We start from the raw sequence: 56,109 nt of genomic DNA on the forward strand, positions 1-56,109 counted from the left end.
TCGTACCGGGTGTACTCGGACGATCCCGACAACGCAGCGAGCGTGCGTGCCAGGCGTCGCGGGGCAGGCGGGACTTTCGCAACACGCCCTAGCCCTGCCCGGCGGGGCCCGGGCCCCGCGGGGCCCGGGCGTTCGCCTCAGCCGACGGGGACGCCGGCCTCCAGGTTGAGTACCGTGCCTCTCTCCCGGGCGCGGAGGGCCCAGCGGAGGCGGCGGTAGCGGACGGGCGGCAGCAGTTCGGCGGCCTCGTCCTCCGTCACGAACCGCCAGCCGCGCAGTTCGGCACCGGGCAGCAGGAGCCGGTCCGCTTCGGCCGTGGGCAGCAGACCGCCGTCGAAGAGGAGACGCAGGCCGCCGTAGCCGGGCGGCTGCGGGCGTTCCCAGTCGACGAGCAAGAGCCGTGGTACGACGTCGAGTTCTATCCCTATCTCCTCCGCGACCTCGCGCATCCCCGCGCGGGCGGGCGGCTCGCCGGGTTCGACGACGCCGCCCGGGAACTCCCAGCCGGGCTTGTAGGTGGGGTCGACGAGCAGGAACCGGTCGTGTTCGTCGAAGAGGAGGACGCCCGCGGCCAGCGTCTCGCCGGTGGGTTCGGGGGTCTGCACGATGCCGCAGGGAGCGGCGAGGCCGGCGCGCATGGCCTCGACGACGGCGGCCGCGGTCCGGGCGGGCGTCAGCGTCGTGTTGTCGACGGTGAAGGCGTCGGCGGAGAGCCAGTCGAGGGCGGTACGGAAGGGTTCGACGTGGTCGTGGCACCACTGGCGGGCGCGCTCGGCCCCCTCCGTGTCCTCGTCGCGGGCAGCGCGATCGTCGATCCGGGTCCGCAGGATCGTTTCATCTTGGACGAGCACCACATGGCGCACCTCGATACGCCGCGCCGCGAGACCGCCGAAGATCTCGTCGCGGTACTCCTGCCGCGTCAGCGTCATCGGGACGACGAGGACGCCGCCGACCTCGGCGAGCAGGGCGGCGGCCGTGTCGACCACCAGGCGGCGCCAGATCGGCAGGTCCTGGAAGTCGTCGACCTCGTCGAGCCGCTTCCGCGGCAGCAGGCGGTTGAGCCCCCCGCCGGTGAGCTCGGGGTCGTACAGCGTGCTGTTCGGGATCAGCTCGACCAGCTCGCGCGCGGTGCTGGACTTGCCCGCGCCGAACGCACCGTTGATCCAGACGATCACGATTCCCCCTCTTCGGTAGCCCACAGTGGCTTGCCCGCAACACCCTGCCATGGAAACCCCCGCGCGAACGGGCGTGCGGACGTCTGCGTAACACTTCGGCACGGACTCTCGTTGGACCGGCGAGGCAAGGGGGTGCGGAGATGAGCCGTACGGTATTGCGGAGGTTTCCCGCGGGAGGACCGCGGGGCAGCTGGCCCGCCGAGGAGTTCGCGAGCGCGCGCCGCGACGAGGGGCTCCCGGCGGAGGTCGTGATGGACCTCGACTCGGACGCGTTCCTGGTCATCGTGGAGCAGAGGACCGCGGAGAGGGTGAGGGCGGCGCACTCTGAGGAGGCCGTGGTCAGGGCGGGGACGCCGACCAGGGCCGTACCGCGGCCGGCGCCGCCCGCGGCTGCGGCGGCCGCCGGGAGTGCGGCGAGAACGGCGGCGGCGGCGAACATCTGACGGTGCGTGGAGGGACGCGGCCACCGGCCGCACGCCGGACACGGACGCGCCGTCTGCCAGGCGAGAACCCACCCTTGGGCACGTGAAACGCCGCCGCCCCGCGGAACCCGGCGCGGCCCGCCGGACCGCGGGCGGTCGGCCCGGTGCGCCGCGAACCCACCCTGCGGCTCACGACTCTGCCGCGACCCGCAGCCCCGGCGCAGCAGGCGCGGCCCGCGAACCCGCCCGCCTCGAGGCCGCCCGCCGTCGGGGCCGGTTGTCAGGCCACCTTGCGTGCCGCCGCGGCCGCGCCGAGCAGGCCTGCGTCCGTTCCCGTGAGCGCGGGGACGACGGCGAGGTCGCGGACGAAGGACAGCGTCGCGTACTCCCGCAGGCTGCGCCTCAGCGGGGTGAAGAGCACATCGCCCGCGCCGGCCACACCGCCGCCCACGACGGCGATGTCGATCTCGACCAGGGTCGCCGTGGCGGCGATCCCCGCGGCCAGCGCCCGCGCGGCGCGCTCGAACGACGCGACGGCGACCGGCTCCCCCGCCTGCGCCGCCGCCGCCACCGCCGCGGCCGAGGTGTCGCCGTCCGGGCCCGGCCGCCAGCCGTTCTCCAGGGCGCGGCGGGCGATCTGCGGCCCGCTGGCGATGCGTTCGACGCAGCCGCGGCCGCCGCAGGCGCACGGGTCGCCGTCCAGGTCGACGCTGATGTGCCCGATGTGACCCGCGTTGCCGGTGGGTCCGGGGTGCACCCGGCCGTCGAGCACCAGACCACCGCCGACGCCCGTCGAGACGACCAGGCAGAGCGCGTTGTCGTGGCCGCGGGCGGCGCCCTGCCAGTGCTCGGCGGCCGTCATCGCGACGCCGTCGCCGACGAGTGTCACGGGCCGCCCACCCGTCGCCCGGTGAACGCGCTCGACCAGCGGAAAGCCGCGCCAGCCGGGGACGTTGACCGGGCTGACCGTGCCCGCCGAGGCGTCCACGGGGCCCGCGCTGCCGATGCCGACCGTGTGCGCCGCGTGCCACAGGGGCGAGGCCGCCAGGTCCGCGAGCACCGCCTCGACCGCCCGCATCACCGTCTCGCCGTCCTCCCGCGCGGGCGTGGGCCGCTGCGCCCGTACGAGAATGCCGCCGGCGCCGTCCACCAGCGCACCGGCGATCTTGGTACCGCCGAAGTCAAGGGCGGCAACGAGGTCAGTCTGCATGTGCGCGGTGTCTCCAGAGGGGCGAGAGCGTGTAGATCGCTGTGACGTACAGTCTCTCCCGCCCTGACAACGTTGTCCAGGGCCTATGCTCGGACGAGACAGAGACGAGACCCGAGGAGATTCGCGCACAGTGGCCGACACCGCCCGCCGCCCCGAGCACCGTTACGGCAATCGGCCCACGATGAAGGACGTCGCCGCGCTGGCCGGCGTCGGGCTCAAGACGGTCTCCCGCGTCGTCAACGGCGAACCGGGAGTCACTCCCGACACCGAGCACCGGGTGCAGGAGGCCATCGACTCGCTCGGCTTCCGCCGCAACGACAGTGCGCGCGTGCTGCGCAAGGGGCGTACGGCATCCGTGGGTCTGGTCCTCGAAGACCTCGCCGACCCCTTCTACGGTCCGCTCAGCCGCGCCGTCGAGGAGGTCGCCCGCGCCCACGGGGCCCTGCTCATCAACGGTTCCAGCGCGGAGGATCCGGAGCGCGAGCAGGAGCTGGCCCTCGCGCTGTGCGCGCGGCGCGTGGACGGACTGATCGTCATCCCCGCCGGAACGGACCACCGTTACCTCGAACCCGAGATCAAGGCGGGCGTCGCCACGGTCTTCGTGGACCGCCCCGCGGGCAGCATCGACGCCGACGTCGTCCTGTCGGACAGCTTCGGCGGCTCGCGCGACGGTGTGGCGCATCTGATCGCGCACGGGCACCGCCGGATCGGTTTCATCGGCGACCAGCCCCGCATCCACACGGCGACGGAGCGCCTGCGCGGATACCGGGCGGCGATGGAGGACGCGGGGCTGGACGTCGACTCCTCGTGGGTCTCGCTGGGGCCGACGGCCCCCGACCGGGTCCGGGAGGCGGTGACCGCCATGGTCTCCGGCCCGGAGCCGGTGACGGCGCTCTTCGCGGGCAACAACCGGGTCACGGTCACGGCGGTCCGCACCCTGGCCGGCCACGACCGTCCGGTGGCTCTCGTGGGCTTCGACGACATCGAGCTGGCCGATCTCCTCGGCATCACCGTGATCGCGCAGGACGCGGCGGCCATGGGCCGCACGGCGGCCGAGCGGCTCTTCCGCCGTCTGGACGGCTTCGACGACGAACCGGCCCGGGTCGTCCTGGACACCCGTCTGATCCCGCGCGGCTCGGGCGAGATCCCGCCGCCGCCCGCGTAGCGGGAGCCCGCGGCCGGGGGCGGGGCGCCATGGAATGTCCCCGCCCTCCGTACGCGTACGGAGGGCGGGGCGGTGTGTCATGCGTCGGCGGGTGGGTGCGCGTCGGGGCCGTGCAGCCGGGGTGGGTGCGCGTAGGGGCCCAGGGGCCCGCCCGCTACTGCGCCGTCGCCGGCTGGGTGCGCGAACGGGCCGGGGGCCGTTACTGCGCCGTCGCCGTGAGGTCGCCGCGGCGCGGGGCCGCGAAGCGGTCCAGGTCGGCGCGGGAGAGGCCGGTGAGGGCGTCGACCTCGGCGGTGTCCAGGGCGCCGCAGTCGATGCCGCGCAGGAGGTAGGAGCTGAGCGCCTTGGCCGTGGCGGGCTCGTCCATGACGTCGCCGCCCGCGTGGTTGGCGTAGGCCGAGAGGCGCTTGGCGGCGGCCTCGAAGCCCTCGCGGTAGAAGGCGAAGACGGCGGCGTACCGCGTCGGGATGTGGCCCGGGTGCATGTCCCAGCCCTGGTAGTAGGCGCGGGCGAGCGCCCGGCGGGTGAGGCCGTAGTGCAGGCGCCAGGCCTCGTGCACGTGCTCGGTGGAGCCGACCGGGAGGACGTTGGTGGAGCCGTCGGAGACCCGTACGCCCGTACCGGCGGCGGCGACCTGCATGATCGCCTTGGCGTGGTCGGCCGCCGGGTGGTCGCTGGCCTGGTAGGCGGCGGAGACGCCGAGGCAGGCGCTGTAGTCGAAGGTGCCGTAGTGCAGGCCGGTCGCGCGGCCCTCGGCGGCGCCGATCATGCGGGCGACGGCGGCGGTGCCGTCGGCGGCGAGGATGGACTGGCTGGTCTCGATCTGGATCTCGAAGCCGAGGCGGCCCTCGTCCAGGCCGTGAGCCTTCTCGAAGGCCTCCAGGAGGCGGACGAAGGCGGAGACCTGCTCGGGGTAGGTCACCTTGGGAAGCGTGAGGACGAGGCCGTCGGGCAGGCCGCCGTTCTCGAGGAGACCGGTGAGGAAGACGTCGGTGGTGCGGATGCCGCGGTCGCGTACGGCGGCCTCCATGCACTTCATCCGGATGCCCATGTACGGGGCGGCGGTCCCCTTCGCGTACGCCTCGGAGATCAGACGGGCTGCGCGGGCGGCGTCGGCGTCCTCGTCCTGGCCCGCGTATCCGTCCTCGAAGTCGACCCTGAGGTCCTCGATCGGCTCGCGCTCCAGCTTGGCGCGCACGCGGCCGTAGACGTCCTCGGCGAGCTCGTGGGAGAGGCCGAGGACCTCGGCGAAGGAGTGGGCGTCCCGGGCGTGCTCGTCGAGGGCGGCGAGTGCCTGGTCGCCCCAGGAGCGGATGGTTCCGGCGTCGAAGACGTTGCCGGGGACGTAGACGGTGTGGACGGGCTGGCGGGTGCCCGGGTCGCCCGGGTAGCGCCGGTCGAGCTCGGCGTCCACCGCTGCGAGGGAGGCGCTGATGCCCTCGCTGACCGCTCCGGCGAGGCTCGTCGACACCTTCTCCTGCTGACCCATCTCCCACATCCTCCTATTTTCCGCTTCACGGAATCAACAATCCGTATAGCGAAGTTAGTAGTCGGTCGGGACCTGCGTCAATGGGTGTCCGAAACGGCCGGGGGCCGCGCGGTGATCATCACCACGCGGCCCCCGGACCGAACAGAACCGCAGGTCAGCCCTTACGGGTCTGAATCTCCTCGGTCAGCTGCGGGACGACGTCGAAGAGGTCACCGACCACGCCGTAGTCGACGAGCTCGAAGATCGGGGCCTCGGCGTCCTTGTTGATGGCCACGATGGTCTTCGAGGTCTGCATACCCGCGCGGTGCTGGATCGCACCGGAGATGCCGGAGGCGATGTACAGCTGCGGCGAGACCGACTTGCCGGTCTGGCCCACCTGGTTGGAGTGCGGGTACCAGCCGGCGTCGACGGCGGCACGCGAGGCGCCGACGGCGGCACCGAGCGAGTCGGCGAGCTTCTCGATGACCGCGAAGTTCTCGGCGCCGTTGACGCCACGGCCGCCGGAGACCACGATCGCGGCCTCGGTCAGCTCCGGACGGCCGGTCGACTCGCGCGGGGTGCGCGCGGTGACCTTGGTGCCGGTGGCCAGCTCGCCGAAGGAGACCGCGAGGGCCTCGACGGCACCGGCGGCCGGGGCGGCCTCGACGGGAGCCGAGTTCGGCTTGACCGTGATGACCGGGGTGCCCTTGGAGACACGGGACTTGGTGGTGAAGGAGGCGGCGAACGCGGACTGCGTCGCGACCGGGCCCTCGTCACCGGCCTCCAGGTCGACGGCGTCGGTGATGATGCCGGAGCCGATGCGGACCGCGAGGCGGGCCGCGATCTCCTTGCCCTCGGCGGAGGACGGGACGAGCACGGCGGCCGGGGACACCGCGTCGTACGCGGCCTGCAGCGCGTCGACCTTCGGGACGACGAGGTACTCGGCGAACTCCGGGGCGTCGGCGGTCAGGACCTTCACGGCACCGTGCTCGGCGAGCACGGCGGCGGTGTCGGCCGCACCGGCGCCGAGGGCGACGGCGACGGGCTCGCCCAGACGGCGGGCGAGCGTCAGCAGCTCCAGGGTGGGCTTGCGGACGGCTCCGTCGACGTGGTCGACGTAGACGAGAATCTCAGCCATGGGGATTCAATCTCCTGCGAACGAAAAGGGGGCGGGTCAGGTGGCTCGCGCGAGCCCTAGATGAACTTCTGGCTCGCGAGGTACTCGGCCAGCTGCTTGCCGCCCTCGCCCTCGTCCTTGACGATCGTGCCGGCCGTGCGGGCCGGACGCTCGGAGGCGGAGTCGACCGCGGTCCACGCGCCCTCCAGGCCGACCTCGTCGGCCTCGAGCTCGAGGTCCTCCAGGTCCAGGGACTCCACCGGCTTCTTCTTGGCGGCCATGATGCCCTTGAAGGACGGGTAGCGGGCCTCGCCCGACTGGTCGGTCACCGACACGACGGCCGGGAGCGACGCCTCGAGCTGCTCCGACGCGGTGTCGCCGTCACGGCGGCCGGTCACCTTGCCGTCCTCGATCTTCACCTCGGAGAGCAGCGTGACCTGCGGAACGCCCAGGCGCTCGGCCAGGATCGCCGGGAGAACGCCCATGGTGCCGTCGGTGGAGGCCATACCGGCGATGACGACGTCGTAGCCGGTCTTCTCGATCGCCTTCGCCAGGACCAGCGAGGTGCCCATGACGTCGGAGCCGTGCAGGTCGTCGTCCTCGACGTGGACGGCCTTGTCGGCGCCCATCGACAGCGCCTTGCGCAGCGCGTCCTTCGCGTCCTCGGGGCCGACGGTGAGGACGGTGACCTCGGCGTCGTCGGCCTCCTCGGCGATCTGGAGCGCCTGCTCGACCGCGTACTCGTCGAGCTCCGACAGCAGGCCGTCGACGTCGTCGCGGTCGACGGTCAGGTCATCGGCGAAGTGCCGGTCGCCGGTGGCGTCGGGCACGTACTTCACACAGACAACGATCCTCAAGCTCACGCCGGCTCTCCTACTGCATCGTCATAACTGGGCTGCCTTGTTGCTCGCAGCATAGGCGCCTGAAGGGCGGGTTTCCGGTCGGGGCGTCCGACCGCTCCCACCGGAATATTACTCGCCAGTACACCCAGTCCGTTACCAGTAAGCAAGCGCTCAGCCGTGTGACCTTGCCAACGCCGAGGGAAGGGAACACTCAGTCACGCAGAGCGTTGAAGCGGCCCTGGTGGTAGAGCAGCGGCCGGCCCGCTCCGGCCGGGTCTCCGGCGACGGCCTGGGCGATCACGATCCGATGGTCCCCGGCCGGGACACGGGCCACGACGCGGCACACCAGCCAGGCGAGGACGCCGTCCAGGACGGGGACCCCCTCGGGGCCCTCGCTCCAGCGCGTCGGGTGACCGAACCGGTCGGCCCCGCTGCGGGCGAAGGTGTCCGCCAGCTCACGCTGGTGCTCGCCGAGTATGTGGACGCCGACGTGCTCCGCCTCGGCGAGCACCGGCCAGCTGGACGAGGAGGTGCCGACACCGAAGGAGAGGAGCGGGGGGTCGGCGGCGACGGAGCTGAGGGAGGTGGCGGTGAACCCGGCCGGGCGGTCGCCCCGGGCGGTGATGACCGCGACACCCGCCGCGTGCTGCCGGAAGACGGAGCGGAGGAGGTCGGGAGAGGCCGGGTGAGGGGCGCCGACGGTGCGGAGTTCAGGCGTAACCGTCATCGGGTCGTCCTTCTGCGAGGGGAGCGTACGAGGGGTCCGGGGGTTCTCAGACACCCGGACAGCGCGCGCTCGCGTGACGGGCCAGGTCGATGTGGGCCCGCCCGTGGAGAAGGAGTTCTGAAGGCACACCGTCAGATTGGCGATCGATGGCAGGTGCAGTCAAGCGGGTACCGGGATGTGGGAGATGTGTCACCGCGTCAGACCGCCGCCCGGAGCGTCCCGTCAGACCGCCCGCCCCAGCGCGGCGATCACGTCCGCGCGGCGGGGCTGTCCGGAGGCGCGGACGACGACCCGTCCGGCACGGTCGAGGACGAGCACGGTGGGGGTGCGGACGATGTCGTACTTCCGTACGAGATCGAGCCGTTCCTCGGCGTCTATCTCGACGTGGCCCACGCCCTCGACCATCCGGGCGACCTCGGCGAGGGTGCGGCGCGTGGCGCGGCAGGGCTGGCAGAAGGCGGTGGAGAACTGGACGAGCGTGGCGCGCTCGCCCAGCTCGACGCCGTCCTCGCCGCCCCACCTCTCGGACTGTGCCGCCATGTCTCCGTCTTCCTCTCGCCCGCCACTCCCCGGTGCAGCGCCTCACGCCGCCGATCGATTCCCGTCACGGCCACCGGGCGTGACGATTATCTCTCCGTACGAAGCCGTCAGGACTGGTCACGGGGGCCCACATGGGGCACGATCTGCCCAAAGCCGAAAACCTACGGCTGCGTAACTTCCGCCGGGAGAACCCTCCCCAGGCACAGAAGAAGGGGTTCCTCTCAGATGGCAGAACTCGTGTATCGGCCGGTCATCGGTGCCGCACTGACCATGTTCAAGGCACTGGACCTCAAGATCGACACGCAGGGTTCGGAGCACATCCCGCGCACGGGTGGCGCGGTGCTCGTCAGCAACCACATCAGCTATCTGGACTTCATCTTCACGGGCCTGGCCGCGCTGCCGCAGAAGCGTCTCGTGCGCTTCATGGCCAAGGACTCGGTCTTCCGGCACAAGGTCTCGGGCCCGCTGATGCGCGGCATGAAGCACATCCCGGTGGACCGCTCCCAGGGCGAGCACGCCTACAAGCACGCACTGGAGTCGCTGAAGGCCGGGGAGATCATCGGCGTCTTCCCCGAGGCGACCATCTCGCAGTCCTTCACGCTGAAGAGCTTCAAGTCGGGTGCGGCGCGGCTGGCGCAGGAGGCCGGGGTGCCGCTGATCCCGATGGCCCTCTGGGGCACGCAGCGGATCTGGACCAAGGGCCGGCCGCGGAACTTCAAGCGCAGCCACATCCCGGTGACGATCCGGGTGGGCGAGCCGGTGGAGGCTCCCACCGACCAGTACGCGGGCGCCATCACCCGCCGTCTGCGCGAGCGCTGCCAGGAGCTCCTGGAGGCCGCGCAGCGCGCGTATCCCGTACGCCCCAAGGACGCGAGCGACACCTGGTGGGTCCCCGCGCACCTCGGGGGCACGGCGCCGACCCCGGCCGAGGTGAAGGACGCCGGCTGACGCCGGTGGACCGGCCGCGACGCGGCGCCCTCGCGCGCGGTCCGCGGTACGCCCCCGGTACGTCCTCCGCGGTACGCCGACCCGAACCGTGACGGGGTCTACTCCGGGTCGCGGACGGTGATCCGCGCCCCGGGGCTCAGCTTCTCCAGCGACTCGGCGAGCTCCGAGCCGGCGGCGAGGAGCTCGTCGCGCGTCATGGGCGTCAGCGACTCCAGCAGGAAGACCGCGTCGACGGTGTCGTCGTCGATCCGCGTGCGCGGCCCCTGGCGCCAGTTCCAGCGGCGGCAGGTGACGCCCGCCTCGTCACGCCAGACGATCTCGCCCGGCTCCGGGTGCTCCACCGTCTCCTCGCCGCCCGCCATGGTCACGAAGGGCTCGTCGCCGGTGGCCCGCACGAGGCTCATGCCGCCCTGGATGCGGTCGAGGTCCTCGCCGCCGGCCGGGACGAGGTACGCGACGCTGATCGCGTTGTAGGCGTCGACCAGCCGGTTGATCCGGGGGAGCCCGCCGTCGGCGAGGGCCCGCCTGGCCAGCGCCTCCGCGGAGTTGCGCGTACGGGAGGGCTTGGCGCCGAACGCGGAGTACGCCGCGCGCCAGGCCGCGATGTGCGGGTCCTGGTCCGGGGTCCGGCCCGCGAGCCGCTCGGCGAGGCGGCGGGCCGCGTCGTCGAGCAGGGCCGAACTGGCTTCGTCGCTGGGGCCGTTGACGAGTCCGTGGGCCTCGACGGCGAGGTGGGTGAAGCCGGGCACGAGGGCACGCACCTCGTCGGAGACCGTCAGGGTGAGGGGCATCGTCGTCCTTGCGTCAGAGGTCGGTGCGGCAGCGGCCGGTGTGTCGGAGGCCGGTGCGTCGGCTGCGGCGTCAGAGGTCGGCCGGGAGGGTCCGCAGGAGTTCCAGACTGTCCGGCGCGGACCGCATGGCGCTCAGCACTCCCGCATGCGGTACAGAATACAGCACCGGATAGTCCACCTCATTGAACTCCGGGTCGGGCAGGAAGGCCAGCCGCTCTCTCTCCAGCGAGAACTCCGCCTCCTGACCCGGCAGACCCCCGCGCGGATCCTGCCGGTGCCACGTCTCCGTACCGGGCAGCCTGATCGCGACCAGCCCGTGCAGCACGTCGAACTTCTGGTAGCACAGCGCCGCCGGAATCGACTCGGCACGCAGCAGCGCGACGAGCGCGTGCGCCTTGGCGTGGCAGATTCCGGTGCGCTGCGCGAGGACGTCGGAGGCGCGCCAGGTGACGCGCGGGTCGCCGGTGTCGCTCGAGTGCGGGATCTCGTCCCGCACGTGCGCGAAGGCGGCTCGGGCGTATGCGTGTACGTCAGGGTTCCGGGCCCGCAGCGCGGCGGCCGTCTCGCGCACGACGGGGTGCTCATGGTCGACGACCTCGTCCGCGACGAGGTACGAGGAGAGTTCGGGGTGCTCCTGGATCAGCTCCATAGCCGGGGACCCTAGGAAGAGGACCGGCCGGAAGTCAATGACTTTCCGGCCGGTCGCATACCTATGCTATTCGAGAGAGAGCACTACCGCGCCATCTCCTCCTTCAGCGCCTGGAGAAAGGCGTCGACGTCGTCCTCCGTGGTGTCGAAGGAGCACATCCAGCGCACGTCACCCGCGGCCTCGTCCCAGAAGTAGAAGCGGAACCGCTTCTGCAGACGGGTGCTCACCTCGTGCGGGAGCCGCGCGAAGACCGCGTTGGCCTGCACGGGGTAGAGGATCTCGACCCCGTCCACCTCGCGCACGCCGGCCGCGAGGCGCTGCGCCATCGCGTTGGCGTGCGAGGCGTTCCGCAGCCACAGGTCCTTGGCGAGCAGCGCCTCCAGTTGCACCGACACGAAACGCATCTTGGACGCGAGCTGCATGGACAGCTTGCGCAGATGCTTCATGTGGCTGACCGCGTCCGGGTTCAGGACGACGACCGCCTCGCCGAACAGCATGCCGTTCTTGGTCCCGCCGTACGAGATCACGTCCACGCCCGCCGCGTTGGTGAACGCCCGCATCGGGACGTCCAGGGAGGCGGCGGCGTTGGCTATCCGGGCGCCGTCGAGGTGCACCTTCATGCCCTTGGCGTGGGCGTGCTCCACGATGGCCCGGATCTCGTCCACGGTGTAGACGGTGCCCAGCTCGGTGTTCTGGGTGATCGAGACGACCTGCGGCATGGCGCGGTGCTCGTCCTCCCAGCCCCAGGCCTGCCGGTCGATCAGCTCGGGGGTGAGCTTGCCGTCCGGGGTGGGCACGGTGAGCAGCTTGAGGCCGCCCATCCGCTCGGGGGCGCCGCCCTCGTCCACGTTGATGTGCGCGGACTCGGCGCAGATCACGGCGCCCCAGCGGTCGGTCAGCGCCTGGAGGGCGGTGACGTTCGCGCCGGTGCCGTTGAACACCGGGAAGGCCTCGGCGCTCGGGCCGAAGTGGCTGTGCATGATGCGCTGGAGGTGCTCGGTGTAGTCGTCCTCGCCGTAGGCGATCTGATGACCGTCGTTGGCGAGCGCGATGGCCGCGAGCACCTCCGGGTGGGCGCCGGCGTAGTTGTCGCTGGCGAAGCCCCGGACCGACGGGTCGTGGTGACGACGGGCGTCGGTCCTGGGGGGCAGGGCCGGGGTCACGGCTTGGGGGTCAGCCACAGACGCTGTCCATTCACTTCCTGTGCGGGCCGGTCCCAGACGGCGACGATCTCGGCGGCCAGATCGTCGACGTCGGTGAAGCCCGCGAACTTCGCATTCGGGCGCTCGGCGCGCATGGCGTCGTGCACCAGTGCCTTGATCACCAGGATGGCAGCCGCGGCCTGGGGGCCCTCGTCGCCCCCCGCCTTGCGGAAGTCGTCGGCCATGGCGAGCGTCCACGCCTCGGCCGCCGCCTTGGCCGCGGCGTAGGCCGCGTTCCCGGCGGTGGGCTTCGAGGCGCCCGCGGCGCTGATCAGCAGGTAGCGGCCGCGGTCGCTGCGGCCGAGCGCGTCACGGAAGGCGAGGGAGGTGGACTGGACCGTGCGGATGAGGAGCTTCTCGAGGAAGTTCCAGTCGGCGAGGTCGGTCTCACCGAAGGTGGCGCTGCCGCGCCAGCCGCCGACGAGGTGGACGAGCCCGTCGATCCGGCCGAACTCCTTCTCGGTCTTGTCGGCCCACTCCCGGGCCGCGCCGAGGTCGAAGAGGTCGACCGTGTCGCCGATGACCGTGGCGCCTCCGTGGGCGTACCGTGCGGCGTCGACCGCCTCGGCCAGGCGGGCCGGGTCGGCGTCGGCTCCGACGACGATGGCGCCGGCGTCGGCGAGGCGCATCAGCGTCGCCCGCCCGGCAGGTCCGGCCGCTCCCGCGACCGCGATGACGGCACCCTCCAGCGGCCCGCCGTTCCCGTTGCCGTTCATGGTCGTCCCCTCCTCCTCCGTGACTGGGTTCACGCGGCAGCCTGCTCGGTCCGCGAAGCGTTCGCGGCGGTGATGCCCTTGGTGGAGGCGATCACGTCCTTCAGCTTCTTGGACAGGGCCTCATAGAACATGCTGAGCGGAAACTCGTCCGGAAGCACGTCGTCGACGAGCTTGCGGGGCGGGAGGGTCAGGTCCAGGGCGTCGGGGCCCTTGGCCCACTTCGATCCGGGGTGCGGGGCGAGGTAGGTGGAGACCAGGTCGTACGCCTTGAACCAGTGGACCAGCTTCGGGCGGTCGATGCCGTCGCGGTACAGCTTCTCGATCTCGGCGCAGAGCTGGTTGGTGACCTCGGGGGCCCGGTTCCAGTCGATCTTGAGCTTGTTGTCGGTCCAGCGCACGACCTCGTGCTTGTGGAGGTACGCGAAGAGGAGCTGACCGCCCAGGCCGTCGTAGTTCCGGTTGCGGTCACCGGTGACCGGGAAACGGAACATCCGGTCGAAGAGGACGGCGTACTGCACGTCACGACCGTGGGCGTTGCCCTCGGCCTCCAGCTTCACGGCCTCCTTGAAGGCGGTGAGGTCGCAGCGCAGCTCCTCCAGGCCGTACATCCAGAACGGCTGGCGCTGCTTGATCATGAACGGGTCGAACGGCAGGTCGCCGTGGCTGTGGGTGCGGTCGTGGACCATGTCCCAGAGCACGAACGCGGCCTCGCAGCGCTGCTGGTCCTCGACCATGGCCGCGATGTCCTCGGGCAGCTCGATGCCCAGGATGTCGACGGAGGCCTCGGTGACCTTGCGGAAGCGGGCGGCCTCGCGGTCGCAGAAGATGCCGCCCCAGCTGAAGCGCTCGGGGGCCTCGCGCACGGCGATGGTCTCGGGGAAGAGGACGGCCGAGTTGGTGTCGTAGCCCGGCGTGAAGTCCTCGAAGGTGATGCCGCAGAAGAGCGGGTTGTCGTAGCGGGTGCGCTCCAGCTCGGAGAGCCACTCCGGCCACACCATGCGGAGCACGACCGCTTCGAGGTTGCGGTCCGGGTTGCCGTTCTGGGTGTACATCGGGAAGAGCGCCAGGTGCTGGAGCCCGTCCTGACGGTCCGCAGCGGGCTGGAACGCCAGCAGGGAGTCGAGGAAGTCAGGGACCTCGAAGCCGCCGTCGGCCCACGTGCGCAGGTCGGCGACGAGCGCGCGGTGGTAGGCGGCGTCGTGCGGGAGCAGCGGAGAGAGCCGCTCGACCGCGTCCACGATCCGCTCGACCACACTCTCGGCCTGGGCGCGGGACGGTGCGCCCTCGGCCTCGAAGTCGATGGAGCCGTCCTTGCTCTGCCAGGGGCGGATCTCCTCCACGGCATTCTTGAGCTCGGGCCAGGCAGGGTGCTCGATCACCGGGGCAGCGGTGAGTATCCCCCCACCGGTCACGTCCTGCACAAGAATTTCCGTCATGTCACTTCCTCCACAGGAGAACCTCGCGTCAAGCCACCGTATCCGGCGGCGCTTCCTCCGGACAAGAGGGGGAAGAGAAATTATCCTGTGCGACCCCCATGGTCACCGCTGATTTTCCTGCCGGACGAGGTTTGAGCGCTCGCATCCCCCGCCATGACGGTCGAGCGCAGGGCCCCGACGCACCGGACGCCCGCATGGTCGCGCAAGGGCGGCGATCGGGGAACCGATCCGCCGGAGGAGGGCCTTCCGACGGCACGCGCGCATGCGCTTCCTTCTTGCGGTGAAGTCATTAGGCTGCGCCCCGAGCCGCACCGGGAGCCCGGAGGGACCCGGGCCCGGACATCGACGGAAGCGAGAAGATCTTGAGTTTCCTCACCATCGGTCACCGCGGTGTCATGGGCGTCGAGCCCGAGAACACCCTGCGTTCCTTCGTCCGCGCCGAACGGTCCGGTATGGACGTCATCGAGCTGGACCTCCACCTCAGCAAGGACGGCGCCCTCGTCGTCATGCACGACGCCGACGTCGGCCGTACCACCGACGGCAGCGGCCCGATCGCCGAGAAGACCCTGGCGGAGCTGCGCGAGCTCGACGCGGGGCACGGGGAACGCGTCCCCGTCTTCGAAGAGGTCCTGGACGCGGTGCGGTCCCCGCTCCAGGCGGAGATCAAGGACGTGGCGGCGGCCAGGACGCTCGCCGAGGTGATGAACCGGCGCGACCTGGTCGGCCGTGTGGAGGTCCTCTCCTTCCACGACGAGGCCCTCGCCGAGATCGCCCGGCTGGTCCCCGGAGCCCGTACCGCGCTGGTCGCCGAGGAGTGGGACGCGGACATCGTGGACCGGGCGAAGGCCGTCGGGGCCGGCGCGCTCGTCCTGAGCATCCAGCACCTGACCCTGGAGACGGTCGAGCACGCCCACCGTGAGGGGCTGCGGGTGATCGGCTGGGTAGTGAACACGCAGGACCATCTGCGGCTGGTCCGCGCCCTGGAGCTGGACGGAGCGACGACCGACTATCCGGAGATCCGCCGCACCGGCCGCTTCACGGCCTGAGCCGCGGGCCGAGGCCCGCGAGCCGGAGGCCCGCAGGCGGAGGCCCGAGAGCCGGGCCCCGGCCTCAGGCCAGCGGCTTCACCAGGAGCTCGAACTGCAGGTCGTCCCGCTGCGGGACGCCGAAGCGCTCGTCGCCGTACGGGAACGGCGTCATCCGTCCCGTACGGCGGTAGCCGCGCCGCTCGTACCAGGCGATGAGCTCCTCGCGCACCGAGATCACGGTCATGTGCATCTCGCTCACGCCCCAGATCTCCCGCACCCGGCGCTCGGCCTCTTCGATGATGCGCCGGCCGAGGCCCGCGCCCTGGAGCTCGGGGCGGACGGCGAACATGCCGAAGTAGGCTGCCTCGCCCCGGTGTTCGAGCTGGCAGCAGGCGACGATCCCGCCGTCCCGCTCCACCACCATCAGCCGGCTGCCCGGGGTGGTGATGACGGCCCGTACGCCCTCGGCGTCGGTCCGCTGCCCCTGCAGGATGTCCGCCTCGGTGGTCCAGCCGGCCCGGCTGGAGTCGCCGCGGTACGCCGATTCGACGAGCGGCACGAGGGCCTCGACGTCGTCCTCCACCGCGTCGCGGTAGGTGATCCGGCCGGTGTCCTGCGGCGTGGCGGTGTCCATGCTGTTCGGGGCTCCCCTCGGAGGCGCTGGCGATCCCCCCGAGCGTAGCGCCCCGGTGTGTGCTCCCCACGTACGCCTGTGCGCTCGCGTGCGCCCGGCCGGGCGTGGGCATCGACGGGGAGGGAGACCTGGGGAGGTGTGCCGTGCACGGACCGGCCTTGTCGGCCTGGCTGATGCTGACGCTGTGCGGGGCGAGCGGGGCGTACTGCCTGCTGCGCGCGCGCCGCTGCGCGGGTGAGGAGCGCAGGACGGCGGCGGGCGAGGCGGTGATGGGATTCGGGATGGCCGCGATGGCACTGCCCGCCGCGGTCGTGACGCCGCCTGTGTGGTGGTGGTCGGTGTACGCGTCGGTGTTCGGGGCGGCGGCGGTGCACGCGCTGATGTCGGTCCGGCGCGGGGGTCACCACCTGCACCATCTGGTGGGGTCGCTGGCGATGGTCTACATGGCGTGGCCCGTCCAGGGGGCCGCGCACGGGGCACACGGCAGCGGCGGAGGTGGCGGGAGCGCCCCTGCGGTGACGGCGGTGCTGCTCCTCTACTACGTCGCGTACGTGCTCCGCACGGGCGCCCGACTGGTACCGGTGGCGGCCTCGACGGGGACGCCGGCGGTGGCCTCGGCGACGGCCTCGACGGCTCTGTCCACGGGCGGACCCGCGCCGGCGTGGGTCGTGCGGCCCGAGTTCACGCTCGTGTGCCGGCTGTCCATGGCCCTCGCGATGCTGGCGATGCTCGTCGCGCTGTGAGCCGGCGTGCCGGGCCGGGCCGTGGCGTACGTCACTTGGCGCGCCCGGCCGTACCCGGGGGTAGCACGGCCTCATAGTCTTGCGTCATGTTGGTCTCCCTCGCGTTGCTCGCGCTCGGCGTCCTGACGGCCGCCGTGGCCCCGCGACTGCTGTCGCCGTCCGACTGGGCGGAACGCGAGCCCGTGGTGGCGTTGTGGATGTGGCAGTGCGTGGTGGCGGCGGTGCTGCTGTGTTTCGCGCTGTCGATGACGTTCAGCGCGGCGGCGGCCTGGCAGGGGGTTCGGGGCCACGTCTTCGTCGGCGCGCCGAGCCGTGTGGTCGAGGCGTACGAACTGGGCACCCACCAGCCGTGGTCGGGGGCGCTCGCCGTGATCCTCGCCTGTGGCGGACTGTGGACCGGCGCGATGCTGACCCGGGAGATCCGCGGGGCCCGGGCCCGCCGCCGGCAGCGGCGTTGCGAACTACTCGTCCGCTCCCCGCTGTTGCCCGGCGAGGAGCCGGGAAGCGGGCGGCTGGTCGTCCTGGAGGGCGAGCGCCCGGACGCCTGGTGGCTGCCGGGCACCACGCCGCAGTTGGTCATCACGACGGCGGCGCTGCGCCGGCTGAAGGGGCGCCAGCTCGACGCCGTCCTCGCCCACGAGCAGGGACACGCCCGGGCGCGCCACGACTGGCTGCTGCACTGCTCGGGCGCGCTCGCGGGCGGTTTCCCGGGGATTCCCGTCTTCGCGGCCTTCCGTGACCAGATGCACCGGCTCGTGGAGCTGGCGGCCGACGATGTCGCCTCACGTCGGTTCGGACGGCTCACGATCGCGCTGGCACTGGTCGAACTCAACGAGGAGCGTGGGGTGTTCGGACCCGGCTCGACCTCCGGCGCGGACCTCCCAGGACGGGTGAACCGTCTCCTGACGGCCGCGCCCCGGCTCACCGCCGGGCGGCGGCTGCGGCTGACGGCCGCCGCGGCACTGGTGCCGGTGGTGCCGGTCCTGGTGGCGTTCGTCCCCGCCCTGAAGGCGCTCGGGTAGCGCGGACGGCGCGGACGCGGGTGTGCCGGCGCGAACGTCGGGGAAGATCGGCCCATGCGCTCCTCCGCCCTGGTCTCCGGTGCCCTCGCCGTGCTGCTGCTCGTCCTTGTGGTGGTGGGCTGGCCCCCGCTTCTCTCCCTGGACCGGTCGGTCGCCGACGCGCTGCACCGCAGCGCGCTGGCCGAGCCCGGGTTCACGCATGCCAACCGGATCATGACGGACTGGGTGTGGGACCCGTGGACGATGCGCGCGCTGATCACCGTCACCGTCCTCGCGCTGTGGTGGCGCCGCGAGCGGTGGCTGGCCCTGTGGGTGGCGGCCGCGACACTCCTCGCGTCGGGGGTGCAGCAGGGACTGAAGGCGGCGGTCGGCAGGCCGCGGCCCGGCTGGCCCGACCCGGTGGACTCGGCGCAGTACGCGGCCTTTCCATCCGGGCACGCGATGACCGAGACGGTGGGCTGGGGCCTGCTGCTCTGGGTCTTCGCCCTGCACTGGCGGGAGACCTGGCGTGGCTGGAGCCTGCTCGCCGTGGCCGCGCCGGTGTCGGTGCTCGGGGTGGGGTGGACCCGGATCTACCTAGGCGTGCACTGGCTGTCGGACGTCGTGGCCGGCTGGCTCCTGGGCTGGTGCTTCGTCGCCGGGGCGATCGTCACGTACCGCCGCCACGGCGCCGTGTGGCAGGAGAGGGCCGCGAGGAGCGCCGACCGGGCGGATCCTCCGGGAACGGACGGGGGCAGAATGGGAGAAACAACGTGAAGCCGCCTGTTCTGGACGATCCCCCGCGTCGCCCAGAACAGACGGCAAACCCACTGACCAGCCATGAAGGCGCGGCAGCGGACTGCGCTGAGTATATTGGCTGCGAGCCAGTCAACGCAGGAGTCCAGCATGTCCCCGCGTAGCCCAGAGGTCAATGAAGAGCTTCGGCGACGCTCACGTGAGCGACTTCTCCAGGCCACGGTCGAGCTTGTGTCGGAGCGCGGGTACGAGGCGACGACCCTGGGCGACATCGCCGAGCGGGCCGGTTCGGCGCGCGGTCTGATCTCGTACTACTTCCCCGGCAAGCGCCATCTGCTGCAGTCGGCGGTGCACCGGCTGATGGCCCTGACCCTGGAGGAGGCGCTGGAGCGCGAGCCGCGCACGGAGGACGGGCGTGAGCGGATGGCGCGCGCCATCGACGCCGTACTCGGCCTGGCCGTGGATCATCCGGTGCTGATGCGGACGCACATGGCGGGCATCCTTCAGGCCGAGGGTTTCGTGCAGTGCCCGGAACAGCAGCGGCTGGCGTTCCTGCTGCGGGACACGATGACGCGGTACGGCTCCGCGAACGTGGACGCGGACTATCCGCTGCTGCGGGCGCTGCTGATGGGCGCGGTCGTGGCGGTGCTGCTGCCGGGGGCGCCGATGCCGGTGACGCGGCTGCGCGGGGAGCTGTTCCAGCGGTACGGACTGGACTGGGAGCAGGGCATGCCGCCGGACGGGGGTCCGCCCGACGGCATGCCGTTCACGGCATCGGTGTTACCGGTCCGTGTGCCGCGTCAGTCCTCGAAGTCGTCGAAGTAGTCCGGCTGGGTCTGGACGTTGAGGGCGTCCATCCGGACCCGCTTCGCCGGGTCCGTACGACGGTCGTCGAGCTTCAGGACGTCGAAGCCCTTGGCGATGTCGTTCGAGTAGATGTAGCCGTTGTAGTAGTACGCGGACCACGAACCGCCCGTGCTGATGGTGGTGGCGGAGAGCGGACCGCGCTCGAAGTAGGCGATCTCCTTCGGCTTGCTGGAGTCGGTGAAGTCCCAGACGGAGACGCCGCCCTGGTACCACGCCTGGACCATGAGGTCCTTGCCCTTGACCGGGATGAGCGAGCCGTTGTGGGCGACGCAGTTCTCGGTGTCGGCCTGGTGGCGCGGGATCTTGAAGTAGCTGCGGAAGACGAGTTCGCGGTGCTTGCCCTTGCCGACGATGTCGTAGATGCCGTCCGCGCCGCGGTTCGGGCCCACGGCCTCGTTGCAGGTCGCGCCGGAGCCGCCGCCGAGCTCGTCGGTGAAGACGACCTTGTTCGCCTTCTGGTTGAACGTCGCCGAGTGCCAGAACGCGAAGTTGACGTTGTCCTGGACGCGGTCGATGACCTTCGGACGCTCAGGGTCCTCGATGTCGAAGAGGATGCCGTCGCCCATGCAGGCGCCGGCCGCGAGGTCCTTGCCCGGCAGCACGGTGATGTCGTGGCAGCCGGTGGTCTTGGAGACGCCCGGGTTGGTCGGGCCACCGGGGTTGCCGCCGCCGTCCGGGCCCTCACCGGGGAAGAGGACGGGGAAGGAGACGATCGCGGCCTTCTCCGGGGCCTTGCGCGGCACCTTGATGACCGAGATGCCGTCGTGCGGCGGCTGGCAGTCCGGGAACGCCGCGTTGGGCGAGTACGACGAGACGTAGACGTACACGTCCCGCTTCTCGGGCACCAGCGTGTGGGTGTGCGAACCGCAGGCGGTCTCGACGGCGGCGACGTACCTCGGGTTACTGATGTCGCTGATGTCGAAGATCTTCATGCCCTCCCATGAGGACTTCTCCGTGGCCGGCTGGCTGACGCTGGCACAGGAGTTGTCGCTGCGGGAGGAGTCGGTGGAGAGGAAGACGAGGTTGCCGGAGACGGAGATGTCGTTCTGCGAACCGGGGCACAGCACCTGGGCGACCGTCTTCGGCGCGCCCGGGTTGCTGATGTCGAAGATCCGGAAGCCGTCGTAGTTGCCCGCGAACGCGTACTTGCCCTGGAAGGCCAGGTCGGAGTTGGTGCCCGCGAGAGCGTCCTTGGGGATGTTCACGAGGTGCTGGATGTTGTCGCTGTGCACGATCTCGTCCACGCCGGGTATCTCGCCGCTCCGGATGGCGGACCGGGCTTCGGCCGCCTGTTCCGCGGAGACGGTGCCCTGCGACGCGGTGGCGTCACCCGGGTCGGGCGTGGCGGCCGCGGGACCTGCGGCGAGCAGGCTGACCAGCAGTCCGGCCGCGGCGGTCGCCACACCCAGGCCTCTGATCCGAGCACGCGGGGTGCGCGTGATGCGGGTGGTTCGCAACGAAGTCACTCCGTCCTCCCTTGTATCCGTTCGTAGTTGAACGGTTGATGGACCCCGGCAGTATCGTCCTTAGCGTGCACATCTCAACAGATGGCAACACACATGTCATGAAGGTTTTTGATCGACTTCTCGTGGAAGCGTGCTAGGAACAGTCCCCCCGGCCATGTTTCGGCCCCTGCCCCCGGAACCATCCCTGGAGGTCGCCTTGTTGAACCGCCGTAACCGCGGAGCCGTCGCCGTGGCGCTCACCGCCGTCGCCGTGCTGGCGCTCGCCGCCTGCGACTCGGGCTCCGGCTCGGGCTCGGGAGGCGAGCCGCAGAGCCAGGGCTCCACCGGGCCCGCGGTCGTGGCACCGGGGAAGCCGGGCGAGCCGGCGCGGAGGATATCCCCCGCCGAGGCGTCCAAGCTGCTGCCCGACGGCAAGCCCAACGCGGCAGACTTCACCTACGCCCAGATGATGGTCGTCCATCACCGGCAGGCGCTCACGATGACCGCTCTCGTACCGGACCGGGCCGGGTCCGAGCCGATCAAGAAGCTGGCGGAGCGGATCACGGCGGCGCAGAAGCCGGAGATCGGCGCGATGGAGGGTTGGCTGAAAACCAACGGCGGTCCGCGCGAGCAGACCGGGCACGACCACCACACGATGCCGGGGATGGCGACCGAGGCTCAGCTCGCGGCCCTCAGGAACGCCAGGGGCAGGGCCTTCGACGAGCTGTTCCTGAAGCTGATGATCACGCACCACGACGGCGCGGTGACGATGGCGGCGGAGGTGCTGGGGAACGGGAACAACGTGCTCGTGGAGGAGATGGCGAACGACGTGATCGCGCAGCAGACGGCGGAGATCAACCGGATGCGGTCGATGTAGGCCCGGGCCTCGGGTGGCGGCCGGGGTGGCGGCCCGGGCCTCGGGTGACGACCCGGGCCCGGGTCGTGTCGCGCATCTCCCCTCCGGGGGCTTCCGGTGGGATGCTGGAAGCCTCTCGGCGGGCTTCCCCGCGGCGGGAAGGAGTACGGACGTGCTTCGTGTCGCTGTCGTCGGTTCCGGGCCCAGCGGGGTCTACACGGCCCAGTCGCTGGTCCAGCAGTCGGCGGTGCCCGGGATCCGGGTCGACGTCCTGGACCGGCTGCCGTGCCCCTACGGCCTGGTCCGCTACGGCGTCGCGCCCGACCACGAGAAGATCAAGTCACTGCAGCAGAACCTTCGCGCGGTCCTGGAGGACGAGCGGATCGCCTTCGTCGGCGACGTCGAGATCGGCACGCGAGGGCTGACCCCGGCCCGCCTCCTGGAGCTGTACCACGCGGTCGTGTACTGCGTGGGCGCGGCACGGGACCGGCGCCTCGGAGTGCCGGGCGAGGACCTGGCGGGCAGCTGCTCGGCCACGGACTTCGTCTCCTGGTACAGCGCCCACCCCGACGCCTCGGCCAACGGTTTCACCGGCTCCGGGACCGGCCTGGACGGCCGTTCCGCGGTCGTCATCGGCGTGGGCAACGTGGCGGTGGACGTCACCAGGATCCTGGCGCGGGGCGTCGACGAGCTGCGGCCGACGGACGTGCCCGAGGGCGCGCTCAGGGCGCTGGAGGCCAGCCGGGTGCGTGAGGTGCACATGGTGGGGCGGCGCGGGCCCGGGCAGGCGAAGTTCACGACGAAGGAGCTGCGGGAGCTGGGCGGACTGCCGGGTGTGCGGGTGGGGGTGGAGGCGGGCGACCTGGCCCTGGATCCGTCGTTCGCCGATCCTTCGGGCCTGCCCGCGGTGAACCGGCGGAACCTGGAGGTCGTCCGGGGCTGGGCGGCCGGCGACGCCGACGGGGACGACGCGGCGCGCGGGATCCGGTTGCGGTTCTTCCTGCGCCCCGTGGAGCTGCTCGGCGAGAACGGCCGTGTGACCGCGGTCCGTTTCGAGCGGACCGAGCCGGACGGCGCCGGGGGTGTGCGGGGCACCGGCCGCTTCGAGGAGATCGAGGCCCAACTGGTCCTGCGGGCCGTCGGGTACAAGGGGGTTCCGCTGCCCGGGCTGCCCTTCGACGATGCCCGGGGCACGGTTCCGAACGAGGCGGGACGGGTGCTGCGGGACGGCTCCCCGTCGCTCGGAGAGTACGTGGCCGGCTGGATCAAGCGCGGCCCGACGGGCGTCATCGGCACGAACCGCCCGTGCGCGAAGGAGACGGTGGCGTCGCTGCTGGCCGACGCGGCGGAGCTGGCGGGCCGCGAGGTGGCGGGAGACCCGCTCGGCGCGCTGCGCGACCTGGGTCACGAGCCGGTGGCCTGGCGGGGCTGGCTGTCGATCGAGGAGGCGGAGTCGGCACTCGGGCACGCGCTGGGCCGTGGGCGGGTGAAGATCCCCGACTGGGCGGGGCTGCGGGCCGCCGCCCGCGACGACGCGGCCGGGCACGACTGAGACCCGGCACGCACCGCCTCCGCCCTCCGCGCTCGCCCTCCCTTCCGTGCCCCACGCCGGGCTCCGCCCTCCGCGCTCGCCCTCCATCCCGTGCTCCCACGCCGGTCTCCGCCCCTCCGCGCTCGCCTCTCCTCACAGCCGGAACACGCCGTTGACCTGGGGGGACGCCTGTTCCGGGAGCCACTGTCAGTGGTCGGGTGCAGACTGGCCCGTATCCGCGACAACGGCGTCCTGGAGGTGTCGGCCATGCCCGACGTAGTACTGACCGTAGGTACCCGCAAGGGTCTGTTCGTCGGCCGACGGCGCGACGGCCGGTGGGAGTTCGACGAACCCCACTTCAACGCGCAGGCGATCTACTCGGTCGCCATCGACACGCGCCGCGCGACCCCGCGGCTGCTCGTCGGCGGGGACAGTTCGCACTGGGGTCCGTCCGTCTTCCGCTCCGACGACTTCGGCGCCACGTGGACGGAGCCCACGAAGCCGGCCGTCAAGTTCCCCCAGGACACGGGCGCTTCGCTGGAGCGCGTCTGGCAGCTGCACCCGGCGCCCGCGCACTCCCCCGACGTCGTGTACGCCGGGACGGAGCCGGCCGCCCTGTTCAGATCCGAGGACGGCGGGGAGTCGTTCGAGCTGGTCCGTCCGCTCTGGGAGCACCCCACCCGCTCCCAGTGGGTGCCGGGTGGGGGCGGTGAGGCCGTGCACACGATCGTCACCGACCGGCGCGACCCCGACGCCGTGACGGTGGCCGTCTCGACGGCCGGAGTCTTCCGCTCCCGGGACGGCGGGGCGAGCTGGGCCCCCTCCAATCAGGGTGTGTCGGCGGTCTTCCTGCCCGACCCCGACCCCGAGTTCGGCCAGTGCGTGCACAAGATCGCGCAGGACGCCGGCGATCTGGACCGGCTCTACCTGCAGAACCACTGGGGGGTGTACCGCAGCGACGACGCGGGCGGGAAGTGGACCGACATCGGCGCGGGTCTGCCCTCCGACTTCGGCTTCACGGTGGCCGCGCATCCCCATCGGGCCGATGTGGCCTACGTGTTCCCCATCAACGCCGACGCCGACCGGGTGCCCGCCGGCCACCGCTGCCGGGTCTACCGTACGAGTGACGCCGGGGAGCACTGGGAGCCGCTGAGCGCCGGGCTCCCCGAGGGCGACCACTACGGCACGGTGCTGCGGGACGCGATGTGCACGGACGACGGGGACCCCGCCGGCGTCTACTTCGGCAACCGCAACGGCGAGGTGTACGCGAGTGCCGACGACGGGGACAGCTGGCGGCTCCTCGCCGAGCATCTGCCCGACGTCCTCTGTGTACGGGCGGCGGTGATCGGGTGAGAGGACCCGGCACTGCGCCAGTAGAGTGACGGCCGTGGCAGCACGACCGTTGAATGAGATCGTCGAGCCGGGCTGGGCGCACGCGCTCGCGCCGGTGGCCGACAACATCGCCGCGATGGGCGACTTCCTGCGCCGGGAGATCGCCTCCGGGCGTACCTACCTGCCCGCCGGAGCGAACGTCCTGCGCGCCTTCCAGCAGCCCTTCGACGAGGTGCGGGTCCTGATCGTCGGACAGGACCCCTACCCGACGCCGGGACACGCGGTGGGACTGAGCTTCTCCGTGGCGCCGGAGGTGAGTCCGCTGCCACCGAGCCTGGAGAACATCTTCCGGGAGATGCACACCGATCTGGGGCTTCCTCGGCCCTCGAACGGTGATCTGACCCCGTGGACCCGCCAGGGGGTGCTGCTGCTCAACAGGGCGCTCACCACGGCGCCGAGGAAGCCCGGGGCGCACCGCGACAAGGGCTGGGAGGCGGTGACCGAGCAGGCCATTCGCGCGCTGGCCTCGCGGGGCAAGCCGCTGGTGTCGGTGCTGTGGGGGCGTGACGCGCGCAATCTGCGTCCGCTGCTCGGCGACCTGCCGGCGATCGAGTCCTCGCACCCCTCCCCCATGTCCGCGGACCGCGGCTTCTTCGGGTCGCGGCCCTTCAGCCGCACCAACGAACTGCTTCTGCGTCAGGGGGCGCAGGAGGTGGACTGGCGGCTGCCGTGACGGCCGGGGGCGAGGGCTGGGTCGTCGGGGTCGACTCGGGCGGTTCGGGGCTGCGGATCGCCCTGGCGCGTGCCCCGGACGGGCGGGCGGTGGAGACCGTGGAGTCCCGTGAGCCGGTGCGGACGGGCCCGGGCGGGATCGATGCGGCCCATCTGCTCGGGCAGTTGCTGCCCGTCGTGGAGTCGCTGCGGGGCCGCGCGGGGGCCGGACGCGTGGTCGCCCTCGCCGTCGGCGCCGCCGGCATGGCGACGCTCGGCGAGGAGCTGCGGGCGGTCCTGCCCGCTGCGTTGGAGCAGGCCCTCGGTGTACGGCGTCTGGCTCTGGCGGCCGACGCCGTCACGGCGTACGCGGGAGCTCTGGGGCAGCGCCCCGGTGCCGTCGTCGCGGGAGGCACGGGCCTCATCGCGCTCGGTACGGACCTGAGGGCCTGGCGACGTGCCGACGGCTGGGGTCATCTGCTGGGCGACTGCGGTGGCGGTGCCTGGATCGGCCGCGCCGGTCTGGAGGCCGCGATGCGGGCGTACGACGGCCGGCGTGGCGGTTCGGCCGCGCTGCTCGCCCGCGCCGAGGCGCGGTTCGGCCCGGCGGCCGGTCTGCCGGGCGCGCTGTACCCCCGGACCGACCGTCCTGCCGTGCTCGCGTCGTTCGCACCCGACGTGGCCGGCTGCGCGGCGGGCGGCGACCGGGTGGCGACGGGGATCCTGCGGCTCGCGGCCGGGCACGTCGCCGAGGCCGCGGCAGCCGTGTGCCCGGCTCCGGGTGCGTACGAAGTCGCTCTGACGGGTGGCCTGTTCAAACTGGGCGAGCCGCTGCTCGCACCGCTGCGCGACGAGCTGGCGGAGCAACTGCCGCACGCCCGGCAGACGTCGGCGGCCGGGGATCCGCTGTCCGGAGCGCTCGCCCTCGCGACCGCGCTGGCGACGGATTCACTTCGGCTGCCGGTGGAGCCGAAGTTGTTGCATGTAACCGCGTAAGCCGTGGTTCGGACAAAGAGGGGCAGATAACGCTCTGCTGCACCTCACCGCAGTGCTCGGCGGTCAAAACCAGTAGCATGCGGCGCCATGAGCTCCCCCACTGGGCCTGCTTCCGGCCTGCCTGTACGAATGCCGCGACCCCGCCAGCCCGGACGACACCGTCGCCCCGAACCCGTGGCGGCGCCCGAGGGCGCTCCCGCGCTGGTTCTCGCTGTTCCCGGTGTGCCGTCGGCCGCCATACGCTCGCTGGCCGAAGAGGTCGTGAGCATCGCCCGTTCCGAGCTGCCCGGCCTGGAGGCCGCGATCGGCTACCTCGACGGGGACGACGCCGAGTACCCCACCCTCGGAAGCGTGCTGGCGCGCGCCGAGGCGCTCCGCACCGAGCGGTACCAGCTGGCCCTGGCGGCCGGCCGCGAGGCCAGCGCTCCGGAGGGTCCCGCCGCGGTCGTCGTTCCGCTGCTCGCCGGCCCGGACAGCGCGCTGATGCGCCAGATCCGGCAGGCCGTGATGGACAGCGGCAACGTTGCCGAGCTGACCGACGTCCTCGGTCCGCACCCGCTGCTCGCCGAGGCACTGCATGTGCGCCTGTCGGAGGCCGGTCTGGCCCGCGCGGACCGCGCGCGGCTCTTCACGGTCGCCACGGCCGCCGACGGCATCGTCCTCGCGACGGTCGGCGGCGAGGAGGCCGTGCAGGCCGCCGGCATCACCGGCATGCTGCTGGCCGCGCGCCTGGCCGTCCCGGTGATGGCCGCCGCGCTCGACCAGGAGGGTTCGATCACCGCGATCGCCGAGCAGCTGCGCGGCTCCGGCTCGGAGCAGCTGGCGCTGGCCCCGTACCTCATCGGCCCCGAGCTGGCCGACGGCCTGCTCGACGCCGCCGCCAAGGAGGCCGGCTGCGCCGCCGCCGAGCCGCTGGGCGCGTACCCGGCGATCGGCAAGCTGGTGCTGTCGCAGTACACGGCGGCGCTGGGCATCGCGCCGCAGCAGCCGCAGGGTGCTCAGGCTCACTGAGCGGACACGGCGAAGGGCCCGCACCGGACACGTCCGGTGGCGGGCCCTTCGCCGTGTCGTCGCGGTGTCGCCGTGTCGCGTTGCACCCCGGCGCCGGTCAGGCGTGACGGCGGAAGACAACGCAGGAGGCCGCCGGGGCGTCGATGGAGCCGGCGCGGTTCGGGATGCCGGTCTCCGGGTCGAGGTCGAACCAGGTCACGTCGCCGGAACGCTCGTTCGCCGCGTACAGCCGCCGGCCGGCGGGGTCGAGGGCCAGGTCGCGCGGCCAGCGGCCCCCGCAGGGCACGGTGGTGCGGAGTTCGGCCTTCTCGCCGCCCGGGTCGAGGGCGAGGACCGCGATGAGGTCGCCACCTCGGACGGCCGCCCACAGGAAGCGGCCGTCGGGGGAGACCACGATCGCGGAGGGGTAGTCCGGCCCCGCGCCTTCCCCGGCGACCACGGGGGTCTCCCCGAGCGGGTCCAGGGTGCCCGTCACGGCGTCCCAGCGGCAGACCGTCAGGGTGGTCTCCAGCTCGTTCAGGACGTACGCGTGCGTCCCTGCGGGGTGGAAGGCCAGGTGGCGCGGGCCCGTGCCGGGGCGGAGCGTGGCCTCGCCGTGCGGCTCGGGCGCCCCTGAGACGGCGTCGAGGGCGTAGATCCGTACGGAGTCGGTACCGAGGTCCACAGCGGCCGCCCAGGGCCCGCCAGGGGCCGGGAGGACCTGATGGGCGTGCGGGGCGCTCTGGCGGTCCGGGACGGGCCCCGAGCCCTCGTGCAGGGCGACGACGGCGGGGTCGCCGAGGGACCCGTCCGACGCGATGGGCAGGGCGGTGACGCTGCCGGAGGTGTAGTTCGCGGTCAGGACGTGACCCGCGGTGACGGAGAGGTGCGTCGGTCCCGCGCCGCGCACGGCCACGGGAGCGCCGAGGGGCCGGAGTGCGCCGCCCGAGACGTCGAAGGCGCCCACGGCGCCTTCCTCGGCCTCGGAGACGGCGTACAGGACCGGGCCGGCGAGTGCGAGGTAGGAGGGGTCGGGCAGCGCGTCCGCCGCGCCGGTGACGGTGAGGGCGCCCGTGTACGGGTCCACCTCGGCGGCGAGGATGCCGCGGCCCCCGGCGGACGTGAAGGAGCCGATGTAGGCCCGGCCCGGTCCGCGCACGTCTGTCCCACTCATGGCGTCTCCCCTCGCTGCAGGGGGCGGTCGTCCGACGGCCCCGCGGTCGGGGCCGACGTTAGCAGGCGGTCTAGACCAAGTTGGATCATGCGGCGCCCACCGGGCCGAAGCGGCGCCGCCCGGCAGTGGCCTCTCAGGCGGCCGGGACCAGCGGGGCGCCCGGTGAGGTGTGGACCGGGGCCTTCAGGGCCACCAGGGCCTCTTCCAGGCCGTGGAGGTGGCCGAGGGCGGCCTCGGCGCCCGGGTGGTGGGTCGGGGCGCCCTGCGCCTCGACCGTGGCACGGTGCGCCGGGGCGGCCGGGGGGACGAGCGCGTGCACGGCGGCCTCGACCCGCCAGGCCGCCGCCGCGAGCCGGGCGTCGTGCGAGGCGTCCGGGTCCGTGGCGACCGCCGCCAGACCCCTGATCTCGCGGGCGCAGTCGTCGAGCAGCGCGAGCACCCGGCGGGCGCGCGCCTTGCGGGCTCGCAGCGGGCTCAGCGGGTGGACCAGCGGCGCCAGCGAGAGCCGGGCGCGGCCCAGCAGGACCTCCAGTTCGGCGGCGAGCGGGGCCGGGTCGGCCTCCGGGTCGCCGGCGAGCCGCCGCGCCGCCGCGGTGGTGCAGGCGTGGACGCAGGTCACGGCCCGCTCGATCCACGCGTTGGTGGCCGCGTGCGTGGTCACCGGCAGGAGCGCCACGCCGACGGCCGCGCCGAGGGCGCCCACCGCCGTCTCCTCGAAGCGGAGCACCAGGAGCCCCGGGTGCAGCACGCCGAGGAGCCCGTACAGCAGCCCGGCCATGACGGTCACGAAGAACATCATCCAGCTGTACGAGAGGGGGGCCGTGTAGAAGATCCCGAAGACGCAGACGGCGACCAGCGCGGCGGTCGGAGCGGGCGCGCCCGCCAGCGGGATCGCGATCAGGAAGCCGGCGGCGATGCCGGTCACCGTTCCGACCACCCGGCGGAAGCCGCGGACCAGCGTCTCGCCGCGCGAGGCGGTGTTGACGAAGATCCACCACGCGGTGCCGACGGCCCAGTACCAGCGCTCGTGCGAGATGAACTGGCCCGCGGCGAGCGCGACCGCGCAGGCCACCGTCGCCTGGAACGCCTGCCGCGTGGTGGGCCGCTCCAGACCCCGGCCGGGCAGCTGGGCGGGCGCGGCGGGCGGCGGCACGCGCCGCTCGATGCACCAGGCCACGAAACGTACCGCCCCCGCCGCGGCGAGAGCCAGGGCCACCGCCCCGTACAGCTCCGGCAGCTGCGCGGGCAGCGCGTGCAGGAACTGGGTGACGAAAAACATCATGAACGCGAAGATGCCCAGCGCGTGGCCGCGCGGACCCCAGCGGCGCGCGTACACGCCCGCGAAGATCACGAGGAGCCAGGAGGCGTCACGCAGCAGCGGCGCGCCGTGCAGCGTGGTCGCGAGGGCCAGGACGGGGAAGCCGACCGCGGGAAGCAGCGCCGTCGTCACGGCCTGGCGGCGGACGGTGGGGTCGGCGACGGTGAAGAGCGCGAGCAGGGCCGCGAGACCGCCGGTGATCGAGGCGGTGAGGGAGAGTCCGCAGAGTTCGGCCGCCGCGACGGCGAGGCCGATGGCGAGGACGGCCCGCGAGGAGACGCGCAGCCGGACGCGGCCCGGATCGGGGGCCACGAACACGAGCCTGACCAGTCGGCGACCGGTCGCCCGCAGATTCTTCACGACGGTGGTTCCGCCCCCGCTGCCGTACACACACCCTCTTCGCGTCTTCTCGTGCCCCGGCCTGCTTGTGGCGGCCCCAGGACATGGGAAAGGCGCCGCGGTCCGGTCACCGGCCTCGTCGCCGGTCCGGCGCTCGCGCGGCGCCATGTTTCTTCACTACTGTCCTCAGAGGAAAGCACCTGGACACCCACTGGCTCAACCGAGGCGCCGAGCACTGAGCCATTGGTACAGTCAAGGAAGAGAGAGTACGGCCAGAAGGGAGCCAACGGACCATGGCGGTGGACGAGCTCGACACCCGGATCCTGCGCCTCCTGATCGAGCAGCCGCGCACCAGCGTGCGTGAGTACGCGCGGATCCTCGGGGTGGCCCGCGGAACGGTGCAGGCCCGGATCGACCGGCTGGAGCGGGACGGCGTGATCACCGCGACCGGTCCGGTCCTCTCCCCCGCGGCGCTCGGTCACCCCGTCCTCGCGTTCGTGCACATCGAGGTCACCCAGGGGCACCTGGACGAGGTCGGCGACGCGCTCGCCGCCGTGCCGGAGATCGTCGAGGCGTTCTCGATCACCGGCGGCGGGGATCTCCTGACGCGGGTGGTGGCACGGGACAACGGCCACCTGGAGGACGTGATCCAGCGCCTGATCCAGCTGCCGGGCGTGGTCAGGACCCGTACGGAGATGGCGCTGCGCGAGCGCGTGCCGCACCGGCTGCTGCCGCTCGTGGAGTCGGTGAGCCGGGCGTCGGCCCGCAGAGGCTGAGGCCGCGCCTCTGAGCGGCGGCTCGTTGGCGGCGCCCTCTCTCCAGTGGGACGATTCGTATGAAGCGACAATCTGCCCAGAGCTACGAAGAGGGCGACATGTCTGCCATCAAGGAAAGCATCGACATTGCCCGTCGGCCCGAGGAGGTCTTCTCCTACATGACCGACATGACCCACCTGCCCGACTGGCAGGAAAGCGCCGTCTCGGTCCGCCCGTTGAGCGAGGGCCCGACGGCCGTCGGCTCGAAAGTCTCCGTGACCCGACGGATGGGGCGCCGGGAGATGGTGACGACCATGCAGGTCATCGACATGGATCCGCCCAGGAGTTGGCACGTCCACGGCATCGACGGACCGGTGCGCGGCGATGTCCACGGCACGATCGAGCCGATCGACAACGGCGAGCGTTCGCGCGTGACACTCGCGGTCGACTTCGAGGGCTACGGGATGGGAAAGATGCTCGTCCCCCTCGTCGTCCGCCCGCGCGTACGCAAGGAGATGCCGAAGAGCGAGCAGACGCTCAAGGGAATCCTGGAGGCGGGAGCCGACCGCTGACGGGCCCGCCCCGAGCCCGCCGGGCACACCGGGTGCGGCCCGCACGCCGCAGCGAGCGGCCGGACGATCTCCGGCCGCCACCACACTCCCCGGACATGCAGTCCCCGGTAGTCCGTCTCCGCACTCGGACGTCTCGGTCGTCGCCGAGAGGCCCGGGTTCCGGGAGGAGCTGCCGGGGGCCTGGCCAGAGCCAGCGAGTGGGTCACGCGGGACGGCGAACGTCTTCGCCGTCGGGTGCGGCTCGCTCTGGTTTTCTGGTGTATTAGGGATTTTCCTCCTTATTTCTCCCTCGTCAAGACCCCCAGACCTCGATCTCGTAGATCCGTGCGGCGGGGTCGCTCGTCTGCGTGGGCCGGGCGATCTGCAGACGTACGAAACGTGCCGTGACGCTCACCGGGTGCGTCGTCGTGGCCGCCGTGTTGCCGGTGACGGTCGCGACGGTCGTCCAGGGGTCGGCGGTGGAGCCGCGGACCTGGAGAGTGAAGTCCCGGGTGTTCCAGGACGCGCTCTCCCCGCCCGCCGACGCGTGCTTCACGGTGAGCCGGTCGACGCCCCGGGCCGCACCGAGGTCGACCTCCAGCCACTTGGCCGAGGTCGTGGTGCACCACTTGTCGGTCGTGCCGGCGGAGACGGATCCGTTCACCGCCTTGGCCGGCGTCTCGCTCGCGTTGCACTGGCCGGAGGCGGTCGCCGGGCGGCCCAGCGCGAGGTTGGACTCGGTGACCGGGGGCCAGCCGACGGTGGTGGTCGCGGCCGGCGAGCGGCCGTACTCGGTGGAGACCGCCTCGACCTCCAGCGTCGTCGACGTCTCCGTACCGGCGCGGTCGAGGCGGGGGACGAAGAGGGCGTCGTTGGGGGTGGCGCCGAGGAAGGTACGGGTGGAGTCGGCGTTGCGCCGGTAGACCTCGTAGTGGTGGACGGAGCCGGATGCCGAGGGAGTCCAGGCGAGCCGCAGGGACCTGGCACCGGCGCTCACGTCGGTGGCACCGAGGACGGTCACCCCGGTCGGGGCGGCGGCGGTGTCCACGGGGCCGTCGTGGACGGCGAGCCGGCCGACCCGGATGTCGTACGAGGGGGTGGAGCCGGCGGCCTGCAGTCCGATCTGCGCGATGGTCCGGCCCGCGAACGCCGACAGGTCGAGGTTCCTGCGCTCCCAGCCGGTGGTGGTGGTCGAGCCGAGGTCAAGGGTGGTGAAGGCGGTCGGCGCGTCGGTGAAGGAGATCGCGGCCTTCAGACGGGTGGGACCCGCGGCCGGGGTCTTCAGGACCACCGAGAGGCTCGTGTCGGCGGCGACCGGCAGCCTGGTCTGGTAGAGCCGGACGGTGTTCACGGCGTCGAGCGTGCCCGTCAGACGCAGCGACGACCCGCCCTCGTAGGCGTCGGAGAAGTCGATGGACGGGGTCAGCCTGGAGCCGGTGGAGGTGACGAGCCAGCGGTACGTGGGCGGTACGTCCTGGAGGGAGAGGTTGTTCCAGCCGGCCGACGAGACCCGTACGCCGCCGGAGTGGAAGAAGTCGCCCTGGCCGGCGCCGAAGGAGGTGACGAACGGCTTGGCGGTGACGGGCGACGACTCGGCGACGTAGTGCGCGAGCCCCTTCCAGGCCGAGGTCGTCGTGGTGTCCGACGGGTCGCCGTTGGCGCCGTCCCAGTAACGGGCCTCGCGGGCATGGGAGTCGGCGCGCCCGGTGGAGGAGGTGAAGGTCCACTCGGGCCGGTAGATGCCGAGCGAGGTGACGTGCGGCTGCCCCGCGGGGAAGACCGATCCCCAGGGGACGGAGGTGTTGTGTCCGTTCGCCTCGGTGTCGATGCCGGAGTACAGCTCGTACTCGCTCCTGCCGAGGCTCCGGGCGAGGGTACGGGAGGAGTCGAGGCCGGAGGCGCTCCAGCCGAAGTCCAGGAACATCGAGTCGGAGGTCCGCTGCGAACCCTCCTGCAGGAAGGCGTCGTTGGCGGAGGTCAGCGAGTCCTGCCAGGTCACGGCGCCGGACTCGGTCATCGCGTCGTACCACATGAACTCGACGGGCCCGAGGGAGCGGGCGTACCGCATCTCGTTGCGCAGTTCGGTGGCGAGGGCCGCGTCGCCGCCCGCCGTCTCCTGGTTGATGAACCAGCCGTCGAAACCGTAGTACCGCGCCACTTGGACGAGCTTGTCGGCGACCGGGTAGGTGGAGCCGGACTTCCGGGCGAAGTCGCGCACCCACTGGATCTGGCCACCGTAGGCGGTCGGCGGGAAGAAGACGGTGCCGTAGACCTTGACGCCGTTGCGGTGCGCGGCGTCGATCACGGTCGCGTTGGGAGCGAGGATCAGACCCTCGCTCGCCGAACCGCCCCAGAAGACCAGCTTGTCGACGTACTGCCAGTGGCCGAAGGCGTAGTGGTGCGGGTTGGCGGAGCCCTGCGAGGGGTTGTTCGAGGTGGGACCGAACGAGACGAGCGCGGCGATCTTCCCTTCGCCCGCCCGGGCGTTGGCGTTGGCCTTGAGCGCGGGGTCGGAGACGCGGGGCCGCAGCGGGACGCGGGACCGGTTGAACCGCGCGTCGGGGTCGGTGGCCGGATCCCAGTCCAGGAGGGTGTCGGGGTGCCAGTACGAGGCGTAGGGCTGGTCGCCGCCCGCGGCGGCCCGGGCCGGGGCGGCGGCACGCGCCTCGGACGTGTGGGGCGTGAGGGGGGTGGGGCCGAGCAGCAGGGCGGCGAGAAGCGCCGCGACCGTCAGCAGGGGGAGGTGTCGTCTCATCCGGTACTCCGGTCCAGCGGGAGGGGTGGGGGTGCTGGGCGTACGGGAGGTGCGGCGGTACGAGCGTGCGGCGATGCGGGCGTGCGCGGTGCGATGAGCGTGCGCGGTACCACGGGCGACGGGCGGCGGGCGGGCCGCGGTCTCGCCGGGGAGGCTAAACGGCTTTAGTCGCCCGGGTCAAGGGCGGGCGGCGCCGTGGACTCGCGGACCGTGAGCCGCGGCGTGGGGTTCTTGATGTCCCGCGCCGCGGCCGGGTCGTCGACGACGGCGAGGAGCGCCCTCGCGACCTGCTCGCCGAGGGCGAAGGTGTCGCGCGAGAGCGCCGTGAGCGAGGGGTGGACGATCCGGGTGAGGGCGGAGTCGTCGAAGGAGACGACGGACAGTTCGCCGGGGACGGCCACGCCCATCTCCGTGGCGACGCCGAGCCCGGCCACGGCCATCACGTCGCTGTCGTAGATGATCGCCGTCGGCCGCTTCGGCCGGGCGAGCAGGGCGCGGGTCGCGGCCGCCCCCTCGGCGTCGCTGAAGTCGGTCGGCAGCGAGACGGCCTCGGTGAGGCCGAGGCGCCGGGCGCTGTCCCGCACCGCCCGGATCCGGCGCTGGGTGTGCTGGAAGGCCGGGAGTCCGGCGAGGTGCGCGATCCGCCGGTGGCCGAGGGCGGCGAGGTAGTCGACGATCGAGATCATCGCCTCGCGGTCGTCGGCCCAGACGCTCGGCAGGCTGCCGTGCCGGCCGGGACCGCCGAGCACCGTCGTGGGCACCCCGAGCTCTTCGAGCACGGGGATCCGAGGGTCGCGGACCTGGAGGTCGACGAGGACGAATCCGTCCACCCGGTGCTCGGAGGTCCACCGCCGGTAGACCTCGATCTCGGCCGCCGTGTCCTCGACGACCAGCAGGTTCAGGGCGGTACCGCGCACGGAGAGACCGGCCTGCAGGCCGCTGAGGAGGTGGCTGAAGAAGGGCTCGAGGCCGATGGTCCTGGCCGGGCGGGCCAGGACGAGACCGACGGCGCCCGCCCGGGCGCCGCCCAGGGCGCGCGCGGCGCTGTGGGGGCGCCAGTTCATCTCCTCCGCGACCCGCAGGATGCGCTCGCGGGTCGCGTCGCTCACCCCGGGCCGGCCGTTGAGCGCGAAGGACACGGCGCCCTTGGACACCCCGGCCCGGCGGGCGATGTCGGCGATCGTCGGTCTGGCCACGGGCGACCCTTCCCTCGTGCGCGCTGTCTTGACAGCGGAGTGTAGCGGGAGCATAGTCCCCCATCGCTAGACCGGTTTAGTAACGCTGCCTCGTCCGCCAGAACAGACCGGGAGACCTCTCATATGCGCAGAAGCAGCCACTGGATACGGCTGGCCGTGGCCGCGGTCGCCGCGGTGACCCTCGCCGGCTGCGGCCTCGGCGATCCGAACGGAGCGGACGGCGACGCCGCCGGAGACTCCGGCGGGGGCGAGGTGAAGGGCCGGGTCTCGCTCCAGACCTGGGCCCTGAAGCCGAAGTTCACCGCCTACATGGAGGGCGTGATCGACGCCTTCGAGCAGAAGCACCCCGGGGTCGAGGTGGAGTGGCTCGACCAGCCGGGCGACGGCTACTCCGAGAAGGTGCTCAGCCAGGCGGCGGGCGGCACGCTGCCCGATGTGGTCAACCTGCCGCCGGACTTCGCCCTCCCGCTGGTGAAGCAGGACATGCTGCTCGACGTGGCGGGCGCGGACCCGGAGCTGGACGCCGACTACGTCGAGGGCGGCACCGCCGCCTACCGCTTCGCGGGCCACGACGGTACGTACGGCTATCCCTGGTACCTCAACACCGACGTCAACTACTGGAACTCCGAGCTGCTCACCCGGTACGGCCTCGACCCGGAGAAGCCGCCGGCCACCCTGGACGAGCTGATCACGGCGGCCAGGACCGTCAAGGCGAAGTCCGGCGGCGAGGTCTACCTCATGAGCCGCAAGCCGGGGCTGATGGACTTCGCCAACGCCGGGGTGAAGCTCATGTCCGACGACGGCACGTCCTTCACCTTCAACACCCCCGAGGCCGCCGCGCTCCTGGACACCTATCGCGCCGCGTTCAAGGAGGGGCTGCTGCCCAAGGACGTGCTGACGGAGACGTACGCGGGCAACACGAAGCTCTTCTCCTCCGGCACCGCCGCCTGGACGACGGCGGGCGGCAACTACATCACCTCCCTGGCGACCGACAACCCGAGCCTCGCGCCCAAGGTGGTCTCCTCCCCCGCGATGGGAACACCGCCCCTGTACGTCCAGGGCCTGTCGGTCTCCCGGGCGACGAAGAACCGGGCCACCGCGCTCGCGCTCGCCCGCTGGGTCACCGACGCCGAGAACCAGGCCGCCTTCGCCCACCTCACCGGCATCTTCCCGTCCACCAGGGCCTCGGCCTCGGACTCCTTCTTCAGCAGGAGCGACGGGACGAACGCCGGGGACGCCAAGGTCACGGCGTTCACGTCACTGGCGACGGCGAGGATGCTGGAGCCCGTCCAGGCCAACGACGCGATCAAGACCGTCGTCAACCAGCAGATCGCGCTCGCCCTCAACGGCCGGGCGAGCTCCAAGGAGGCGCTGGACACGGCCGTGGAGCGCGCCGACCGGATGCTGAAGGACTGAGCGCATGACGCACCGGCGCTGGTTCACCCCGTGGCTGCTCGCCGGACCGGCCGTCGTCTGGCTCGCCGTCTTCAACGTGTGGCCGGCGGTGAACACCGTGATCCTGTCGTTCACCAATGCCAAACCGCTGGGCGGCGGCCGCTTCACTGGCTTCGAGAACTACGAACGCGCCCTGAACGACGACCAGTTGGCCGACGCCCTGATCAACAGCATCGTCTATCTGCTCATCTGCCTGCCCCTGCTGACCCTGCTGCCGCTGCTGCTCGCGCTGCTGGTGGAGCGGAAGCTGCCGGGCATCACCTTCTTCCGTACCGCCTTCTACACACCGGTGGTCGCCTCCGCCGTCGTGGTCGCCCTGATCTGGGGGTGGCTCCTGGACGACCGCGGCCTCCTCAACGGTGTGCTCGGCAGCCTCGGGCTCACGGACCGGCCGGTCGACTTCCTCACCGACCGCTGGCTGCTGTTGTTCAGCGCCATCGGCCTGACCGTGTGGAAGGGCCTCGGCTACTACATGGTCATCTATCTCTCCGCGCTCGGGAACGTCGGCCGCGAGCTGCACGAGGCCGCCGCCGTCGACGGGGCGTCCGCCGTGCGCCGCTTCTGGCACGTCACCCTGCCCGGGGTACGGACCACGATGACGCTGGTATCCGTCCTGATCTCGGTCTCCGCCCTGCGCGTCTTCTCCGAGCTGTACGTCCTCTCCCACGGCACCGGTGGCCCGGGCGGCCGGGACATGTCGGTGGTCATGCTCATCCAGATGTACAGCCGCGGCTTCACCGGGCACATCGGCTACGCCTCGGCCCTGAGCCTGCTGCTCTTCGTGATCACCATCGGCCCGATGCTGCTCCTCGCCCGGCTGAACCGGAAGGCGGCCTGACCATGCCCGTACGAGCGTCCCGGGGTTTCGGGACCCCCGGCCCGGCCGCGCAGGCGGCCCGGTACGCGCTGCTCGCCGTCGTCCTGCTGCTGACGATCGGGCCGTTCCTGTGGCAGCTGTCCACCTCTCTCAAGGGCCCGGGCGAGGACGTCCACTCCCGGACGCCTGACTTCCTGCCGAGCGACCCGACGTTCTCCAACTACGCGCAGGTCGCCGACGCCGTCCCGGTGTGGACGTACGCGCTCAACTCGCTGACCGTGGCGGGGATCGCCGTGGCCGGGAACGTGGTCGGGGCCACTCTCGCCGGCTTCGCCCTCTCCCGATTGCGGTTCCGGGGCGTCCGGCTCGTGCTCGGCCTCTTCGTCGCCACCCTGGTCCTGCCGGGCGAGGTCACGATCGTCTCCCAGTACGTGACGGTCCGCAGCATGGGTCTGACCGACACCCTGCTCGGGGTGGCGCTGCCGGGGGCGATCGCCATGCTCAACGTGCTGCTGATGTACACGGCGTTCCAGGCCGTGCCGCCCGAGCTCGACGCCGCCGCGCTCGTCGACGGGGCGAACGTGTGGCAGCGGCTGGTCCATGTGGGGCTGCCGAACGTCCGGGGCATGCTGAGCGTGGTCGTGATCTTCACCTTCATCGGGGCCTGGGACGACTTCCTGTGGCCGCTGATCGTGCTCAACGATCCCGCGCGGTACACCCTCACCGTGGGACTGCAGTACCTCGACGGCACGTTCACCGCCAACCCACGGCTGATCGCGGCCGGAACCATGATCGCCTTCCTGCCGATCGTGGCCGTGTTCGCCGCGCTCCAGCGGTTCTTCTTCCGGGGCGTCGAGGAAGGCGCCATCAAGGGATGACCAACGCAGAGGACGTGATGGGGAGAATGACCCCGCTGCCCGCAGCCCCGCGCTTCGGCGTCAACTACACGCCGAGCCAGGGCTGGTTCCACCACTGGCTGGACTTCGATCTCGACGCCGTCCGCAGGGATCTGGATTCGATCGCCGCCCTCGGCCTGGACCACGTCCGGGTCTTCCCGCTGTGGCCCGTCTTCCAGCCGAACCGCACCCTGATCCGCCCGCGCGCCGTCGCCCAGCTGGTCGCCCTGGTGGACGCGGCGGCGGAACGGGGTCTGGACGTGGCCGTGGACGGGCTGCAGGGCCATCTCTCCAGCTTCGACTTCCGGCCCTCCTGGACGCTCACCTGGCACCGGCGCAACCTCTTCACCGATCCGGACGTACTCGACGGCCAGGCCGCCTATCTGGGCGCCCTCGCCTCGGCCCTCGCGGACCGCCCCAACTTCCTCGGCATGACGCTCGGCAACGAGATCAACCAGTTCTCCGGCGATCCGCACCCCGATCCGGACCGGATCACCCCGGGCGAGGCGGAGAGCTGGCTGCGGCGCATGCTCGCGGAGTGCGAACGGGCGGCGCCCGGACGGCTGCATCTGCACGCGGAGTACGACGCCGCCTGGTACCTGGACGAGCACCCCTTCACCCCCGCCCACGCGGCCCGGATCGGTGCCGTGACGGCTGTCCACTCCTGGGTCTTCAACGGCACCGCCCAGCGCTACGGCGCCGAGTCCTTCGCGACCGGGCAGCACGCCGCGTATCTGATCGAGCTGTCGAAGGCCTGGGCCGAGGACCCGGGGCGCCCGGTGTGGCTCCAGGAGGTGGGCGCTCCCGCCCCGCACATCGCGCCCGACCGGGCCGCGGCCTTCACCCGTACGACCGTGGCGGCGGCGCTCGACTGTCCGGACCTCTGGGGCGTCACCTGGTGGTGCTCGCACGACGTCGACCGCTCGCTCGCCGACTTCCCCGAACTGGAGTACAGCCTCGGCCTGTTGACCGGGGACGGTGTGGTGAAGCCGGCCGGGCGGGCGCTCGCGGACACCGTTGCGGAGTTCCGCGGCCTCGCCCACCGGCCCCGGGCGAGGACCACGGCCCTCGTGCTCGATCTGCCGGACGAGGCGGCGAAGCGTTCGACGTGCGCGCCGGGCGGGGCGTTCTTCGAGGCGTTCATGCGGCTCGCCGCGGACGGCGCGCGGCCGGCCGTCGTACTGGCGTCGTGGGCGTCGGACCGCGATCATCTCACCGCACGCGGGATCACCGAGACGGTCACCGTCGACGACGTCGACAGGCCCTGACGACCACCCTCTCTTACGTGACGGAGCGACTGGCATGCATGACGACCGCACCCTGATCGAGTCCCGACTCAAGCGCGTCCTGGAGGAGCGCATCCGGCCGGCGATCCATCCGGAGTCCGTGCCCCTGGAGGTGGGGATCTGGACCGCGCCGGACGAGCCGGTGCCGGTGGGCGAGGGGATCGCCGCGCCGCGTACCCCGATCGCGGCGGGCGAGGCGTGGGGCGCTCCCTGGGGTACGAGCTGGCTCACGGTCTCCGGTCAGGTTCCGGACGCGTGGGCGGGGCGGACGGTGGAGGCCCTGATCGACCTCGGCTTCGACGCGAACATGCCCGGCTTCCAGTGCGAGGGGCTGGTCTATCTGCCGGACGGCTCGCCTGTGAAGGGGCTCCATCCGCGCAACCAGTGGGTGCGGATCGCCGACCCGGCGGTCGGGGGCGAGGAGGTGCTGCTGCATGTGGAGGCCGCGTCCAATCCGGTCGTCCTGGACTACCACCCCTTCCTGCCGACCGGGCTGGGCGAGAAGGAGACGGCGGGCGACGCACCGCAGTACCGCCTGGCGCGGATGGACCTGGCGGTCTTCGACGAGACCGTGTGGCAGCTGGTGATCGACCTGGAGGTGCTCGGGGAGCTGATGGCGGAGCTGCCGGTGGACGGCGCGCGGCGCTGGGACATCCTGCGGGCCGTGGAGAGCGCGCTGGACGCGATCGACCTCCAGGACGTCAACGGTACGGCCGAGGAGGCCCGTTCACGTCTCGCCGAGGCGCTCGCCTCGCCGGCCGAGCCGTCGGCTCACCGGATCAGCGCGGTCGGCCACGCCCATATCGACTCGGCCTGGCTGTGGCCGCTGCGGGAGACGGTCCGCAAGGTGGCCAGGACGACCGCGAACATGACGGCGCTCCTGGAGGACGAGCCGGACTTCGTCTACACGATGTCGCAGGCCCAGCAGTACGCGTGGATCAAGGAGCACCGCCCCGAGGTCTACGCGCGGGTGAAGAAGGCGGTCTCGGAGGGCCGGTTCGTCCCGGCGGGGGGCATGTGGGTGGAGTCCGACACCAACATGCCGGGCTCGGAGGCGATGGCCCGTCAGTTCGTCTACGGCAAGCGGTTCTTCCTGGAGGAGTTCGGCGTCGAGAACGAGGAGGCGTGGCTGCCGGACACGTTCGGCTTCGCGGGCGGGCTGCCGCAGATCATCAAGGCGGCCGGGTCGAAGTGGCTGCTGACGCAGAAGATCTCCTGGAGCCAGGTCAACTCCTTTCCGCACCACACGTTCTGGTGGGAGGGCATCGACGGGACGCGGATCTTCACGCACTTCCCGCCGATCGACACGTACAACTGCTCGATGCGGGGTAAGGAGATCGCCCACGCGGTCCGCAACTTCAAGGACAAGGGCCGGGCTCGGCACTCGATCGCTCCGACGGGCTGGGGCGACGGAGGGGGCGGCACGACCCGCGAGATGGTCGCGAAGGCGGCCCGGCTGCGGGATCTGGAGGGTTCGGCCCGGGTGCGCTGGGAGCGGCCCGCGGAGTTCTTCGCCAAGGCGGAGGCGGAGTATCCGCACGCGCCCGTCTGGGTGGGCGAGCTGTATCTGGAGCTGCACCGGGCGACGCTGACGAGTCAGGCGCGGACCAAGCAGGGCAACAGGGCGAGCGAGAACCTGCTGCGCGAGGCCGAGCTGTGGGCGGCCACGGCCGCCGTACGGTCCGGACTCCCTTATCCGCACGAGGAGTTGGACCGGATCTGGAAGACGGTGCTGCTGCACCAGTTCCACGACATCCTGCCGGGCTCCTCGATCGCGTGGGTGCACCGCGAGGCGGAGCGGACGTACGCGGGGGTCGCCGAGGAGTTGAACGGCATCATCGGGCGGGCGCAGCGGGTGCTCGCCGGTGACCCGGCGGGGGGCGGCGAGACGGTCTTCAACGCGGCCCCGCACGCGCGCGCGGGGGTGCCGGCGGGCGGGGCGAGGGCGGTCGCGGGGGCCACGTCCGGCTGCACCGCGCAGGAGCGGCCCGGCGGCGGGTTCGTCCTGGACAACGGGCTGCTGCGGGTGACGGTGGACGGGCGCGGCCTGGTGGTGTCGGTGCTCGACCTGGTGGCCGGGCGCGAGACGCTCGCACCGGGGGCCGCGGGCAACCTGCTCCAGATCCATCCCGACTTCCCGAACATGTGGGACGCCTGGGACGTCGACCAGTTCTACCGGAACACCGTGACGGACCTGACCGGCGCGGACGAGGTGACGCTCGCCGACGCGGGCCCGCGTTCCGTGTCCGTACGGGTGACGCGGTCGTTCGGGGCCTCGCGCGCCGTGCAGACGCTGACGCTCGCCGCGGGCGCGGGGCGGCTCGACCTGGACACCGAGGTCGACTGGCACGAGACGGAGAAGTTCCTCAAGGTGGCCTTCCCGCTCGACCTTCACACGGATCGGTACGCGGCGGAGACCCAGTTCGGCCATCTGTACCGGCCCACGCACACCAACACCAGTTGGGAGGCCGCCAAGTTCGAGGCGTGCAACCACCGCTTCGTCCACTTCGAGGAGCCCGGCTGGGGCGTCGCCCTGGTGACGGCGTCGACGTACGGGCACGACGTGACCCGTACCGTACGGCCCGAGGACGGCGGTACGACGACGACCGTACGGATGTCCCTGCTGCGCGCTCCGCGCTTCCCCGATCCGCACACGGACCAGGGGGTGCACCGCTTCCGCCACGGGCTGGTGCCGGGCGCCTCGGTCGGGGACGCCGTCCGCGAGGGGTACCGGATCAACCTGCCGGAGCGCCGGGTCCCCGGTGGTGCGGAGGTCGCCCCGCTGGTCGGCGTGGACGACGAGGCGGTCGTGGTGAGCGCCGTGAAGCTGGCCGACGACCGGGGCGGTGACGTGGTGGTCCGGGTCTACGAGTCCCGGGGCGGCCGGGCGCGGGCGCGCCTGACCACCGACTTCGCCTGGGACGGGGTGACGGTGTGCGACCTGCTGGAGCGGCCGCTCGCCGACGTACCGCCCGGCACGGCGCGTGCGGAGGACGGCGCCGTCGCGCTGGCCCTGCGCCCGTTCGAGCTGGTCACGCTGCGCTTCACGGGGGCCGGCCAGCGCGGGTGAAGGGCGTCTATCCGGAAGTCGTGGACGTGGCACCGGCCGGCGCCCGCCAGGTGCGGATGGTCGGTGGCCAGTTCGGGGTGGCGGTGCTCCAGCTCGGCCGGGTCCGTGCGGGGCCAGAGCCGTAGGGCGGCGACGGCCGCGAGGAGGGCGAGGAGGCCCAGCGCGACGGCGGCGGCCGCGAGGCCGGCGCGCGCGGCCGTCCACCCGGCCAGCGGGTAGGCGATCAGCCAGCAGCCGTGGGCGAGGGAGAACCGGGCCGCGAAGACGGCGGGCAGGTCCGCGCTGCCCGCCGAGCGCCGTAGCAGCCGCCCGCCGGGGGTCAGGACGGCGGAGGTGGCGGCGCCGAGGACGAGCCAGGCGGCAAGCAGGGCGGGCCAGGCCCAGGGACCGGGACCCGCCGCCAGGAGGGCCGGGAGGAGGACCAGGACCCCGGCCGTCACGAAGGCCGCGGGGAGCATCAGGGCCCGGTCGCCGGTCCGGTCCAGGACGCGGGGCAGCGCCAGCGCCGCGGCCATCGAGCCCGCTCCGTACGCGGCGAGGGCGAGCGTCACCTCGCCGACGGGGCGTCCGAGGACCTCGCGGACCAGGACGACGGTGTTGACGAGGACCATCGCGCCGCCGGCGGCGACGACGAGATCGAGGGCGAGGAGGGCGCGCAGGCGCGGCGTCGCCAGGACGAGCCGGATGCCGAAGACGGCCCGGGCGTACGCGCCGCCGGTCCGCTCGGCGGGTGCGGGGGTGGACAGGAGGACGGACGCGACCAGGGCGGCGGAGGCGAGGAAGCCCATCGCGGTACCCGTGAAGAGCAGGCCGGACGGGACGAGGACGAGCAGGGCCGCGGCGAGCGCCGGGCTGAACAGGTTCTCCAGGTCGTAGGCGAGACGGGAGAGCGAGAGGGCACGGGTGTAGTCGTCCTCGTCGGGCAGGACGTCGGGGATCGTCGCCTGGAAGGTCGGGGTGAAGGCGGCGGAGGCGGCCTGGAGCAGCAGGATCAGGACGTACACCTGCCAGACCTCGGTGACGAAGGGCAGGGCGAGGGCGGCCGCGGCGCGGGTGAGGTCCATGGCGACGAGCAGCGCGCGCCGGGGTATCCGGTCCGCGAACGCGCTGACCAGGGGGGCGATTCCGACATAGGCGACCATCTTGATCGCGAGTGCCGTTCCGAGGACGGCGGAGGCGTCGGCGCCCGCGAGGTCGTACGCGAGGAGACTCAGCGCGACGGTCGCGAGGCCCGTACCGGCGAGGGCGACGACCTGGGCGGTGAAGAGGCGGCGGTAGGTGCGGTGACGCAACACGGACAGCATGAGGCCCGCCCTCGTTCGGCTCCGGGGGTCGTGACCACGGTAGCGGACATGTGCATAGTTGCGCACATGTCATATGCGGAGGGGTCCGTTCAGTCGTGCCAGGGTTCGCCGGTCACCTGGTGGTCCGCGTGGTTGATCGCCTCGACGACGAGGCGCCGCAGATGACCGTCCGGGAGCGTGTACACGACCCGGCGGCCGTCCTTGCGGTGCTGGACGAGCCCGCCGAGCCGCAGCTTCGCCAAGTGCTGGCTCACCGCCGGCCGAGCAGCGCCACACGCCTCCGCGAGGGCGGTGACGTCCGACTCGGCACGCGACAGCAGCCACACCAGATGCAGCCGGGTGGGGTCCGCCAGCAGCGCGAACACCCCGGCCGCGGCGGCCAGCTCAGGGGCGCCGGGCGTGCGCTGATGCACGACGCTCGCAGGTGAGGTTCCCTCGCGTTCAGCCATGGGGCCATCGTAGGCACGCCCCCGGGCACGGAAGCCGCCCCGGCGTGGAACGGAGACCGCCCCGGCGCGATGCGCGGCGCCGGGGCGGGTCCGTGAAGGCTGTCGGAACTCTGTCAGAGCTTGTGCATGCCCTTGTAGGGGCTGAGGACTCGGACCTGGGAGGCCCCGAAGTCGACGAGCAGCGCACCCGTCGGCTCCTGGCCGATGATCTTCCCGAGGCCGTGACGATCGTGGGAGACGCGGTCACCGACGGCGAACTCCTTGATCACGGGATCGACGGGAGCCGCGAAGGGGCTGGTGGACAGGTGGCGCCGGGGCGCGGATCGGTTCGTCATCGTCCCGCCAGTATGCCCTTCGGGAGGCCGGGGGCACAGACGCGAACGGCCCCGGGATCCCCGGGCGGCGATCACCGGTGACCGCGCTCCGGCGCCTGGTGACGCCAACGACCGGACGGCGCATCGGTGTTGGCCGGGTCACGGGGCCGACGGAACCGGAAGGCCCGGCTCGGCGGAAGTCGTGATCCCGCCGTGCGCACCCGCTGTCACCCGACGATCAGCGTGCTGTCAGCGCCACCGCACACCGGGTGACGTGCCGGTCGAGCGCGAGGAGCGCCGATGACCTACGCCATCCGGGCCGAAGGCCTGGTCAAGAGGTACGGGACCACGGCCGCCGTGGACGGTCCGGACCTGGAGGCCCGGGCCGGCGAGTGGTGGGCCTGCTCGGTCCGCACGGGGCGGGCACGAGCACGGTCGTCCCGATCCTGTCCGCGCACGGAGCTGACCGGTGCCGCCCCGTCGCACGACCCGCACACCGGCACCCTGTCCGCCCCGGCCGCCGACCCGATGCGCCTGTCCGCACTCGTGCGGCGCCTGGAACGCTCCGGCATCGGCACCGAGACCCTGGGCCTGGGCCTGCACCAGCCGACCCTCCAGGACGCCCTCGTCGCACTCGCGCACCGGCCCCCGCACACCGGGAGGAGTGACTTCCCCCGCCCCCGTCGGGGACGGGGGAAGGCGGACCGCCGTGGGTCAGAGGGCGGGCCGGACCCGGGAGCGCAGGAGGCAGAACTCGTTGCCCTCGGGGTCGGCCAGGACGTGCCAGCTCTCGGTGCCGCTCTGACCGACGTCGGCGGGGCGGGCGCCGAGGGCGAGCAGCCGCTCCAGCTCGGCGTCCTGGTCGCGGTCGGTGGCGTTGAGGTCGAAATGCAGGGGGAGCTTCCCGGTCCGCGGGTCGGTGCTCGGGCTGAGGACGAGGGTCGGCCCCGCCGCGTCCGAGTCGGGAGGCCCGATCTCGATGCTCCCGTCGTCCTCGCGGGCGCGTTCGACGTAGCCGAGGACCTCGCTCCAGAACGCGGCGAGCCGCTCCGGATCCGCGCAGTCGATGACGAGCTCGGTGATGCGGCATGCCATGCCCGTCAGTGTACGGAAGGGGCCGCCGTTCCGGCCGGACGGCAGGGGGCCGGGAGCATGCCTACACGTGACGTCCTCGGGCCCCACCGACCCGGGACTCCCGGAAGACCCGCGCCCCACGGCCTCTTCGACACGGCCGGGCGGACCATGGCCCGGATCGACGTGTCGCGCGGTGGATCACCGACGTACGGTGTGAGCCGGGGAGTTCGTGGCGCGGCGGGCGGGAGAGGGAGCGATGGTTCCGGGTACGGTGCAGCAGCTGACGATCCTGCTGGTCCTGGTGCTGCCCGGGGTCTTCTACCAGGCCGTACGGGAGCATCTGCGCGGGGCGGTCGCGGCGGAGCAGGAGCCGCAGAACCGGATCGTGCGGGCCATCGCGGCCGGGGCGCTCCTCGACGCCGTGTACGCGGTGGCCGCGGGCCCGTGGCTGGTGCGGCTGCTCACGGGGGACGGCCGTGGTCCGGTCGCCGGGATGCTCGAACGCCCCCGGGAGGCGGGGCTGGCTGCGCTGTTGCTGGTGGTCGTGGTGCCGTCGGGGATCGCCTGGGCGGAGGCGGTACGGGACCGGCGACGGCGGCGGGCGCGGTACGAGCCGACGCCGACGGCCTGGGACGCGCTCTTCCGCGACCGGGGGTCGTGCTTCGTCCGGGCCCGGCTCAAGAACGGTCTGTGGGTCGGTGGTTGGCTGGGGTCCGGATCGGCGGTCTCCGCGTACCCGCAGCCGGGCGACGTCTATCTCCAGTCGCAGTACCGGATGGCGCCCGACGGCACGTTCCTCGGGAAGGTCCCCGACACCGGCGGGGTCTATCTGCGGGCCGCCGACATCGACGTACTGGAAGTGCTGCTGCCGCCCTCGGCACGGTCGACACCGCCGGTCGCGCCGGAGCAGCGGACACGGGAACAGAGGGAGGGAACGGAAGATGACGCAGCCTCACCGACCGTCGGATGAGCAGGACTGGGAGGACGTGATCGCCGAGTTCTCCGAGCGCCGGACGTACCGGCCGTCCGACGAGGCGCCGGAGCCCGACGACGTGCCGCAGGCGCCGTCGGGCACGGCGGTGGGCGACGGGGCGCTGGCGCAGGACTGAGCCGCGTCGCCGCACCTCCGTCACGGCCCGGTGTGGATGTGCGCGGCCCACAGGTGCGGGGCACGGGCGAGGCGCCGGCGCAGCTCGCGCACCGGGCGGTGCAGCGCCGTCGCGGGGTCGATCGGGCGGCCGCGCGTGAGGTCGTCGGCAAGGGCCGTGTACAGCTCCTCCGTCAGCCGGGTCGCCACCTTGTCCGCGACAGGCCACAGCGTGCCGATCACATGCGGATACCCGGCCAGTTGGAACGAGGAGGCCAGCTGCACCGACTCGTCGGGCAGCGTGAGTCCGCCCTGGGAGGTGGAGCAGGCCGACAGGACGGCGAGGACGGCCTCGCGCGGGCGCTGCTCGGCGGCGTCGCGGACGGTGAGCCGCCCGTCGTGGAGGATCAGGCCGCTCTCGGACGGCCTGTCCGGCTCGCTGACCCCGTGACAGCTGAAGTGGACCCACGGGTGGGCGGGCAGCGCCTGCCGCACCGCGTCGACGGTGGCGGCGGGACCGGCGAGTTCGAGGTGCGCCGGAAACAGCTTCCGCAGCAGCTTCGCCTCCTGGGAGGCTCCGGGCAGGGGCGGGGCTCCCGGGGTGTCCGCGAGGGTGACGATCAGCGGAGCGGGCGTTGCCACGGCGGTGCCCGAGGGCGCCTGCCGGGCGCGGTCCAGTGCGCGCAGCGTCGGGGTGTACGAGGAGACGACCCGGTCCATGACGCTCTCGCCGGAGCCGGGTCCCGACCGGGTTCCGGCGTCGGGGCGGCCCGCCGCGTGGAGGGGCAGCAGCGCCAGCCATCCGGTGGGGCACCACCACAGGCGGCTCCACGACGCTTCGTCGGGCGGCGCGGCGTGCAGGCCGAGACGGTGGAGGACCGGCTCCGCGACGGCGGTCCACAGCCACTCCAGGGTCTCCGACAGCGCCCCCATCGCGGAGAAGGCCCGGCGGTTCCCCTGGTCGCCGTAGGCGTCGTCGACGGCCGTGAGGAACGCCGTGGCCCGCTCGAGGACGCCGGCCGGGGTGAGGGCGGGCAGGGGGACGACCTCGATGCCCCGGTCGGCGGTGACGACGAGTGCGTCGGAGCGGTACCGGCTGACGTTGACCACCACGACCGGGCCCCCGGAGGCCGCGCGGATCAGCTCGGTCACGCGCGGTGCGGCCAGGAAGTCTTCGAGGCCGGGGAGCCGGCGGATCCGGTCGAGCAGGTCGTCCCAGGTCCGGGCGAGGGAGTGCCGTGACTCGGCGAACAGCCCGGCCTCGTGGCCGGTGTACGTGGGTTCGGCGGGTCCGGGACCGGTGGCCGACGCGGGGCGGGTCGGTCCGGCGCTCAGGGAGTCCCGGACGCGTGCGAACTCGGCGGCCAGGGCGGGGTCGGCCGTACGCAGCCGGGAGAGGTCGCCTCGCGCCTCCTGGCCCTGGGCGAGCAGCACGCCACGCCCCTGTTCGAGGAGCGTGAGCGCCGCCTCCGGGTCGTCCTGCCGCAGCGCGAGCGCGGCCGCGTCGGAGGCGAGTCCCGTGCCGGCGACCAGCCGGTCCTCCTGGTCGGCGCGTTCGAGACCGCGCGGCGCGAGGCGGGGCAGGAGACCGACGGCGTACGTGTAGCCGCCGAGCGCCTCGGCGTCCTGGCCGGCCGCGACGGCGGCCTCGCCCCAGGTGCGGGCGGCGAGCAGGCGTTTGGCCACGGAGGCGACCGGGTTCCGGGCGGCCTGCCGGGCGAGTCGGACGGCCTCGGCGAGCTCCTGCGGGCCGACGCTCGCGTCGGCGAGGCGGCTCCGCGCCAACTGGGTACGGGCCAGGACCCATTGGACGTGGGCCTGGTGGGGGTGGTCCTCGGGAAGCCGGTCGAGTGCCTCCCGGGCCGCCTCCGCCCCGCGGGCGAGTACGGGCGCGAGCGCCGGGTCGGCCGGGTCCTCGGCCACCTCTGCGGTGATCATGCTCGTGGCGGCCAGGTTGATCAGGGCCACGGTCCGCCGTGGATGGCGGTCGTCGAGCCCGGCGACGGCCTCCTCCAGGACGCGCCTCGCCTCGGCGAGCAGCCCCGGGTCCGTGGCGTCGCTCGGGCCGCCGAGTGCGGTGCGGTGCAGCAGGACACCGAGGTTCACGCGCGCGATGTCCCTGCCGTGCCGCTCGCCGTCGGCGAGGGAGACCGCCTCGCGCAGCAGCCCCGCGGCCTCGTCGGCGGCGGTCCGGTCGTGAGTGGCCTCGTACCGGATCCGTAGCGCCTCGGCGAGGTTGGAGAGGTGGGCGGCGCGCTCGAAGGAGGTCGGCGGGCTCTGCCGGACGGCGTGGCGCAGGACGTCCACGCCCTCGTCGAGCCATCGGCGGTCGCCGGTGAGCCGGGAGCGTCGGATGAGGGCGAAGCCCAGGTTGGTGAGGACGCCCGCCCGCCCCTTGTGGTCGGCCGGGACGACGGCGGCGGCTTCCCGCAGGATGCCGATCGCGGTGCCCATGAGCGTGTCGTCGGCGGTGTCGGCCGCCCGGCCGCACAGCGCGTTGCCGTAGCTGGTGAGCAGGGCGTGGCGCTCGCCGGGATCGTGGGGGCTCGCGAGCGCGGCGCGGTAGTGGGCCAGGGCCTCGTCGCGCAGGTCCTCGTCGTAGGTGCGCAGATGGAGTTCGGCGAGCGCGTTGGCGAGGCCGGAGCGGGCGCGTGCCTCGGACGAGTGGCGTGTGCCCGTTCCGTACGTGTCGGTCCGGTGGTGGCCGGTCTCCTCCTCGGCGACGGCGACCGCCTGGCGGTGCCAGTGGACGGCCTCCTCGAGCGGGGCGCCGTCGCCGGTGAAGCGGGAGAGGGAGCGCAGGGCGGCGCCCAGGCGGGAGAGGTTCTCGCCCCTGCCGGGTGTGGTGGGCCCCGAGATCCGTACCGCCTCGCGCAGCACGTCGACGGCCTCCGTGACGAGGCCGGCGTCCGAGCGGATCTGGGCGAGGTCCTCCAGGGCGTCGCCCAGGTTCCCGAGACGGTGTGCGCGGTAGTGGTCGTCGGGTGCGGTCGCGGTGAGGGCGTCCCGGTGCGCCCGCGCCCCCTCGGCCAGCAGCGCCTCGTCGGCGGTGAGGGCGCCGAGGCTCACCAGGGCGACGCCGAGGTTGGAGCTGCTCACGGCCCTGTCGTGGCCACCGGTGTGTGCCGCGGCCGCCACGGCGAGGCGCAGGACGCGCACGGCCTCCGCGTGTCCGTCCGGGTCCCGCGTCGTGGTGGCGCGCTGCAGGTGGATGCCGCCGAGGGCGGACAGGTACTCCGCGCGTCGCGGGTCGTCGTCGCCCAGCAGGTCGAGGGCCCGCCGGATCAGGGCGATGCCCTCGCTCCGCTTCTCCTCGGCGCCCGGGTCGGGGGCGCCGTCCGCCCCGGCGCGGTCGGTGAAGCGCCAGGCGAGGGCGTGCCCGAGGGCGTAGGTCACGCCCGTCGCGTCCCCGTCGGCCGCCTCCGTGAGGGCGAGTGCCTCCCGGAACGTCCCTTCCGCCTCCGCCGCTGCGGCTTCGGCGGTCTCCCCGGTGCCGTCCGCCGACGCGTCCAGGGTCCTGGCCAGTTCGAGCAGGACCCGGGCCCGTTCGGCCGACCGCGGCGGGGTGTCCGCGGCGAGCCCGCGCAGCAGGGCGAGCGGTTCGGCGAGCGCGCCGGGTGGGCCGCCCAGGGCGTCGGCGCGCAGGCGCAGCAGGGCGGCGAGCTCCAGGGCCCGGCCCGTGTGGTGCCGGTCGTCGCTCCCGGTGGCGTCCAGGGCGCCGCGGGCGAAGCCGATAGCGGCCTGCAGGTCGGCGAGGACCCCGGTCTCGGCGTACCGGGAGCGCAGGACCTCGGCCAGGACGAACTGGGCGTGGGTGTGGGCCGGGTGTCCGGGCGGGGCCGCGGCCAGGGCGTCACGCGCGGCGCTGTGCGCGTCGTCGAGGGCGGAGAGGTTCCGGGCGCTGACGGTGCTGCCGTTGAGGGCGTGGGCCAGGTTGGCGAGGTAGAGGGAGCCCTCGACGGGGTTGTCCGCCGCCGCGGCCGCGCGTCGGCAGGTGGCGATGCCCTCCTCGTGGAGCGCGGTGCGGTCCTGCCCGCCGGGAGTGTCCCCGGGCGCCATCGAGAGGGTGACGAGCGCCATCCCGAGGTCGTTCAGGTGGGCGGCCGGCGGCGGCTGGGCCGGGGCGGCGGCGGTGGAGCGGCGCAGGGCGTCCACGGCCTCGGGGAGGAGAGCGGGGTCGCGGAGCTGTGCGGCGGCGTTCAGCAGTGCCGTGCCCAGCAGGGCGAGGTGCAGGGCGTGGTGCGGATCGCCCGGTCGGCTCCCGCGCACGGTCCGGCGCAGCACGTCGACGCTCTCCCGCGCGACGGCGGGGTCCCCCGTGGCCTCCGCCGCGTGGTTCAGGACGAGTCCCAGGTTGCCTGCCCTGCGGGCCTGTTCGATCCGCTCACCGGGCGCCGCGGACACGGCGGCGCGGCTGTGCCGGACGGCCTCGGCGAGGATCTCGGGACCGCCGCCGTCCCGGAATCCGTACAGCATCGTCAGACCGAGGTCGGAGAGGCAGGTGCCCTGTTCGGCGCTGCCGTCGGGGAATCCGGCGACGGCGTGGCGCAGCAGCGCGGCCGCGGCGGGCAGGGGCCCGGGGTGGCGGTGGCGGGTGTAGAGGGCGAGGATCCCGGCGCCCGCCTGGTACGCGTCGCCGGGGTCCGCCTCCGCTCCGTCGGGCTCGCCCGCGAGCAGCGCGAGGACCGGGGCGAGGACGGGCGGTACGTGGGTGGGCGAGGCGCGGTGGACGTCGAGGAAGCAGAGGACGGCGGAGCCGAGGGCCGCCATGTCCGCGCCCTCGCCGGCGAGGTGGCGGCACCATTCGTAGTACCCGATCGCGTTGACGGCCACGAGCTGGACGTTCCCGTCCGGCAGCGTCCCGGCGCGGCGTATGGCGTCGGCCGTCGCGGCGGCCTCGTCGGTCAGGAACCAGCGCAATGCGCCGGGGTCGTGGTCGACCCGTAAGACCCGGTCCATCATCCGCTGAGCCGTCGCTTCGACGTTCATCCCTGGTCGCCCCCGTCGGAGTTCTCGTCCTCGGAGGCCAACGTAGCCCAGCGGAGGGGGAGTTCCCCGGGCGGCCTCGGCTACGGAAGCCGGGCCGCCGCCGCGTCCAGCATCAGGTCCAGGGCGAAGGGGTAGCCGCTGTCGCGCATGTCGGCGGCGAGCAGCGGGAAGGTCGCCGCGATGTGCGGGTGGGTCTCCGGCGGCAGCCTCCCGTACGAGGCGCGCCACACCTCCTCGTCGGCCACGCGTGCGGGTTCCGGCAGGGCGAGCGCGGCGGCGTCCAGCGCCGCGAAGGCCAGGGCCTGGTCCACGAAGGCGTGGTAGATCGGCACGGCCGTCGCGTCGGGGAAGCCGGCCCCGCGCAGGATGCCGAGGATCGTCTCCACCGCCGCCGTCTCGTGGGCGCGGCCCGTCGTCCGGTGTGCGGCGAGCAGCGCGGCCTGCGGGTTGGCGAGGTAGACGGCGTGGATCCGCAGCCCCATGTCGCGGAGGTCCGCCCGCCAGTCGCCGGTCGCCCGCCAGCCCTCCTGGGCCCGTCCGACGAACTCGTCGGCCAGGGCGAGCAGGAGGTCGTCGGTGTTGCGGAAGTAGCGGTAGAGGGAGCTGGGGTCGGCCCCGAGGGCGGCGCCGAGCCGTCGTACGGACAGGGCGTCCGCGCCGTGCTCGCCGACGAGCCGCAGCGCGGTCTCGATGATCAGCCGTTCCGAGAGGACGGCGCCTTGTTTGGTGGGCCTGCGGCGCCGCCGCCGGCCTTCCGGGACCACTCGCTCGACCATGCGGCCACCTTATGACAACACCATTGACGTGTAAACGGCTCGCCCAGTTCCATGTGCGTTCACCAGGCACCCCCTCTTCTCCCGTTCTGGAGCATCCCCATGACCAAGGCCGATCTGGTCTTCACCCAGGGCCCCGTCCACACCGGCGATCCCGCCCGCACCCGGGCGAGCAGTCTCGCCGTCACCGGCGAGCGCATCACCGCCGTCGGCCATGACGAGGTGCGCGAACTCATCGGGCCGGGCACCGAAGTCGTCGACCTGCGGGGGAAGCTGCTCCTTCCCGGCTTCCAGGACTCGCACGTCCACGCCGTGTTCGCCGGGACGGAGCTGGCCGAGTGCGACCTGACCGGCACGGTCGGCGTCGAGGACTACCTGACCCGGATCCGGGAGTTCGCCGAGGCCCACCCGGACCGGCCGTGGATCACCGGCGGCGGCTGGTCGATGGAGAGCTTCGAAGGGGGCCTGCCCACCCGGCAGCTGCTCGACTCGATCGTCCCCGACCGGCCGGTCTACCTCGTCAACCGCGACCACCACGGCGCGTGGGCGAACACCCGCGCCCTCGAACTCGCCGGGCTCACCCGGGAGACCTCCGACCCCGCCGACGGGCGGATCGAGCGCGAGCCCGACGGCACCCCGAGCGGCACCCTGCAGGAGGGCGCCACCGGGCTGGTCTCCCGGCTCGTCCCGCCGAGCTCCGCCGCCGACCGGCTCGCCGGGCTGCTGCGCGCGCAGAGGCTCCTCCACTCGCTCGGCATCACCGGCTGGCAGGACGCCATGCTCGGGATGTACGGCGGCCACCCCGACCCCTCCGACGCCTATCTCGCGGCAGCCCGCGCCGGGACGCTCACCGCCCGCGTCACCGGGGCGCTGTGGTGGGACCGCGAACGGGGGGACGAGCAGATCGACGACCTCGTCACCCGCCGCGAGGAGCTGACCCACGGGCGGTTCCGGGCCGGCTCCGTCAAGATCATGCAGGACGGCGTCGCGGAGAACTTCACGGCCGCGATGACGACGCCGTACCTCGACGGATGCGGCTGCGCCACCGCCAACTCGGGGCTCAGCTTCGTCGACCCGGTCGCGCTGCGCTCGTACGTGACCCGTCTGGACGCCCTCGACTTCCAGGTGCACTTCCACGCGCTCGGCGACCGCGCGGTACGGGAGGCCCTCGACGCCGTAGAGGCCGCGGTGGAGGCCAACGGCCGGCGCGGCAACCGGCACCACCTCGCCCATCTGCAGGTGGTCCACCCCGACGACCTGGACCGGTTCGCCCGCCTGGGTGCCATCGCCAACATCCAGCCCCTGTGGGCCGCGCACGAGCCGCAGATGGACGAGCTGACGATCCCGTTCCTCGGGCCCGAGCGGACCTCCTGGCAGTACCCGTTCGGCTCCCTGCTGCGCGCCGGGGCCACCCTGGCGGCCGGCAGCGACTGGCCCGTCTCCAGCCCCGACCCGATCGCGGGCATCCATGTCGCGGTGAACCGGAGGGAGGCCGGCACGACCGACGAGCGGGTCTTCCTGCCGGAGCAGCGCCTCGACCTGGCCTCCGCCGTCGCCGCCTACACGGCCGGTTCCGCGCACGTGAACCGGCTCGACGAGACCGGCACGCTGCTCCCGGGCATGCTCGCCGACCTGGTCGTCCTCGACCGCGACATCTTCACCGCGCCGCCGGAGGAGATCGCCGAGGCGCGGGTGCTGAGCACGTACGTCGGCGGCACACCGGTCCACACGGCCTGACGGCACCCGGCGGCCCGCCGCCCTCACGCCCTCCCGTCACGTCCGTCGGCCCTGCGCCATCCGGCCCGTCGCCCCCGCACCCCACACAGCACCACCGAGCACCACCAGCCCCACGCCGCTCCACCAGCCCCACGCCGCTCCACCGCAGCCCCGCACCACACCGTGCTCCGCACCACGCACCATCCCCCAGCGCCCGTCACTACACCCGTAAGGGGTGGGTCTCCTTGCGCATCTCCAGAGCCACCGCACTGCTCGTCTGCACCGCCGCCGTCGCGGCCGCCACCGCCGGCTGTTCCGGCGCGACCGGATCCGGATCCGCCGGCGGCGCCGCCTACACCGTCACCCCCACCTCCCCCGCCGCGAAGGGCGCGATCGGCACGCTCACCTGGTCGCTGTACGCCGAGCCGTACACCCTCGACTACGCCCTCGCGTACGACTACCCGCCCAACACCGTCCTCGCCAACGTGTGCGAGCAGCTCCTTCGGGTCACCCCCGACCTGAAGATCGAGCCCGGGCTCGCCGTGAAGTACGACAACCCCGATCCGAAGACCTGGGTGTACACCCTGCGTCCGGGCATCACGTTCCACGACGGCACCACCATGACCGCCGACGACGTGGTCGCCTCCCTCAAGCGCCACATGGACCCGGCGACCGGCTCGCCCTGGGGATCGGCGTTCCGGAACGTCACCTCCATCACCAGCAGCGGTCCGCTGGAGGTGACCATCCGGCTCTCCCGGCCCGACGTCCTCCTCAACGAGCTGATGGCGGCCTCCCCCGGCACCGTCGAGAGCGCGGCCTTCCTGGCGAAGGCCGGCAAGGACTACGGGGGCCCCAAGGGGAAGGTCAACTGCACCGGCCCGTACGCCCTGGACGGCTGGGCCCAGGGCGAGAGCGTCACGCTCAAGAAGTTCCCGGGGTACTGGGACACCGCCCTGGCCCCGAAGAACGACACGGTGACCTTCACGTTCGTCGAGGACCCGGCCGCGCGCACCAACGCCTTCCTGTCGGGCACGGCCGACGGCGGCTACATGGTGCCCGCCACCTCGCTGACCCAGCTGCGGTCCACCACGAAGGGGAAGGTGTACTTCGGCCCCAACACCGCTGCCGCCGACCTCTCCGTCCTCGACTTCAAGGGCCCGCTCGGCGACCTGAAGGTCCGACGGGCGCTCTCCATGGCCCTCGACCGGAAGAACATCGTCAAGGCGGCGGCCGGGGGCGTCGGCGTCCCGGCCAAGGCGCCCACCGCACGCGGCGCGTGGGCGCTCGTGCCGGAGAGGACCGACGCCTACTTCGACGCCCTGCCGGAACCGGTGTACGACGTGGCCGCCGCGAAGAAGCTGGTCGAGGAGGCCGGCGCCACCGGGCGGAGGATCACGCTCGTCACCAGTTCGCTCGCGCCGGAGATCAGTGTCGTCGCCAACGCCGTCCAGGCGGCGGGGCGGCAGATCGGGCTCGACGTCCGGCTGAAGTCC

The 56,109-nt window shown here is 72.7% G+C and carries 48 protein-coding genes and 1 pseudogene (1 of these 49 only partly in view); 25 read left to right on the forward strand and 24 right to left on the reverse strand.

Features of this window, described 5'->3' with window-relative positions; all coding sequences use genetic code 11:
- Window positions 1-137: 137 nt before the first annotated feature.
- Entirely contained in the window at window positions 138-1,175 is a 1,038-nt protein-coding gene (locus tag ACZ3IJ_RS25915) for an NUDIX hydrolase (protein ID WP_467471928.1), read from the reverse strand.
- A gap of 140 nt (window positions 1,176-1,315) precedes the next feature.
- Here ACZ3IJ_RS25915 and ACZ3IJ_RS25920 point away from each other — a divergent pair, with 140 nt between their 5' ends.
- Complete coding sequence (locus ACZ3IJ_RS25920) at window positions 1,316-1,618, forward strand: hypothetical protein (protein WP_467472355.1); 303 nt, start codon at window positions 1,316-1,318, stop codon at window positions 1,616-1,618.
- Window positions 1,619-1,877: 259 nt separating this feature from the next.
- On the opposite strand, the gene ACZ3IJ_RS25925 is transcribed toward ACZ3IJ_RS25920, so the two are convergent.
- Window positions 1,878-2,807 (reverse strand): ROK family protein, encoded by a 930-nt coding sequence (locus ACZ3IJ_RS25925; RefSeq protein WP_391800766.1) that lies wholly within the window; start codon window positions 2,805-2,807, stop codon window positions 1,878-1,880.
- Window positions 2,808-2,892: 85 nt separating this feature from the next.
- Between ACZ3IJ_RS25925 and ACZ3IJ_RS25930 the strand changes: the two genes are divergently transcribed.
- Window positions 2,893-3,972 (forward strand): LacI family DNA-binding transcriptional regulator, encoded by a 1,080-nt coding sequence (locus tag ACZ3IJ_RS25930; RefSeq protein WP_467471930.1) that lies wholly within the window; start codon window positions 2,893-2,895, stop codon window positions 3,970-3,972.
- Between the two features lie 199 nt (window positions 3,973-4,171).
- Here ACZ3IJ_RS25930 and ACZ3IJ_RS25935 read toward each other — a convergent pair whose 3' ends face one another.
- From ACZ3IJ_RS25935 to ACZ3IJ_RS25955, 5 genes are all read right to left on the reverse strand, one after another.
- Window positions 4,172-5,461: a DUF6986 family protein gene (locus ACZ3IJ_RS25935; RefSeq protein WP_467471932.1), complete on the reverse strand. Its 1,290-nt coding sequence runs from the start codon at window positions 5,459-5,461 to the stop codon at window positions 4,172-4,174.
- Between the two features lie 154 nt (window positions 5,462-5,615).
- Entirely contained in the window at window positions 5,616-6,578 is a 963-nt protein-coding gene (locus ACZ3IJ_RS25940) for an electron transfer flavoprotein subunit alpha/FixB family protein (RefSeq protein WP_467471934.1), read from the reverse strand.
- Between the two features lie 56 nt (window positions 6,579-6,634).
- Window positions 6,635-7,420, reverse strand: a complete 786-nt coding sequence (locus tag ACZ3IJ_RS25945; protein ID WP_391800763.1) for an electron transfer flavoprotein subunit beta/FixA family protein — start codon at window positions 7,418-7,420, stop codon at window positions 6,635-6,637.
- A 190-nt stretch (window positions 7,421-7,610) separates the two neighbouring features.
- Window positions 7,611-8,126, reverse strand: coding sequence for a flavin reductase family protein (locus ACZ3IJ_RS25950; RefSeq protein WP_467471936.1), 516 nt, complete (start codon window positions 8,124-8,126; stop codon window positions 7,611-7,613).
- A 222-nt stretch (window positions 8,127-8,348) separates the two neighbouring features.
- Complete coding sequence (locus tag ACZ3IJ_RS25955) at window positions 8,349-8,666, reverse strand: TlpA family protein disulfide reductase (RefSeq protein WP_467471938.1); 318 nt, start codon at window positions 8,664-8,666, stop codon at window positions 8,349-8,351.
- Window positions 8,667-8,891: 225 nt separating this feature from the next.
- Here ACZ3IJ_RS25955 and ACZ3IJ_RS25960 point away from each other — a divergent pair, with 225 nt between their 5' ends.
- Window positions 8,892-9,614 (forward strand): lysophospholipid acyltransferase family protein, encoded by a 723-nt coding sequence (locus tag ACZ3IJ_RS25960; RefSeq protein ID WP_467471940.1) that lies wholly within the window; start codon window positions 8,892-8,894, stop codon window positions 9,612-9,614.
- A gap of 98 nt (window positions 9,615-9,712) precedes the next feature.
- On the opposite strand, the gene ACZ3IJ_RS25965 is transcribed toward ACZ3IJ_RS25960, so the two are convergent.
- The 5 genes from ACZ3IJ_RS25965 to ACZ3IJ_RS25985 form a co-directional block, all read right to left on the reverse strand.
- Window positions 9,713-10,405, reverse strand: a complete 693-nt coding sequence (locus ACZ3IJ_RS25965; protein WP_467471942.1) for a B3/B4 domain-containing protein — start codon at window positions 10,403-10,405, stop codon at window positions 9,713-9,715.
- 70 nt (window positions 10,406-10,475) lie between these two features.
- Window positions 10,476-11,054 carry a transglutaminase-like domain-containing protein gene (locus ACZ3IJ_RS25970; RefSeq protein WP_467471944.1) on the reverse strand — a complete coding sequence of 193 codons (579 nt, stop codon included), beginning with the start codon at window positions 11,052-11,054 and terminating at the stop codon, window positions 10,476-10,478.
- An 83-nt stretch (window positions 11,055-11,137) separates the two neighbouring features.
- Window positions 11,138-12,217, reverse strand: coding sequence for a threonine aldolase family protein (locus ACZ3IJ_RS25975; RefSeq protein WP_467472336.1), 1,080 nt, complete (start codon window positions 12,215-12,217; stop codon window positions 11,138-11,140).
- Window positions 12,214-12,972, reverse strand: coding sequence for an SDR family NAD(P)-dependent oxidoreductase (locus ACZ3IJ_RS25980; RefSeq protein WP_467471946.1), 759 nt, complete (start codon window positions 12,970-12,972; stop codon window positions 12,214-12,216). The genes ACZ3IJ_RS25975 and ACZ3IJ_RS25980 overlap by 4 nt, the downstream gene beginning before the upstream one ends.
- Window positions 12,973-13,001: 29 nt before the next feature.
- Window positions 13,002-14,408, reverse strand: coding sequence for a DUF6421 family protein (locus ACZ3IJ_RS25985; protein WP_467471947.1), 1,407 nt, complete (start codon window positions 14,406-14,408; stop codon window positions 13,002-13,004).
- 362 nt (window positions 14,409-14,770) lie between these two features.
- On the opposite strand from ACZ3IJ_RS25985, the gene ACZ3IJ_RS25990 reads away from it, so the two are divergent.
- Window positions 14,771-15,454, forward strand: coding sequence for a glycerophosphodiester phosphodiesterase (locus tag ACZ3IJ_RS25990; RefSeq protein WP_467471949.1), 684 nt, complete (start codon window positions 14,771-14,773; stop codon window positions 15,452-15,454).
- 64 nt (window positions 15,455-15,518) lie between these two features.
- Here the strand turns inward: ACZ3IJ_RS25990 and ACZ3IJ_RS25995 are convergent, their stop codons facing one another.
- Complete coding sequence (locus ACZ3IJ_RS25995; protein WP_467471951.1) at window positions 15,519-16,070, reverse strand: GNAT family N-acetyltransferase; 552 nt, start codon at window positions 16,068-16,070, stop codon at window positions 15,519-15,521.
- A 143-nt stretch (window positions 16,071-16,213) separates the two neighbouring features.
- On the opposite strand from ACZ3IJ_RS25995, the gene ACZ3IJ_RS26000 reads away from it, so the two are divergent.
- The 4 genes from ACZ3IJ_RS26000 to ACZ3IJ_RS26015 all read left to right on the forward strand — a co-directional run bounded on the left by ACZ3IJ_RS26000 (window position 16,214) and on the right by ACZ3IJ_RS26015 (window position 19,395).
- Window positions 16,214-16,813 carry a DUF5134 domain-containing protein gene (locus tag ACZ3IJ_RS26000; RefSeq protein ID WP_467471953.1) on the forward strand — a complete coding sequence of 200 codons (600 nt, stop codon included), beginning with the start codon at window positions 16,214-16,216 and terminating at the stop codon, window positions 16,811-16,813.
- An 86-nt stretch (window positions 16,814-16,899) separates the two neighbouring features.
- Window positions 16,900-17,835, forward strand: coding sequence for a M56 family metallopeptidase (locus ACZ3IJ_RS26005; RefSeq protein WP_467471955.1), 936 nt, complete (start codon window positions 16,900-16,902; stop codon window positions 17,833-17,835).
- Window positions 17,836-17,889: 54 nt separating this feature from the next.
- Window positions 17,890-18,591, forward strand: coding sequence for a phosphatase PAP2 family protein (locus ACZ3IJ_RS26010; protein ID WP_467471957.1), 702 nt, complete (start codon window positions 17,890-17,892; stop codon window positions 18,589-18,591).
- A 129-nt stretch (window positions 18,592-18,720) separates the two neighbouring features.
- Window positions 18,721-19,395, forward strand: a complete 675-nt coding sequence (locus ACZ3IJ_RS26015; protein ID WP_467471959.1) for a TetR/AcrR family transcriptional regulator — start codon at window positions 18,721-18,723, stop codon at window positions 19,393-19,395.
- Here the strand turns inward: ACZ3IJ_RS26015 and ACZ3IJ_RS26020 are convergent.
- A complete protein-coding gene (locus ACZ3IJ_RS26020; protein WP_467471962.1) occupies window positions 19,371-20,903 on the reverse strand; it encodes an LVIVD repeat-containing protein in 1,533 nt (510 codons plus the stop codon). The two genes, ACZ3IJ_RS26015 and ACZ3IJ_RS26020, sit on opposite strands and share 25 nt — an antisense overlap.
- 196 nt (window positions 20,904-21,099) lie before the next feature.
- On the opposite strand from ACZ3IJ_RS26020, the gene ACZ3IJ_RS26025 reads away from it, so the two are divergent.
- From ACZ3IJ_RS26025 to ACZ3IJ_RS26050, 6 genes are all read left to right on the forward strand, one after another.
- Window positions 21,100-21,759 carry a DUF305 domain-containing protein gene (locus ACZ3IJ_RS26025; RefSeq protein ID WP_467471964.1) on the forward strand — a complete coding sequence of 220 codons (660 nt, stop codon included), beginning with the start codon at window positions 21,100-21,102 and terminating at the stop codon, window positions 21,757-21,759.
- 151 nt (window positions 21,760-21,910) lie between these two features.
- Window positions 21,911-23,290, forward strand: a complete 1,380-nt coding sequence (locus ACZ3IJ_RS26030; protein WP_467471965.1) for an FAD-dependent oxidoreductase — start codon at window positions 21,911-21,913, stop codon at window positions 23,288-23,290.
- Window positions 23,291-23,479: 189 nt separating this feature from the next.
- Complete coding sequence (locus tag ACZ3IJ_RS26035; RefSeq protein WP_467471967.1) at window positions 23,480-24,622, forward strand: WD40/YVTN/BNR-like repeat-containing protein; 1,143 nt, start codon at window positions 23,480-23,482, stop codon at window positions 24,620-24,622.
- Between the two features lie 34 nt (window positions 24,623-24,656).
- Window positions 24,657-25,334 carry a uracil-DNA glycosylase gene (locus ACZ3IJ_RS26040; RefSeq protein WP_467471969.1) on the forward strand — a complete coding sequence of 226 codons (678 nt, stop codon included), beginning with the start codon at window positions 24,657-24,659 and terminating at the stop codon, window positions 25,332-25,334.
- Complete coding sequence (locus ACZ3IJ_RS26045) at window positions 25,331-26,308, forward strand: N-acetylglucosamine kinase (protein ID WP_467471970.1); 978 nt, start codon at window positions 25,331-25,333, stop codon at window positions 26,306-26,308. Before ACZ3IJ_RS26040 ends, ACZ3IJ_RS26045 begins: the two co-directional genes overlap by 4 nt.
- 87 nt (window positions 26,309-26,395) lie before the next feature.
- Window positions 26,396-27,319 carry a sirohydrochlorin chelatase gene (locus ACZ3IJ_RS26050; RefSeq protein ID WP_352187603.1) on the forward strand — a complete coding sequence of 308 codons (924 nt, stop codon included), beginning with the start codon at window positions 26,396-26,398 and terminating at the stop codon, window positions 27,317-27,319.
- Between the two features lie 97 nt (window positions 27,320-27,416).
- On the opposite strand, the gene ACZ3IJ_RS26055 is transcribed toward ACZ3IJ_RS26050, so the two are convergent.
- Window positions 27,417-28,472: a lactonase family protein gene (locus ACZ3IJ_RS26055; protein WP_467471972.1), complete on the reverse strand. Its 1,056-nt coding sequence runs from the start codon at window positions 28,470-28,472 to the stop codon at window positions 27,417-27,419.
- A 133-nt stretch (window positions 28,473-28,605) separates the two neighbouring features.
- Window positions 28,606-30,150 (reverse strand): FUSC family protein, encoded by a 1,545-nt coding sequence (locus tag ACZ3IJ_RS26060; protein WP_467472337.1) that lies wholly within the window; start codon window positions 30,148-30,150, stop codon window positions 28,606-28,608.
- Window positions 30,151-30,422: 272 nt separating this feature from the next.
- Here ACZ3IJ_RS26060 and ACZ3IJ_RS26065 point away from each other — a divergent pair, with 272 nt between their 5' ends.
- Window positions 30,423-30,905 carry an Lrp/AsnC family transcriptional regulator gene (locus ACZ3IJ_RS26065; RefSeq protein ID WP_467471974.1) on the forward strand — a complete coding sequence of 161 codons (483 nt, stop codon included), beginning with the start codon at window positions 30,423-30,425 and terminating at the stop codon, window positions 30,903-30,905.
- Window positions 30,906-31,003: 98 nt separating this feature from the next.
- Window positions 31,004-31,456: an SRPBCC family protein gene (locus ACZ3IJ_RS26070; protein ID WP_467471976.1), complete on the forward strand. Its 453-nt coding sequence runs from the start codon at window positions 31,004-31,006 to the stop codon at window positions 31,454-31,456.
- A 292-nt stretch (window positions 31,457-31,748) separates the two neighbouring features.
- Here ACZ3IJ_RS26070 and ACZ3IJ_RS26075 read toward each other — a convergent pair whose 3' ends face one another.
- Together ACZ3IJ_RS26075 and ACZ3IJ_RS26080 are read right to left on the reverse strand one after the other, a co-directional pair.
- Entirely contained in the window at window positions 31,749-34,190 is a 2,442-nt protein-coding gene (locus tag ACZ3IJ_RS26075) for an endo-beta-N-acetylglucosaminidase (RefSeq protein ID WP_467471977.1), read from the reverse strand.
- 164 nt (window positions 34,191-34,354) lie between these two features.
- Complete coding sequence (locus tag ACZ3IJ_RS26080) at window positions 34,355-35,386, reverse strand: LacI family DNA-binding transcriptional regulator (protein ID WP_467471979.1); 1,032 nt, start codon at window positions 35,384-35,386, stop codon at window positions 34,355-34,357.
- Between the two features lie 123 nt (window positions 35,387-35,509).
- On the opposite strand from ACZ3IJ_RS26080, the gene ACZ3IJ_RS26085 reads away from it, so the two are divergent.
- The 5 genes from ACZ3IJ_RS26085 to ACZ3IJ_RS26105 are packed head-to-tail and all read left to right on the forward strand — an operon-like array spanning window position 35,510 to window position 42,910.
- The gene (locus tag ACZ3IJ_RS26085) at window positions 35,510-36,802 is read left to right on the forward strand and encodes an ABC transporter substrate-binding protein (protein WP_467471982.1); all 1,293 of its coding nucleotides are present in this window, start codon (window positions 35,510-35,512) and stop codon (window positions 36,800-36,802) included.
- Between the two features lie 4 nt (window positions 36,803-36,806).
- On the forward strand, window positions 36,807-37,679 hold the full coding sequence (locus ACZ3IJ_RS26090) for a carbohydrate ABC transporter permease (RefSeq protein WP_467471983.1): 873 nt from the start codon (window positions 36,807-36,809) through the stop codon (window positions 37,677-37,679).
- Window positions 37,680-37,681: 2 nt separating this feature from the next.
- Complete coding sequence (locus ACZ3IJ_RS26095) at window positions 37,682-38,536, forward strand: carbohydrate ABC transporter permease (protein ID WP_467471985.1); 855 nt, start codon at window positions 37,682-37,684, stop codon at window positions 38,534-38,536.
- Entirely contained in the window at window positions 38,533-39,822 is a 1,290-nt protein-coding gene (locus ACZ3IJ_RS26100) for a glycoside hydrolase 5 family protein (RefSeq protein WP_467471987.1), read from the forward strand. Before ACZ3IJ_RS26095 ends, ACZ3IJ_RS26100 begins: the two co-directional genes overlap by 4 nt.
- Before the next feature lie 34 nt (window positions 39,823-39,856).
- On the forward strand, window positions 39,857-42,910 hold the full coding sequence (locus tag ACZ3IJ_RS26105) for an alpha-mannosidase (protein ID WP_467471989.1): 3,054 nt from the start codon (window positions 39,857-39,859) through the stop codon (window positions 42,908-42,910).
- On the opposite strand, the pseudogene ACZ3IJ_RS26110 reads toward ACZ3IJ_RS26105, so the two are convergent.
- From ACZ3IJ_RS26110 to ACZ3IJ_RS26125, 4 genes and pseudogenes are all read right to left on the reverse strand, one after another.
- Window positions 42,901-44,214: pseudogene (locus ACZ3IJ_RS26110) on the reverse strand (MFS transporter); the annotation flags it as partial. The gene ACZ3IJ_RS26105 and the pseudogene ACZ3IJ_RS26110 overlap by 10 nt on opposite strands.
- 89 nt (window positions 44,215-44,303) lie before the next feature.
- Window positions 44,304-44,663 carry an ArsR/SmtB family transcription factor gene (locus ACZ3IJ_RS26115; RefSeq protein WP_467471991.1) on the reverse strand — a complete coding sequence of 120 codons (360 nt, stop codon included), beginning with the start codon at window positions 44,661-44,663 and terminating at the stop codon, window positions 44,304-44,306.
- 113 nt (window positions 44,664-44,776) lie between these two features.
- Complete coding sequence (locus ACZ3IJ_RS26120) at window positions 44,777-44,998, reverse strand: hypothetical protein (RefSeq protein ID WP_383223567.1); 222 nt, start codon at window positions 44,996-44,998, stop codon at window positions 44,777-44,779.
- A gap of 693 nt (window positions 44,999-45,691) precedes the next feature.
- The gene (locus ACZ3IJ_RS26125; protein WP_467471994.1) at window positions 45,692-46,072 is read right to left on the reverse strand and encodes a VOC family protein; all 381 of its coding nucleotides are present in this window, start codon (window positions 46,070-46,072) and stop codon (window positions 45,692-45,694) included.
- A gap of 235 nt (window positions 46,073-46,307) precedes the next feature.
- On the opposite strand from ACZ3IJ_RS26125, the gene ACZ3IJ_RS26130 reads away from it, so the two are divergent.
- On the forward strand, window positions 46,308-47,021 hold the full coding sequence (locus tag ACZ3IJ_RS26130; RefSeq protein ID WP_467471995.1) for a DUF6338 family protein: 714 nt from the start codon (window positions 46,308-46,310) through the stop codon (window positions 47,019-47,021).
- Entirely contained in the window at window positions 46,993-47,160 is a 168-nt protein-coding gene (locus ACZ3IJ_RS26135; RefSeq protein WP_467471997.1) for a hypothetical protein, read from the forward strand. Before ACZ3IJ_RS26130 ends, ACZ3IJ_RS26135 begins: the two co-directional genes overlap by 29 nt.
- 20 nt (window positions 47,161-47,180) lie before the next feature.
- On the opposite strand, the gene ACZ3IJ_RS26140 is transcribed toward ACZ3IJ_RS26135, so the two are convergent.
- Both ACZ3IJ_RS26140 and ACZ3IJ_RS26145 read right to left on the reverse strand, forming a co-directional pair.
- Window positions 47,181-52,127, reverse strand: coding sequence for a CHAT domain-containing protein (locus ACZ3IJ_RS26140; protein WP_467471999.1), 4,947 nt, complete (start codon window positions 52,125-52,127; stop codon window positions 47,181-47,183).
- An 80-nt stretch (window positions 52,128-52,207) separates the two neighbouring features.
- A complete protein-coding gene (locus ACZ3IJ_RS26145; RefSeq protein WP_467472001.1) occupies window positions 52,208-52,903 on the reverse strand; it encodes a TetR/AcrR family transcriptional regulator in 696 nt (231 codons plus the stop codon).
- Between the two features lie 99 nt (window positions 52,904-53,002).
- On the opposite strand from ACZ3IJ_RS26145, the gene ACZ3IJ_RS26150 reads away from it, so the two are divergent.
- Both ACZ3IJ_RS26150 and ACZ3IJ_RS26155 read left to right on the forward strand, forming a co-directional pair.
- On the forward strand, window positions 53,003-54,637 hold the full coding sequence (locus tag ACZ3IJ_RS26150) for an amidohydrolase (protein WP_467472003.1): 1,635 nt from the start codon (window positions 53,003-53,005) through the stop codon (window positions 54,635-54,637).
- A gap of 224 nt (window positions 54,638-54,861) precedes the next feature.
- A protein-coding gene (locus ACZ3IJ_RS26155; protein WP_467472005.1) for an ABC transporter substrate-binding protein crosses the window boundary here: on the forward strand, window positions 54,862-56,109 show its 5' portion. 387 nt of this gene lie beyond the right edge of the window; 1,248 of the gene's 1,635 nt are visible here — the first part of the coding sequence; the start codon lies at window positions 54,862-54,864; its stop codon lies beyond the right edge, outside the window.

This window comes from Streptomyces sp. NPDC013317, from assembly GCF_055563155.1.

Excerpts from the sequence above, each read along its gene's own strand:
- ACZ3IJ_RS25920 (WP_467472355.1), top strand. The coding sequence starts at position 1,316 with ATGAGCCGTACGGTATTGCGGAGGTTTCCCGCGGGAGGACCGCGGGGC.
- ACZ3IJ_RS25925 (WP_391800766.1), bottom strand. The coding sequence starts at position 2,807 with ATGCAGACTGACCTCGTTGCCGCCCTTGACTTCGGCGGTACCAAGATC.
- ACZ3IJ_RS25930 (WP_467471930.1), top strand. The coding sequence starts at position 2,893 with ATGCTCGGACGAGACAGAGACGAGACCCGAGGAGATTCGCGCACAGTG.
- ACZ3IJ_RS25935 (WP_467471932.1), bottom strand. The coding sequence starts at position 5,461 with ATGGGTCAGCAGGAGAAGGTGTCGACGAGCCTCGCCGGAGCGGTCAGC.
- ACZ3IJ_RS25940 (WP_467471934.1), bottom strand. The coding sequence starts at position 6,578 with ATGGCTGAGATTCTCGTCTACGTCGACCACGTCGACGGAGCCGTCCGC.
- ACZ3IJ_RS25950 (WP_467471936.1), bottom strand. The coding sequence starts at position 8,126 with ATGACGGTTACGCCTGAACTCCGCACCGTCGGCGCCCCTCACCCGGCC.
- ACZ3IJ_RS25955 (WP_467471938.1), bottom strand. The coding sequence starts at position 8,666 with ATGGCGGCACAGTCCGAGAGGTGGGGCGGCGAGGACGGCGTCGAGCTG.
- ACZ3IJ_RS25960 (WP_467471940.1), top strand. The coding sequence starts at position 8,892 with ATGGCAGAACTCGTGTATCGGCCGGTCATCGGTGCCGCACTGACCATG.
- ACZ3IJ_RS25965 (WP_467471942.1), bottom strand. The coding sequence starts at position 10,405 with ATGCCCCTCACCCTGACGGTCTCCGACGAGGTGCGTGCCCTCGTGCCC.
- ACZ3IJ_RS25970 (WP_467471944.1), bottom strand. The coding sequence starts at position 11,054 with ATGGAGCTGATCCAGGAGCACCCCGAACTCTCCTCGTACCTCGTCGCG.
- ACZ3IJ_RS25980 (WP_467471946.1), bottom strand. The coding sequence starts at position 12,972 with ATGAACGGCAACGGGAACGGCGGGCCGCTGGAGGGTGCCGTCATCGCG.
- ACZ3IJ_RS25985 (WP_467471947.1), bottom strand. The coding sequence starts at position 14,408 with ATGACGGAAATTCTTGTGCAGGACGTGACCGGTGGGGGGATACTCACC.
- ACZ3IJ_RS25995 (WP_467471951.1), bottom strand. The coding sequence starts at position 16,070 with ATGGACACCGCCACGCCGCAGGACACCGGCCGGATCACCTACCGCGAC.
- ACZ3IJ_RS26005 (WP_467471955.1), top strand. The coding sequence starts at position 16,900 with ATGTTGGTCTCCCTCGCGTTGCTCGCGCTCGGCGTCCTGACGGCCGCC.
- ACZ3IJ_RS26010 (WP_467471957.1), top strand. The coding sequence starts at position 17,890 with ATGCGCTCCTCCGCCCTGGTCTCCGGTGCCCTCGCCGTGCTGCTGCTC.
- ACZ3IJ_RS26015 (WP_467471959.1), top strand. The coding sequence starts at position 18,721 with ATGTCCCCGCGTAGCCCAGAGGTCAATGAAGAGCTTCGGCGACGCTCA.
- ACZ3IJ_RS26050 (WP_352187603.1), top strand. The coding sequence starts at position 26,396 with ATGAGCTCCCCCACTGGGCCTGCTTCCGGCCTGCCTGTACGAATGCCG.
- ACZ3IJ_RS26055 (WP_467471972.1), bottom strand. The coding sequence starts at position 28,472 with ATGAGTGGGACAGACGTGCGCGGACCGGGCCGGGCCTACATCGGCTCC.
- ACZ3IJ_RS26065 (WP_467471974.1), top strand. The coding sequence starts at position 30,423 with ATGGCGGTGGACGAGCTCGACACCCGGATCCTGCGCCTCCTGATCGAG.
- ACZ3IJ_RS26070 (WP_467471976.1), top strand. The coding sequence starts at position 31,004 with ATGTCTGCCATCAAGGAAAGCATCGACATTGCCCGTCGGCCCGAGGAG.
- ACZ3IJ_RS26075 (WP_467471977.1), bottom strand. The coding sequence starts at position 34,190 with ATGAGACGACACCTCCCCCTGCTGACGGTCGCGGCGCTTCTCGCCGCC.
- ACZ3IJ_RS26085 (WP_467471982.1), top strand. The coding sequence starts at position 35,510 with ATGCGCAGAAGCAGCCACTGGATACGGCTGGCCGTGGCCGCGGTCGCC.
- ACZ3IJ_RS26090 (WP_467471983.1), top strand. The coding sequence starts at position 36,807 with ATGACGCACCGGCGCTGGTTCACCCCGTGGCTGCTCGCCGGACCGGCC.
- ACZ3IJ_RS26095 (WP_467471985.1), top strand. The coding sequence starts at position 37,682 with ATGCCCGTACGAGCGTCCCGGGGTTTCGGGACCCCCGGCCCGGCCGCG.
- ACZ3IJ_RS26100 (WP_467471987.1), top strand. The coding sequence starts at position 38,533 with ATGACCAACGCAGAGGACGTGATGGGGAGAATGACCCCGCTGCCCGCA.
- ACZ3IJ_RS26105 (WP_467471989.1), top strand. The coding sequence starts at position 39,857 with ATGCATGACGACCGCACCCTGATCGAGTCCCGACTCAAGCGCGTCCTG.
- ACZ3IJ_RS26115 (WP_467471991.1), bottom strand. The coding sequence starts at position 44,663 with ATGGCTGAACGCGAGGGAACCTCACCTGCGAGCGTCGTGCATCAGCGC.
- ACZ3IJ_RS26120 (WP_383223567.1), bottom strand. The coding sequence starts at position 44,998 with ATGACGAACCGATCCGCGCCCCGGCGCCACCTGTCCACCAGCCCCTTC.
- ACZ3IJ_RS26125 (WP_467471994.1), bottom strand. The coding sequence starts at position 46,072 with ATGGCATGCCGCATCACCGAGCTCGTCATCGACTGCGCGGATCCGGAG.
- ACZ3IJ_RS26130 (WP_467471995.1), top strand. The coding sequence starts at position 46,308 with ATGGTTCCGGGTACGGTGCAGCAGCTGACGATCCTGCTGGTCCTGGTG.
- ACZ3IJ_RS26135 (WP_467471997.1), top strand. The coding sequence starts at position 46,993 with ATGACGCAGCCTCACCGACCGTCGGATGAGCAGGACTGGGAGGACGTG.
- ACZ3IJ_RS26140 (WP_467471999.1), bottom strand. The coding sequence starts at position 52,127 with ATGAACGTCGAAGCGACGGCTCAGCGGATGATGGACCGGGTCTTACGG.
- ACZ3IJ_RS26145 (WP_467472001.1), bottom strand. The coding sequence starts at position 52,903 with ATGGTCGAGCGAGTGGTCCCGGAAGGCCGGCGGCGGCGCCGCAGGCCC.
- ACZ3IJ_RS26150 (WP_467472003.1), top strand. The coding sequence starts at position 53,003 with ATGACCAAGGCCGATCTGGTCTTCACCCAGGGCCCCGTCCACACCGGC.